Source organism: uncultured Microbacterium sp., from assembly GCF_947632095.1.
Taxonomy (GTDB): Bacteria; Actinomycetota; Actinomycetes; order Actinomycetales; family Microbacteriaceae; genus Microbacterium.
In genome coordinates this window covers 1-44,150 of the sequence record NZ_CANROA010000016.1, presented here as the reverse complement: position 1 = coordinate 44,150, position 44,150 = coordinate 1, and the positions used below count along the sequence as shown (strand labels likewise).

43 protein-coding genes and 1 pseudogene are annotated in these 44,150 nt (G+C 66.6%); 11 read left to right on the top strand and 33 right to left on the bottom strand.

The window, feature by feature from the left end; translation table 11 throughout:
- Positions 1 to 93: 93 nt before the first annotated feature.
- The 4 genes from Q0Z66_RS06435 to Q0Z66_RS06420 all read right to left on the bottom strand — a co-directional run bounded on the left by Q0Z66_RS06435 (position 94) and on the right by Q0Z66_RS06420 (position 2,770).
- Positions 94 to 1,068, bottom strand: a complete 975-nt coding sequence (locus tag Q0Z66_RS06435) for a MoxR family ATPase (protein WP_298039126.1) — start codon at positions 1,066 to 1,068, stop codon at positions 94 to 96.
- Positions 1,065 to 1,535 (bottom strand): hypothetical protein, encoded by a 471-nt coding sequence (locus Q0Z66_RS06430; RefSeq protein ID WP_298039124.1) that lies wholly within the window; start codon positions 1,533 to 1,535, stop codon positions 1,065 to 1,067. Before Q0Z66_RS06430 ends, Q0Z66_RS06435 begins: the two co-directional genes overlap by 4 nt.
- Positions 1,532 to 2,248: a DUF4129 domain-containing protein gene (locus tag Q0Z66_RS06425; protein WP_298039122.1), complete on the bottom strand. Its 717-nt coding sequence runs from the start codon at positions 2,246 to 2,248 to the stop codon at positions 1,532 to 1,534. The genes Q0Z66_RS06430 and Q0Z66_RS06425 overlap by 4 nt, the downstream gene beginning before the upstream one ends.
- A gap of 81 nt (positions 2,249 to 2,329) precedes the next feature.
- Positions 2,330 to 2,770, bottom strand: a complete 441-nt coding sequence (locus Q0Z66_RS06420) for a MarR family transcriptional regulator (protein ID WP_298039121.1) — start codon at positions 2,768 to 2,770, stop codon at positions 2,330 to 2,332.
- A 45-nt stretch (positions 2,771 to 2,815) separates the two neighbouring features.
- Here Q0Z66_RS06420 and Q0Z66_RS06415 point away from each other — a divergent pair, with 45 nt between their 5' ends.
- Positions 2,816 to 3,058, top strand: a complete 243-nt coding sequence (locus Q0Z66_RS06415) for a hypothetical protein (protein ID WP_298039118.1) — start codon at positions 2,816 to 2,818, stop codon at positions 3,056 to 3,058.
- A gap of 16 nt (positions 3,059 to 3,074) precedes the next feature.
- Here Q0Z66_RS06415 and uvrB read toward each other — a convergent pair whose 3' ends face one another.
- Positions 3,075 to 5,150, bottom strand: coding sequence for an excinuclease ABC subunit UvrB (uvrB, locus tag Q0Z66_RS06410; RefSeq protein ID WP_298039116.1), 2,076 nt, complete (start codon positions 5,148 to 5,150; stop codon positions 3,075 to 3,077).
- A 59-nt stretch (positions 5,151 to 5,209) separates the two neighbouring features.
- Between uvrB and Q0Z66_RS06405 the strand changes: the two genes are divergently transcribed.
- Positions 5,210 to 5,815 carry a DUF4126 domain-containing protein gene (locus Q0Z66_RS06405; RefSeq protein ID WP_298039113.1) on the top strand — a complete coding sequence of 202 codons (606 nt, stop codon included), beginning with the start codon at positions 5,210 to 5,212 and terminating at the stop codon, positions 5,813 to 5,815.
- Here Q0Z66_RS06405 and Q0Z66_RS06400 read toward each other — a convergent pair.
- The 9 genes from Q0Z66_RS06400 to rpsA all read right to left on the bottom strand — a co-directional run bounded on the left by Q0Z66_RS06400 (position 5,760) and on the right by rpsA (position 15,838).
- Positions 5,760 to 7,004, bottom strand: coding sequence for an MFS transporter (locus Q0Z66_RS06400; protein ID WP_298039109.1), 1,245 nt, complete (start codon positions 7,002 to 7,004; stop codon positions 5,760 to 5,762). The two genes, Q0Z66_RS06405 and Q0Z66_RS06400, sit on opposite strands and share 56 nt — an antisense overlap.
- On the bottom strand, positions 6,980 to 7,579 hold the full coding sequence (gene coaE, locus Q0Z66_RS06395) for a dephospho-CoA kinase (protein WP_298039108.1): 600 nt from the start codon (positions 7,577 to 7,579) through the stop codon (positions 6,980 to 6,982). Before coaE ends, Q0Z66_RS06400 begins: the two co-directional genes overlap by 25 nt.
- Before the next feature lie 37 nt (positions 7,580 to 7,616).
- Positions 7,617 to 8,183 carry a CoA-binding protein gene (locus Q0Z66_RS06390; protein ID WP_298039107.1) on the bottom strand — a complete coding sequence of 189 codons (567 nt, stop codon included), beginning with the start codon at positions 8,181 to 8,183 and terminating at the stop codon, positions 7,617 to 7,619.
- Positions 8,180 to 9,484 (bottom strand): O-acetylhomoserine aminocarboxypropyltransferase/cysteine synthase family protein, encoded by a 1,305-nt coding sequence (locus Q0Z66_RS06385; RefSeq protein WP_298039104.1) that lies wholly within the window; start codon positions 9,482 to 9,484, stop codon positions 8,180 to 8,182. Before Q0Z66_RS06385 ends, Q0Z66_RS06390 begins: the two co-directional genes overlap by 4 nt.
- Before the next feature lie 23 nt (positions 9,485 to 9,507).
- Positions 9,508 to 11,502, bottom strand: a complete 1,995-nt coding sequence (gene acs / locus Q0Z66_RS06380) for an acetate--CoA ligase (protein WP_298039101.1) — start codon at positions 11,500 to 11,502, stop codon at positions 9,508 to 9,510.
- Positions 11,499 to 12,365, bottom strand: a complete 867-nt coding sequence (locus tag Q0Z66_RS06375) for an ABC transporter permease (RefSeq protein ID WP_298039099.1) — start codon at positions 12,363 to 12,365, stop codon at positions 11,499 to 11,501. Before Q0Z66_RS06375 ends, acs begins: the two co-directional genes overlap by 4 nt.
- On the bottom strand, positions 12,362 to 13,393 hold the full coding sequence (locus tag Q0Z66_RS06370; RefSeq protein WP_298039096.1) for an aliphatic sulfonate ABC transporter substrate-binding protein: 1,032 nt from the start codon (positions 13,391 to 13,393) through the stop codon (positions 12,362 to 12,364). The genes Q0Z66_RS06375 and Q0Z66_RS06370 overlap by 4 nt, the downstream gene beginning before the upstream one ends.
- Positions 13,393 to 14,244 carry an ABC transporter ATP-binding protein gene (locus Q0Z66_RS06365; protein ID WP_298039093.1) on the bottom strand — a complete coding sequence of 284 codons (852 nt, stop codon included), beginning with the start codon at positions 14,242 to 14,244 and terminating at the stop codon, positions 13,393 to 13,395. Before Q0Z66_RS06365 ends, Q0Z66_RS06370 begins: the two co-directional genes overlap by 1 nt.
- A gap of 136 nt (positions 14,245 to 14,380) precedes the next feature.
- Positions 14,381 to 15,838 carry a 30S ribosomal protein S1 gene (gene rpsA / locus Q0Z66_RS06360; protein WP_298039091.1) on the bottom strand — a complete coding sequence of 486 codons (1,458 nt, stop codon included), beginning with the start codon at positions 15,836 to 15,838 and terminating at the stop codon, positions 14,381 to 14,383.
- A gap of 210 nt (positions 15,839 to 16,048) precedes the next feature.
- Between rpsA and Q0Z66_RS06355 the strand changes: the two genes are divergently transcribed.
- Genes Q0Z66_RS06355 through Q0Z66_RS06345 form a run of 3 tightly spaced genes read left to right on the top strand, consistent with a single transcriptional unit; the run spans position 16,049 to position 18,373 of the window.
- On the top strand, positions 16,049 to 16,591 hold the full coding sequence (locus Q0Z66_RS06355; RefSeq protein ID WP_298039089.1) for a hypothetical protein: 543 nt from the start codon (positions 16,049 to 16,051) through the stop codon (positions 16,589 to 16,591).
- Between the two features lie 56 nt (positions 16,592 to 16,647).
- Positions 16,648 to 17,406, top strand: a complete 759-nt coding sequence (locus Q0Z66_RS06350; RefSeq protein ID WP_298039087.1) for a hypothetical protein — start codon at positions 16,648 to 16,650, stop codon at positions 17,404 to 17,406.
- Positions 17,407 to 17,443: 37 nt separating this feature from the next.
- Positions 17,444 to 18,373: a 5'-3' exonuclease gene (locus tag Q0Z66_RS06345; protein ID WP_298039085.1), complete on the top strand. Its 930-nt coding sequence runs from the start codon at positions 17,444 to 17,446 to the stop codon at positions 18,371 to 18,373.
- A 12-nt stretch (positions 18,374 to 18,385) separates the two neighbouring features.
- On the opposite strand, the gene Q0Z66_RS06340 is transcribed toward Q0Z66_RS06345, so the two are convergent.
- Together Q0Z66_RS06340 and trpD are read right to left on the bottom strand one after the other, a co-directional pair.
- Positions 18,386 to 19,615: a CynX/NimT family MFS transporter gene (locus tag Q0Z66_RS06340; protein WP_298039083.1), complete on the bottom strand. Its 1,230-nt coding sequence runs from the start codon at positions 19,613 to 19,615 to the stop codon at positions 18,386 to 18,388.
- Positions 19,616 to 19,665: 50 nt separating this feature from the next.
- On the bottom strand, positions 19,666 to 20,730 hold the full coding sequence (gene trpD, locus Q0Z66_RS06335; protein ID WP_298039080.1) for an anthranilate phosphoribosyltransferase: 1,065 nt from the start codon (positions 20,728 to 20,730) through the stop codon (positions 19,666 to 19,668).
- A 276-nt stretch (positions 20,731 to 21,006) separates the two neighbouring features.
- Here trpD and Q0Z66_RS06330 point away from each other — a divergent pair, with 276 nt between their 5' ends.
- The 5 genes from Q0Z66_RS06330 (at position 21,007) to Q0Z66_RS06310 (ending at position 25,820) form a co-directional block, all read left to right on the top strand.
- The gene (locus Q0Z66_RS06330) at positions 21,007 to 21,564 is read left to right on the top strand and encodes a heme-copper oxidase subunit III (protein WP_298039132.1); all 558 of its coding nucleotides are present in this window, start codon (positions 21,007 to 21,009) and stop codon (positions 21,562 to 21,564) included.
- Positions 21,565 to 21,584: 20 nt separating this feature from the next.
- Positions 21,585 to 22,388, top strand: a complete 804-nt coding sequence (locus Q0Z66_RS06325) for a cytochrome c (protein WP_298039077.1) — start codon at positions 21,585 to 21,587, stop codon at positions 22,386 to 22,388.
- Between the two features lie 36 nt (positions 22,389 to 22,424).
- Positions 22,425 to 23,504, top strand: a complete 1,080-nt coding sequence (locus Q0Z66_RS06320) for a ubiquinol-cytochrome c reductase iron-sulfur subunit (protein WP_298039074.1) — start codon at positions 22,425 to 22,427, stop codon at positions 23,502 to 23,504.
- Entirely contained in the window at positions 23,501 to 25,312 is a 1,812-nt protein-coding gene (locus tag Q0Z66_RS06315; RefSeq protein ID WP_298039069.1) for a cytochrome bc complex cytochrome b subunit, read from the top strand. Before Q0Z66_RS06320 ends, Q0Z66_RS06315 begins: the two co-directional genes overlap by 4 nt.
- A gap of 88 nt (positions 25,313 to 25,400) precedes the next feature.
- On the top strand, positions 25,401 to 25,820 hold the full coding sequence (locus Q0Z66_RS06310; RefSeq protein WP_298039066.1) for a rhodanese-like domain-containing protein: 420 nt from the start codon (positions 25,401 to 25,403) through the stop codon (positions 25,818 to 25,820).
- A gap of 721 nt (positions 25,821 to 26,541) precedes the next feature.
- On the opposite strand, the gene Q0Z66_RS06305 is transcribed toward Q0Z66_RS06310, so the two are convergent.
- The 5 genes from Q0Z66_RS06305 to Q0Z66_RS06285 form a co-directional block, all read right to left on the bottom strand.
- Complete coding sequence (locus Q0Z66_RS06305) at positions 26,542 to 26,976, bottom strand: cytochrome c oxidase subunit 4 (protein ID WP_298039063.1); 435 nt, start codon at positions 26,974 to 26,976, stop codon at positions 26,542 to 26,544.
- Positions 26,977 to 26,979: 3 nt separating this feature from the next.
- Positions 26,980 to 28,725: a cytochrome c oxidase subunit I gene (ctaD, locus tag Q0Z66_RS06300; protein ID WP_298039057.1), complete on the bottom strand. Its 1,746-nt coding sequence runs from the start codon at positions 28,723 to 28,725 to the stop codon at positions 26,980 to 26,982.
- Between the two features lie 6 nt (positions 28,726 to 28,731).
- Complete coding sequence (gene coxB, locus Q0Z66_RS06295) at positions 28,732 to 29,643, bottom strand: cytochrome c oxidase subunit II (protein ID WP_298039055.1); 912 nt, start codon at positions 29,641 to 29,643, stop codon at positions 28,732 to 28,734.
- Positions 29,644 to 29,739: 96 nt separating this feature from the next.
- Entirely contained in the window at positions 29,740 to 30,108 is a 369-nt protein-coding gene (gene erpA / locus Q0Z66_RS06290; RefSeq protein WP_298039052.1) for an iron-sulfur cluster insertion protein ErpA, read from the bottom strand.
- A 91-nt stretch (positions 30,109 to 30,199) separates the two neighbouring features.
- The gene (locus Q0Z66_RS06285) at positions 30,200 to 31,618 is read right to left on the bottom strand and encodes a dipeptidase (RefSeq protein WP_298039050.1); all 1,419 of its coding nucleotides are present in this window, start codon (positions 31,616 to 31,618) and stop codon (positions 30,200 to 30,202) included.
- Positions 31,619 to 31,663: 45 nt separating this feature from the next.
- On the opposite strand from Q0Z66_RS06285, the gene Q0Z66_RS06280 reads away from it, so the two are divergent.
- A complete protein-coding gene (locus Q0Z66_RS06280) occupies positions 31,664 to 32,227 on the top strand; it encodes a DUF3043 domain-containing protein (protein ID WP_298039047.1) in 564 nt (187 codons plus the stop codon).
- A gap of 66 nt (positions 32,228 to 32,293) precedes the next feature.
- On the opposite strand, the gene Q0Z66_RS06275 is transcribed toward Q0Z66_RS06280, so the two are convergent.
- From Q0Z66_RS06275 to Q0Z66_RS06220, 12 genes and pseudogenes are all read right to left on the bottom strand, one after another.
- Positions 32,294 to 33,316 carry a quinone-dependent dihydroorotate dehydrogenase gene (locus Q0Z66_RS06275; RefSeq protein WP_298039044.1) on the bottom strand — a complete coding sequence of 341 codons (1,023 nt, stop codon included), beginning with the start codon at positions 33,314 to 33,316 and terminating at the stop codon, positions 32,294 to 32,296.
- A gap of 10 nt (positions 33,317 to 33,326) precedes the next feature.
- Entirely contained in the window at positions 33,327 to 33,803 is a 477-nt protein-coding gene (gene nrdR / locus Q0Z66_RS06270; protein WP_298039042.1) for a transcriptional regulator NrdR, read from the bottom strand.
- Positions 33,804 to 33,822: 19 nt separating this feature from the next.
- Entirely contained in the window at positions 33,823 to 35,136 is a 1,314-nt protein-coding gene (hisD, locus tag Q0Z66_RS06265) for a histidinol dehydrogenase (RefSeq protein ID WP_298039039.1), read from the bottom strand.
- A gap of 1 nt (position 35,137) precedes the next feature.
- A complete protein-coding gene (locus tag Q0Z66_RS06260; protein ID WP_298039038.1) occupies positions 35,138 to 36,343 on the bottom strand; it encodes a hypothetical protein in 1,206 nt (401 codons plus the stop codon).
- Positions 36,344 to 36,455: 112 nt separating this feature from the next.
- Positions 36,456 to 39,974 carry a DNA polymerase III subunit alpha gene (dnaE, locus tag Q0Z66_RS06255; RefSeq protein WP_298039035.1) on the bottom strand — a complete coding sequence of 1,173 codons (3,519 nt, stop codon included), beginning with the start codon at positions 39,972 to 39,974 and terminating at the stop codon, positions 36,456 to 36,458.
- Between the two features lie 65 nt (positions 39,975 to 40,039).
- A complete protein-coding gene (locus Q0Z66_RS06250; RefSeq protein WP_298039033.1) occupies positions 40,040 to 40,960 on the bottom strand; it encodes an RluA family pseudouridine synthase in 921 nt (306 codons plus the stop codon).
- Entirely contained in the window at positions 40,960 to 41,463 is a 504-nt protein-coding gene (gene lspA, locus Q0Z66_RS06245) for a signal peptidase II (protein WP_298039128.1), read from the bottom strand. Before lspA ends, Q0Z66_RS06250 begins: the two co-directional genes overlap by 1 nt.
- A 69-nt stretch (positions 41,464 to 41,532) precedes the next feature.
- The gene (locus tag Q0Z66_RS06240) at positions 41,533 to 42,099 is read right to left on the bottom strand and encodes a DivIVA domain-containing protein (RefSeq protein ID WP_298039030.1); all 567 of its coding nucleotides are present in this window, start codon (positions 42,097 to 42,099) and stop codon (positions 41,533 to 41,535) included.
- Positions 42,100 to 42,254: 155 nt separating this feature from the next.
- Positions 42,255 to 42,554, bottom strand: coding sequence for a YggT family protein (locus Q0Z66_RS06235; protein WP_298039028.1), 300 nt, complete (start codon positions 42,552 to 42,554; stop codon positions 42,255 to 42,257).
- 3 nt (positions 42,555 to 42,557) lie between these two features.
- Positions 42,558 to 43,055 carry a cell division protein SepF gene (sepF, locus tag Q0Z66_RS06230; RefSeq protein WP_298039025.1) on the bottom strand — a complete coding sequence of 166 codons (498 nt, stop codon included), beginning with the start codon at positions 43,053 to 43,055 and terminating at the stop codon, positions 42,558 to 42,560.
- 40 nt (positions 43,056 to 43,095) lie between these two features.
- Entirely contained in the window at positions 43,096 to 43,776 is a 681-nt protein-coding gene (locus tag Q0Z66_RS06225; RefSeq protein ID WP_298039023.1) for a YggS family pyridoxal phosphate-dependent enzyme, read from the bottom strand.
- 20 nt (positions 43,777 to 43,796) lie between these two features.
- Positions 43,797 to 44,150, bottom strand: a pseudogene (locus tag Q0Z66_RS06220) (cell division protein FtsZ); the annotation flags it as partial.

Below are 44,150 nucleotides of genomic sequence, written 5' to 3'. Positions count from 1 at the left end.
CCGCGGCGAGCGCGACGGCGGCGACCGCGCCGATGGCCGGCGTCGCGGTGCGCCGCCAGGAGACCGGATGCTCCGCGTCGACGTGCGCGTCGGTCATCGTGCGGCGGCGACCGTCGGCGGCACGGCGCAGGTCGCCACGACCGTCTCGACGATCGCCGCGGGATCGATCCCCTGCGCCCACGCCTGCGGGGTGAGGGCGAGGCGGTGCGCGAGCACGGGCACGGCGATGCGCTTGATATCGTCGGGGCGCACGTAGGCGCGGCCGTCGAGCGCGGCGAGCGCACGGCCCAGCAGCACGAGGGTCTGCGATCCGCGGGGCGAGGCGCCGACGGCGACGTGGTTCGCCGTGCGCGTGGCGCGCACGAGGTCGACGCAGTAGCGTGCGACGTCGGGGTCCACGTGGATCCGTTCCACGGCCTGCTGCAGACGGGCGAGGCCTGCGGCGTCGACGACGGGCTCGACCGTCGCCTCGGGCACGCCCCGGCGGGCACGGGCGAGCACGATCTCCGTCTCGGCATCCGGGGTCGGATACCCGACGGCGAGGCGCACCATGAAGCGGTCGAGCTGTGCCTCCGGCAGCGCGTACGTGCCCTCGTACTCGATGGGGTTCGCCGTCGCAATGATGTGGAACGGCTCGGGCAGTGCGAAGCGGTTGCCCTCGACGGTGACCTGGCGCTCGGCCATCGCCTCGAGCATGGCCGACTGCGTCTTCGGCGTCGTCCGGTTGATCTCGTCGGCGAGCACGAGGCCGGCGAACAGGGGGCCCGGGCGGAAGCGGAACTCCCCCGTGTCAGGTGCGTAGACGTACGATCCGGTGACGTCGCCCGGGAGCATGTCGGGCGTGCACTGGATGCGGCGGAAGTCAAGGCCGACGGCGGCGGCGAGACTCCGCGCGGCGAGCGTCTTGCCCAGGCCCGGCACGTCCTCGAAGAGCACGTGACCGCCGGCGAGGATCGTGCCGAGGGCGATCGTGAGCGGTTCGTCCATACCCACGACGGCGGTGCGCACCCCGGCCAGGATGCGTGAGCCGGCGGCGGCGATCTCGTCGATGTCGGCGATCTCGGTCATTTCTCCTCCAGATGGGACGGAATTGTCTCGATGGCGCCGAGCACGCGCTCGACGTCGTCGCGGGTAACCTCTCGGGCGGTGAGCGCGGTGCGGATGCCGTCGCCGAGCAGCGCGTCGATGCGGGCGGCGTCACCGGGCTCGTCGATGTCGAGTCCTCGGAGCTGGAGCCTGCGGCGCAGCAGCGCGTCGAGCCGGGCGACGAGCATCGAGCCGACGGCGCCGTTGCGGGTGTTGATCGACCAGGCCAGGCGCGAGACGTCCGAGCCTCGGAAGTCCGGTTGGGGTTTCTCCGGCGGCCAGGCATCCGGCTCCGGCGACTCGTCGGCTCGGGTGATGATGCCGACGGCGCCGACGAGCAGCAGCCAGGCGATGACGAACAGCGGCGGCATGCCGATGAGCGACAGCACCCACACCACCACGGCGGCCCCGAGGAGGCCGATGATCGTCAGCGCCACGCGGCCCCTCATCGCCAGTGCTCCTGGATCTGCTCGAGCAGCGCGCGGGCGCGGAGGCGATCGGACTCCTCGGCGATGCGGCCGCCGAAGCGCACGCTCTCGTAGAGCGCGAGCAGCGCCCGTACAGCGTCTTCACTGTCCGCACGGGTGCCGACGATGCGCAGGGTGAACTCCCCCGGCGTCTCGGCGGCGCCGCGGCTCTGGCCGGCTCGTCTCGCCGCGTCCTCGAGGCCGACCCAGGCCGCGGTGATGGCATCCGTGGGTGCGAGGTCGGATGCCACGGCGTCGATGGCACCGGCGATCCCGTGCCGGACGACGGCCTCCTCGATGCGCTCCTGGGGTGCGGCCGCCGTGAGGCCGACGTCCGGAGTGCCCCCGTCCGCGCGACGCAGCGGGCGGTCGTGCCACCACTGGCGGATGACGCGCACGATGAGGCGAATGAGCAGGAACGCGAGGGTCAGCCCGACGGCCGAGGCGATGACGGCCGCGATGATCGCGATCCACGGGTTGGGCTCGCGGGGTTCGAGATCCGGGAGGCCGGAATCGGTCGGGCCGGGCGCCGGAGTCTCGGTCGGCATGATGACCTGGCCGGAGACGTCGATCGACTGGAACACCGGATGCCCCTGCAGAGCGGCGATCGCGATGAGTGCGACGAAGGCCAGTGAGATGGCGATGAGAGCCCTGGTGCGGGTGCGGGATCCGGCGCGCGCATCCTCGTGACCCATGGCATTCAGCCTAGGGGGGCGGGAGGACTCCGCCATGCACTCCGGCATCGTTCGCACCGGCGATGGTCGCCTCGGTGCGCGTCAGACCGGCGCGGTGCGGCCGGCGAAGCGGCTGACGCCGTCGCGGAGCGCGGCGACCTGTTCGGCGTCCATCTGCACGGCCTCCATCACCTGGCGCGGCACGTCGAGCGCGCGCTCGCGGAGGGCCCGTCCGGCGTCGGTGAGCACGATGTCGAGGCGCCGCTCGTCGGCGCTGCTGCGGCCGCGGGCCACGAGGCCCTCCTTTTCGAGCCGTTTCACCAGTGGTGAGGCGGTGGCGGGTTCCAGGGCGAGTTCGGCGGCGAGCTCTCCGAGCGTGCGCGGCGACTGCTCCCAGAGGGCGAGCATGACGAGGTACTGCGGATGGGTGAGTCCGAGAGGCTCGAGGATCGGGCGGTAGATCGAGACGACGTTGCGCGCCGCGGTGACCAGCGCGAAGCAGAGCTGGTTCTCGAGCTTGAGCATGTCGTCGTCCGTGGGCACCCCCTGATGATACCCGGCGGCCTAATGTTTAGTACACTAAGCATCATGGCGAACAGTTCTGACCGTGTCCCGCTGCGCACGCGCATCCGCGAAGCGGGCGGACTGTACAAGTGGTTCAACACGAACCTCATCCGCCTGGCTGGCCCCGCGGCCGTCGGCCCCTACGAGCCGACCCCGCCCCCGACCTCAGCGCAGCGCGCCGAGCGCGCCTGCCCCCTGTGCGGGCACGCCATGACCGAGCACACGATCGACCGGTCCGGCCCCAAGCCGCTCATGCACTGCCCCTGACGGGCGCCGCTGACCCTCAGGCGTGCCCCGCGCGCTCCATCGCCCGCAACTCCTTCTTGAGGTCCTGCACCTCGTCGCGCAGGCGCCCGGCGAGCTCGAACTTGAGTTCTTCGGCTGCCGCGAGCATCTGGTTCGACAGGTCTTCGATGGTCGCCTCGAGCTGAGCGGCGCCCTCCGCAGCGATCCCCTCGCGGCGCAACTGCGGCGTCGGGCTCTTGCCCTTGCCGGACTTCGTGCGCCCCTTGCCCCGCAGCATGTCCTGCGTATCGGATGCCTCACGCGCGAGCACGTCGGTGATGTCGGCGATCTTCTTGCGCAGCGGCTGCGGATCGATGCCGTTCGCCGTGTTGTACGCGATCTGCTTCTCGCGGCGCCGCTCGGTCTCCTCGATCGCCTTGGCCATGGAGTCGGTGATCTTGTCGGCGTACATATGCACTTCACCCGAGACGTTTCGCGCGGCGCGGCCGATGGTCTGGATGAGCGAGGTGCCCGAGCGCAGGAACCCCTCCTTGTCGGCGTCGAGGATCGCCACCAGGGACACCTCGGGAAGGTCGAGACCCTCGCGCAGGAGGTTGATGCCGACGAGCACGTCGTACACCCCGGAGCGCAGTTCGCTGAGCAGTTCGACGCGGCGCAGCGTATCGACATCGGAGTGCAGGTAGCGCACCCGCACCCCGTGCTCGCCGAGGAAGTCGGTGAGCTCCTCCGCCATCTTCTTCGTCAGCGTCGTGACGAGCACGCGCTCATCCTTCTCGACGCGGATGCGGATCTCCTCGAGCAGGTCGTCGATCTGCCCCTTCGAGGGCTTCACGACGATCTCGGGGTCGACGAGGCCGGTCGGTCGGATGATCTGCTCGACGACGCCATCGGCGATGCCCATCTCGTACTTGCCCGGGGTCGCGGAGAGGTAGACGGTCTGGCCGATGCGGTTCTTGAACTCGTCCCAGCGCAGCGGGCGGTTGTCCATGGCGCTGGGCAGACGGAACCCGTGCTCGACGAGCGTGCGCTTGCGTGACGCGTCGCCCTCGTACATCGCGCCGATCTGCGGCACGGTCACGTGCGACTCGTCGATCACGAGCAGGAAGTCGTCGGGGAAGAAGTCCAGCAGCGTGTGCGGTGGTTCTCCGGGCTCGCGGCCATCCATGTGCCGGGAGTAGTTCTCGATGCCCGAGCAGAATCCGAGCTGCTGCAGCATCTCGAGGTCGAATGCGGTGCGCATGCGCAGACGCTGCGCTTCGAGCAGTTTGCCCTGTCGTTCGAACTCGGCCAGGCGTTCTTCGAGCTCGGTCTCGATCGTGCCGATGGAGCGCTGGATCACGTCGGTGCCGGCGACGTAGTGCGAGGCGGGGAAGATCGGGACCGCATCGAGCTTCTCGATGATGTCACCGGTGAGCGGATGCAACGAATAGAGCGCTTCGATCTCATCGCCGAACAGCTCGACGCGGATCGCATGCTCCTCGTAGACCGGGATGATTTCGATCGTATCGCCGCGCACCCGGAAGTTTCCGCGTGAGAAGTCGACGTCGTTGCGGTTGTACTGCATCGCGATGAACTGCCGGATCAGCGCGTCACGGTCGTAGCGCTCCCCCACCTGCAGGGCGACCATCGCCCGCAGGTACTCTTCCGGGGCGCCGAGGCCGTAGATGCAGGACACCGTGGAGACGACGACCACATCGCGACGGCTGAGTAGCGAGTTGGTGGTCGAGTGGCGCAGACGCTCGACCTCGGCGTTGACCGAGGAGTCCTTCTCGATGAAGGTATCGGTCTGCGGGACGTACGCCTCGGGCTGGTAGTAGTCGTAGTACGAGACGAAATATTCGACGGCGTTGTTCGGCATGAGTTCGCGGAACTCGTTGGCCAGCTGCGCGGCGAGCGTCTTGTTGTGCGCGAGTACGAGCGTCGGCCGCTGCACCTGCTCGATGAGCCAGGCGGTCGTCGCCGACTTTCCGGTTCCCGTGGCACCGAGCAGCACGATGTCGGTCTCTCCCGCATTGATACGGGCGGCGAGATCGGCGATCGCCTTCGGCTGATCACCGGCGGGCACATATTCGCTGACGACCTCGAACGGACGGACGCTGCGCGTGGGTTGCATACATCCAGCGTAGGCGCCGCCACGGACATCCGGGCGGACGTTCCTTCTAGAGTGGGATCGTGATCGAGTTCATCATCGGTTCGAGCCTCGCGGCATCCGCCGGTCTCAATGCCTGGATGCCGCTGTTCCTGCTGAGCCTCGCCGATCGTTTCCTGCCCGCCGTGGATCTGCCGTCCGGCTGGTCATGGATCTCGAGCGACATCTCCCTCTGGGTGCTCGGTGCGCTGCTCGTGCTCGAGGTCATCGCCGACAAGATCCCCGCCCTCGACTCGATCAACGACGTCGTGCAGAGCGCGCTGCGCCCCGCCTCCGGTGGAATCGTGTTCGGCGCGGGAAGCAGCGCCCAGACCATTGCGGTCGATGATCCGTCCACGTTCTTCGCGGACTCAGCCTGGGTGCCGATCGTCACCGGCGTGGTGATCGCGCTCGTCGTGCACATCGTCAAGGCCACGGGACGCGTCGCCGCGAACGCCGTCACGGGCGGGCTCGCAGCACCGGTGCTCAGCGCGACGGAGGATGGAGCATCCTTCCTGCTCGCGGCCCTCGCGATCATCGTGCCGGTGCTCGCCGGGCTGCTCCTGATCGGACTCGTCGTCCTCGCCGTCGTCCTCATCCGGCGGTTGGCACGTCGTCGCGCGGCCGCTCGGACCACAGCACCGCGATAACCGCGGCGAGCACCGACATCGCCAGCACCGCGGCGAGGAACCACCACCAGCCCGCCTGGCCGAACGCGACTCCGAGCGCCCAGCCGAACAGGCTCGAGCCGGCGTAGTAGCCGAGGTAATACAGCGACGACGCCTGCGCGCGGGCGCCGTCGGGAGCTGCGACCGGCACCCAACCGGATGCGATCGTGTGCGCCCCGAAGAACCCGGCCGTGAACAGGATCAGCCCGACGATGATCACCCACGTGACCGCGATGAACATCAGCGAGATCCCCACGATCGACAAGCCGATCGAGGTCAGCAGCACCGGCATCCGCCCACGCCTCGTCGCGAGCCGACCCGCCCAGGGTGAGGAGAACGTGCCGGCGAGGTAGGCGAGGAACAGCAGCGAGACGAACCATGCCGGCAGGAAGAAGGGCGCCTCCGCGAGGTGGAAGCCGAGGTAGTTGTAGACCGCGACGAATGCCCCCATCAGCAAGAAGCCCCGTGCATACAGCGCGAGCAGGCTCCGTGATCGCAGCGCGCGGCGCATTCGGATGCCGATCCCGACGGGCTCTCGCCGTCGACCCGGCACGAAACCGCGCGCCCGCGGCACGAGCAGCAGGAAGGCGACCGCCGCCACCGCGCACACCGCCAGGGTCGCGGCCATGCCGATGCGCCAGCCGAACGCCTCACCGATCGGTCCCGAGATGAGCCTTCCGCTCAGACCGCCCACGGTCGTGGCGGCGATGTATCCGCCGGCGGCCGCCGCGGCGTGGCGGGCCGAGACCTCCTCGCTGAGGTAGACGAGGGCGACGGCGGGCATCGCCCCCAGCCCGATCCCCTCCGCCACCCGCAGCACCAGTAACAGTGTGAGCCCGTTCGCGGCGACGGCCGCGAAACCGCAGACGGTGGCGATCGCGACGCCTGTCGCCATCGCGGGGATGCGGCCGATCCGATCGGCGATGAGAAACCAGAACAGCACCGAGCCCGCAAGCCCCAGCGTCGCGGCCGAGACTGCGAGCGCCGCCGTCGCGGGACCCGCGTCGAGATCGACGGCGATGAGCGGCAGCACCGCCTGCGGTGCATATAGCTGCGCGAAGGTTGCGACCCCCGCGAAGAACAGGCCGATCAGCAGGCGCCGATAGGCGGCCGTGCCCGGAACGTGCCCGGTGAAGGCATCCGCGCTCACCGCGCGGCGATCCGCTCCCATGCCGCGTCGGTCTGCCGCAGGGTGTCGTGCATGGTTCCGGAAGTATCGATGACGATGTCGGCGATCGCCCGGCGCTCATCGTCGGAAACCTGCGCGGCGATCCGTCGGGCGGCGTCGTCGGCGCTCATGCCGCGAAGTGACACCAGACGATCCAGGCGGACGGATGCCGGAGCATCCGCCACGACGATGAGATCCCACGGGTCGTCCACGCGCGCCTCGACGAGCAGCGGCACGTCGTAGAGGACCACGGCATCCGCGTCGGTCTCGAAGGCCTCAGCGAAGCGGCGCTGGGACTCGTCGCGCACGGCGGGGTGCACGATCGCGTTCAGCGCGGCCAGCGCCTCGTCGTCGCCGAACACCCGCGCGCCGAGGGCGGCGCGATCCAATGCGCCGGAGGCGTCGATCATCTCGGCACCGAATCGCGCGGCGACGGCGTCGAGCACCGGCGAACCGGGCGACTGAACGTCGCGCACGATCTGATCGGCGTCGACGATCACGGCGCCGCGCTCGGCGAGACGGCGCGCGATCGTGGATTTGCCCGAGGCGATTCCCCCGGTCAGCGCGATGAGAGGCATGTCCTCATCCTGTCACGCCGACCGGGGACGAATCGCGTCAGCGCGCCAGCAGCTGGCGCTTCGAGCTGATCACGCCGGTGTCGAAGCCGGCCAGATGCAGGCCGCCGTGGAAGCGCGCGTGCTCGATCTTGATGCAGCGGTCCATGACGACCGAGAGACCCGCACCCTCGGCAAGGGCTGCGGCCTCCTCGTTCCACGAACCGAGCTGCAGCCACAGCGCCTTCGCGCCGACGTCGATGGCCTCCTGCGCGACGCCCGGCAGGTCGTCGTGCTTGCGGAACACGTCGACGATGTCGGGCACGACCGGCAGGTCGGCGAGCGAGGCGTAGACCGGCTGACCGAGGATCTCGGTGGCGCGCGGGTTGACGAAGTAGATCTCGTACGGCGAGCTCGACAGCAGATACGTCGCGACGAAGTACGACGCGCGGGCCGGGTTGTCGGATGCACCGACGATCGCGACCGAGCGCGAACGGCGCAGCAGCGCGAAGCGCTCCTGCTGGTTCGGGCTCACCCAGGTGCGAGCGGGGTCGGATGCCACGGGAGCCGCACCCGGCAGGGCGCACGCCTCGACGGGCGGGGTGAACTCGCAGGCGTCGGCGCTCATCGGGTCTCTCCTGTCGCGGCGGTCAGGGCCTGATCGAGGTCCCAGATGATGTCCTCGACGTCCTCGAGGCCGACCGAGATGCGGATGAGGTCGGCGGGCGCACCGGCCGCGACGAGCTGCTCGGCCGTGAGCTGGCGGTGCGTTGTGGATGCCGGGTGGATCACCAGGGTGCGGGCGTCACCGATGTTCGCGAGGTGCGAGGCGAGCTGCAGGTTCTCGATCAGCGTCTCGCCCGCGGCGCGGCCGTCGTCGGCCTTCACGCCGAAGGCGAAGACGGATCCGGGGCCCAGCGGCAGGTACTTCTTAGCGCGCTCGAAGTGCGGGTGGGATTCCAGGCCCGACCACGTGACGTACGAGATGCGCGGGTCGGAGTCGAGCCATTCGGCGACGATGCGCGCGTTCGCGAGGTGCGCATCGATGCGCTGCGGCAGCGTCTCGATGCCCTGCAGAAGGTTGAACGCGGACTGCGGGCTGAGCGCCGGGCCGATATCGCGCAGCTGCTCCGAGCGGAGCTTGGTGAGGAAACCGTACTCGCCGAAGTTGTCCCACCACTTGATGCCGCCGTAGGAGGCGACCGGCTCGGTCATCTCGGGGAACTTGCCGTTTCCCCAGTCGAACGTGCCCTTCTCGATCACGACGCCGCCGAGGGTGGTGCCGTGGCCGCCGAGGAACTTCGTCACCGAGTGGATCACGATATCGGCACCGTGCTCGAGCGGACGCGCGAGGTAGGGCGTCGCAAGCGTCGCGTCGACGACGAGCGGCACGTCGGCGGCGTGCGCCACCTCGGCGAGGCCCTCGATGTCGGCGATCTCGCCGGACGGGTTGCCGATCATCTCGACGTAGACGACCTTCGTCTCGGGACGGATCGCCGCCGCGTAGTCGGCGGGATCCGTCGACGGCACGAACGTCGTCTCCACGCCGAACCGGCGCAGCGTCACGTCGAGCTGGGTGACGGTGCCGCCGTAGAGCTGAGCGGATGCCACGACGTGGTCGCCGGCGCCGACGAGGGCCGCGAACGTGATGAACTCCGCGCTCATGCCCGATGAGGTGGCCACGGCGCCGATGCCGCCTTCAAGGGACGCAAGGCGCTCCTCGAGCGCGGCGACGGTGGGGTTGCCGATGCGCGAGTAGATGTTGCCGTACTTCTGCAGGGCGAACAGGTTCCCGGCATCCTTCGCGTCGTCGAAGACGAACGAGGTGGTCTGGTAGATCGGCACGGCGCGCGCCCCGGTGGCGGCATCCGGCGTTCCTCCGGCGTGGAGCGCGCGGGTGCGGAACCCGAAACGATGTTCTTCCGTCATGTCTTCCTTCGTAGAGAGCGAGGTCAGGGACGCGTCGCCGCGAGAGCCGCGGCGATGGCGTCCACTGCTTCCGGGTTCTGCAAAGAGGTGGTGTCGCCGAGCGCCGTCGGCACGCGGCCAGCGCGGTGATCCTGCTCAGCCTCCCACAGCTGGGCGAGGAGTCGGCGCATGATCTTGCCCGAGCGGGTCTTGGGCAGGTCGGGCACGATGACGATGTTCTTCGGCTTGGCGACGGGGCCGATCTCGCGGGCGACGCGGTCGCGCAGCCCTGCATCGGTGATCTCGCCGGCGCCGGATGCCGTGACGAACGCGGTGACGGCCTGCCCGGTGAGGGCATCCGGAACGCCCGCGGTGCCGGCCTCCCCCACCGTCGGGTCGGCGACGAGGGCCGACTCGATCTCGATCGTCGACAGCCGGTGGCCGGACACGTTCACGACGTCGTCGAGGCGGCCGAGGATCCAGATGTGCCCGTCGGCGTCGCGCGTGGCGCCGTCACCGGCGACGTAGTAGCCGCCGTGCGCACCCTTGCCCGCGTAGTCGGACCAGTACGACGTGCGATACCGCTCGGCATCGCGCCAGACGGTGCGTGCCATACCGGGCCACGGACGGCGCACGACGAGGGTTCCGGAGCGGCCGGGGGCCACCTCGTCGCCGTTCTCGTCGACGACGGCGGCGTCGATCCCCGGCAGCGGCACGGATGCCGAACCGGGTTTGAGCGTCGTCACCCCCGGCAGCGGCACGATCATCGCCGCTCCCGTCTCGGACTGCCACCAGGTGTCGACGATCGGCAGCTCACCGCGGCCGAACGTGCGATGGAACCACACCCATGCCTCGGGGTTGATCGCCTCGCCGACCGTGCCGAGCAGGCGCAGCGACGACACGTCGTGATCGGTGGGCAGCTCGTCGCCGAACCACGTCATGAACGTGCGGATCAGCGTGGGAGCCGTGTAGTAGACCGTCACGCCGTAGCGCTCGATGATCTCGAGATGCCGCTGCTGATGCGGGGCGTCCGGCGTGCCCTCGTAGATGACCTGGGTGAGGCCGTTCGAGAGGGGCCCGTAGATCTCGTAGCTGTGCGCGGTGACCCAGGCAAGATCCGCCGTGCACCAGTGCACGTCGTCGTCCTTCGCATCGAAGTGCGCCCAGTGCGCCCAGCTCGTGTGCGCGAGATACCCGCCGGAGGTGTGCACGAGCCCCTTCGGCTTCCCGGTGGTCCCGGAGGTGTAGATGATGAAGAGCGGATGCTCCGCGTCGAACGGCTGCGGATCGTGGGCCTCGGATGCCGTGTCGACGACGTCGTGCCACCAGACGTCTCGGCCCTCGGTCCAGGCGATGTCCTGGCCGGTGCGCCGAACGACGAGGACGTGCTCGAGGTCGGGGAGGTCGGCGGCGGCGATGTCGGCGGCCGACTTGACCTCGACGGCCTTGCCTCGGCGGAACTGTCCGTCGGTGGTGACGAGCAGCTTCGCACCGGTGTCGGAGAGGCGGAAGCGCACCGCCTCGGCCGAGAACCCGCCGAACACGAGCGAGTGCACCGCGCCGATGCGGGCGCAGGCGAGGGCGATGACGACGGTCTCGATGAGCACCGGCAGGTAGACGACGACCCGATCCCCGGGTCCGATCCCGAGGGACAGCAGCCCGTTCGCAGCCTGCGAGACGCGCCGCTGCAGGTCGGCGTAGGTCACGGTGACGCGGTCGCCCGGCTCGCCCTCGAAGTAGAGAGCGACCTTGTCGCCGCGACCCGCGGCGACGTGACGATCCACGCAGTTGTAGGCCACGTTCAGCGCGCCACCGACGAACCATTCCGCCTTCGGCATCGCGCCGTCGGCGGGCGATTGCCATGTCATCGCGGTGTGCCACGGCGTCGACCAGTCCAGCCGCCGGGCCGCCTCTTCCCAGAAAGCGATGGGGTCGGCATCCGCCGCCGCATAGATCGCCGCATCGACATTCGCCTGCGCGGCGAAGGCCGCCGGCGCCGGATAGGTGCGCTTCTCGATCAGGCGTGCTTCGTCGGTCATGTCCACCGCCGCAGAAGATACTTCTCGATAAGACCGAGAATAGTGTTCGTCAGTGTTCCGAGAAGCGCCAGCAGCACGATGGCGAGCAGGATGCGGTCGACACGACCGTTGTTCTGCGAATCATCCAGCAGGAACCCGAGCCCCATCGACGACGCGATCAGCTCGGCGGCGACGAGGAACAGCCACGACTGCGCGAGTGCGAGGCGCAGACCGGAGATCACGGACGGGATGACAGCCGGCAACTGCACGGTGCGGAACAGCGACCAGCCGCGCAGGCTGAACGATCGTCCCGCCTCGACGAGGTGCGGGTCGACATGGCGCAGTGCGTCCGCGACCGTCGTGTAGACGGGGAAGAACGCGCCGATCGCGATCAGCGTGACCTTCGACTCCTCGCCGATCTGCATCCACAGGATCAGCAGCGGCACCCAGGCCAGCGAGGGCACGGCACGCAGAGCCGCCAGCGTCGGGCTGAGCAGCACATCGCCCAGCTTCGACAGGCCCACGACGGCCGCGATGACGAGCCCGATCAGCGAACCGATCGCGAAGCCGAGCAGCACTCGCTGCACCGAGATCGCGATGTGCGTCCACAGCTGCCCGCGATCCGCGAGCTCGACACCCGCCCGGAACACCGATTCCGGTGTCGGCAGCCGATACGCCGGAACGAGGCCCGAGGTCGTCACGACATGCCAGATGACGAGGATCACCGCGGGAAGCAGCGCACCCGCGACGATTCGGCCACCCGTGCGGACCCCGATACCGCGGGAAGCGGCATCCACCCGACGGGGACGGCCGGACGCGAACGCCCGGCCATCCGCCGAATCGGCGGGAACCGTCACACGCTGATCGGGAAGGGACGCGCTCATTCTGCCGCGACGGCCTTCTCGGCGAAGTCGGCGAAGATGATCTCCTCCAGCGCAGTGTCAACGGCATCCTGACCGCCCTGCACATCACCGGACTCGACGATCACCGGAGCGATCTTCTCGAGAACCGTGATCTGCGCCTCACCCGGAACACCGCTGACGTCGAGGTTCGAGCGCTCCTGGATGACGGTCGTCGCCACAGCGATGTCGATGCCGGCGGCTTGGGCGAGCAGCTGAGCCGTCTCATCCGGGTTCTCCAGCGCCCACACACGCGCCTGCTCATAGGCGTCGACGACGGCCTGCGCGAGATCCGCGTGGTTCTCGATGAAGTCCTCGGTCGCGTTCAAGAAGCCATAGGTGTTGAAGTCGACGTTGCGGAAGATCAGCTCCGCGCCGGACTCCACCTCGGCGGCGCCCATGATCGGGTCCAGACCCGCCCAGGCCTGGACGGATCCGCCTTCGAGTGCGGCGCGACCATCCGCGTGCTGCAGGTTCTGAACCTCGATGTCGTCGACCGTCAGACCGCCCTCTTCGAGCGCCTGCAGCAGGAAGAAGTACGGGTCGGTGCCCTTGGTCGCGGCGACCGACGTGCCTGCGAGGTCCTCCAGCGAGTCGATGTCGCTGTCGGCGCCGACGACGATCGCCGACCACTCCGGCTGCGAATAGATATCGATCACCTTGATCGGCGAGCCGTTCGCCTTGGCCAGCAGCGCCGCGGATCCGGCCGTCGAGCCGACATCGACGGACCCCGAACGCAGCAGCTCGTTGGCCTTGTTGGAACCGGCCGACTGAACCCACTCGACCGTCACGTCGTCGCCGAGGATGTCTTCCAGAAGGCCCTGGTCCTTGACGACGAGGCTCAGCGGGTTGTAGGTCGCCCAATCGAGCGTCACCGTGCTCGCGGACCACTCCCCCGATGCAGCGCCGTTGTCGCCCGAGGCATTCTCACCGGCGACGCAACCGGTGGCGACGAGCATCATCATTCCGGCGATCGCTGTCGCAGGAATGACTCGGCGGGTGATGATGCTCATCAGTTCTCCTCGGTGTTGCGGTGATGGGTCTCCACACCGAGGCCTTCGAGCAGCTCGGTGCGGAGGTTCGCGAGGGCGCGATCTGCGCGGTCGCGGGGTCGGATGCCGGGAACATCGATCACACGGGCGATCGATGCCGAATCGGCGGATGCATCGGCTGCCAACGAACGCAGCAGCAGGACGCGATCGGCCAGGTAGAGGGCCTCCTCGACATCATGGGTCACGAGGAGGATCGTCGTGGGCTCTGCCGCGTGGATATCGAGCAGCAGATCCTGCATGCGCAGACGGGTCAGAGCATCGAGAGCGCCGAACGGCTCGTCGAGCAGCAGGACACCGGGGTTGCGGGCAAGCGCCCGGGCCAGTGAGGCACGTTGTGCCATGCCGCCGGAGACCTCGCGCGGACGCTGGTCGGCGGCGTGCTCGAGGCCCACCAGACGCAGAAGCTCGCGGACGCGGTCGGCGCGACGAGCGCGCCCCTTGACGGAGCGGGGAAGCCCCAGCTCGACGTTCTGCGCGAGGGTGCGCCACGGCAGCAGGCGCGGCTCCTGGAACGCAACAGCCGTGCGCTCATCGATGTCGGAGATCCCTGTGCCGTCGAGTGCGATGACTCCGCCTGTCGGAGCGTCGAGACCCGCGATCAGCCGGAGCAGCGTCGACTTTCCGCACCCCGAGGGACCGACGACCGCGATGATCTCGCCCGCGGCGAGCTCGACGTCGACATCGCGCAGTACAGGACGCTCACCGTCGCGCAGGGCGAACGTGCGGGCGACGCCTTCCAAACGCACCGTGTTGGCAACGCCGGACGGCACCGGTGCCGCGTCGGCACGCGGAGGCAGGAGCGTCGTTGTCATGTGACCATCGTCGCGGAGCAGCGGAAACATGACGAGTCGAGTCGTAATCCGACGTCACACCCGTCTGAAACGGCCCCGGAACGACGGAACGGGCCGCCACCCGGAGGTGACGGCCCGTTCTGCGTTTCAAGCGTTATTACGCGTTGCCGCCCGAGAGCTTCTCGCGCAGTGCGGCGAGAGCCTCGTCGTCAGCGAGCGTGCCGGCGCCGGCCGAGTCGCTCGTGAAGGACTGGGCACCGCCGAAGTCGTCGCCCGCAGCGGCCTCAGCCTCTGCAGCCTTGATGACGGCAGCCTTGTGAGCTTCCCAGCGAGCCTGGGCTGCAGCGTACTCCTGCTCCCATGCCTCGCGCTGTGCGTCGAAGCCTTCCTTCCACGCACCCGTCTCGGGGTCGAAGCCCTCGGGGTACTTGTACTCGCCGTTGTCGTCGTACTCGGCAAGCATGCCGTACAGAGCCGGGTCGAACTCGGTGCCGTTGGGGTCGACCGACTCGTTGGCCTGCTTGAGCGACAGCGAGATACGGCGACGCTCGAGGTCGATGTCGATGACCTTGACGAAGACCTCTTCGCCGACGGAGACGACCTGCTCGGCCAGCTCAACGTGCTTGCTGGAGAGCTCGGAGATGTGGACGAGGCCCTCGATGCCGTCTGCGACGCGCACGAACGCACCGAACGGAACGAGCTTGGTGACCTTGCCCGCGGCGATCTGACCGATCGCGTGGGTGCGGGCGAAGACCTGCCACGGGTCCTCCTGCGTCGCCTTCAGCGACAGGGAGACGCGCTCGCGGTCGAGGTCGACCTCGAGGATCTCGACGGTGACCTCCTGGCCAACCTCGACGACCTCGGAGGCGTGCTCGATGTGCTTCCAGGAGAGCTCGGAGACGTGCACGAGGCCGTCAACGCCGCCCAGGTCGACGAACGCACCGAAGTTGACGATCGAGGAGACCTGGCCCTTGCGGACCTGGCCCTTGTGCAGGTTGTTGAGGAACGTGGTGCGCGACTCGGACTGCGTCTGCTCGAGCAGAGCGCGGCGCGAGAGGACGACGTTGTTGCGGTTCTTGTCGAGCTCGAGGATCTTCGCCTCGATCTCCTGGCCCAGGTAGGGGGTCAGGTCGCGGACGCGGCGCAGCTCGATGAGCGACGCGGGCAGGAAGCCGCGCAGTCCGATGTCGACGATGAGTCCACCCTTGACGACCTCGATGACCGTTCCGGTGACGACGCCGTCGTCTTCCTTGATCTTCTCGACATCGCCCCACGCACGCTCGTACTGAGCACGCTTCTTGGACAGGATCAGGCGGCCTTCCTTGTCCTCCTTCTGGAGAACGAGAGCCTCGACCACGTCGCCGACCTGGACGACCTCGTTGGGGTCGACGTCGTGCTTGATGGAGAGCTCGCGCGAGGGGATGACGCCCTCGGTCTTGTAGCCGACGTCGAGCAGAACCTCATCGCGGTCGATCTTGACGATCGTGCCTTCGATGATGTCGCCGTCGTTGAAGAACTTCAGGGTCTTCTCGACCGCGGCCAGGAAGTCCTCGGCGGATCCGATGTCGTCGATCGCGATCTGCGTGGTGGCCGGGGCGGTCGTTGCGGTAGTCATGTAGTGGGTTGTCCTTGTGGGTGGATACTCGGGCCCCGGCAGCGCACGCCGAGCGTGGAAAAGCTGCGGGACAGGTGGATTTTGAGTGAATCATCACTGAGGCATGCGGATGCTCGCCACAAGTGACACTTCAGAATATCAGAGAAACGCCCAGAACAAGCCTGTGGATAACTCGAACGCGCGCCGCGACCGTCGGGTTACCGTGTGCGGGTGACACCGCCCCGTTCGAAGACCCGCCGCCCCGGCATCCCCGCTGTCGCCGCACTGATCGCGATCACGCTGTCCGGATGCACTCCGACCCCCGAGCCGACGCCCTCGCCGACGCCCGCCTTCGCCAGCGAGGAAGAGGCTTTCGCCGCGGCCGAAAAGGTGTATCGGGCTTACATGGCTGCGTTCAATGACGTTGATTTTCGATTGCCGACGACGTTCGAACCACTCTCCGGCTACACAGCCGGCAGCTACGAGCGCGACGAGCGCGAGCTTCTGTCGCAGATGCACGCGGCGCAACACGTCCGCGGCGGCGCCATCGAGATCATCGAGTTCTCGGGAGTCGAAGTCACCGAACATGGTGAAGTGTTTGCCACAACTTGCAACGACGTGAGCAGCACGACCTATCTCGATGAAGAAGGCCGGAACCTAGTACCGGCAGATCGAGCAGCACGGTATGCGCTTGAGCTGGTCTTCTCCTTGGATGAGACCGGACTAAGACTCACTGAGGCTACGACAGCTGAGGATCCATCGTGCGCCGAATAGCAACGTCGCTGTTGGTCGTTTCCATAGCTCTCTCAACCTTGAGCGTCTCGGGAGCTGTGAGCGCGCTATGCACTTCAGCCCAGCAATCAACAACAGGATGCCCACCGAAAAATACCGGTACCGAAATCATCATCGAAGACTCCCGGGATATCGGCGGCACACCGATCCACATCCCCGTCGGCGACCGGGGGCCCGGCGGCGAGATCATCACCGCGCCGGATCCGCGCGCCGTCGAGTTCACGAAGTGCCTCCATGACTGGGACAGCTACATCCGATGCTTCCGCGGCAGCGAGGAGGAAGAGCCCGACGAGGAGTCCGAGGACGAGACGGTCCCCTCGATCACGATCTCCGATCTCGTCCGCTTCGCGCCGCTCGGAACCGCCCTCGCGGGCGAACCAGAGAACGTCGGAGTCGCCGGCCTGCCGACGAACTTCGTCGCCGCAGCATCCGTCCACACCGTGAGTGAGACGCTGTTCGACCTTCCGGTGACCGTCCGGTTCACCCCGGCCTCCTACGACTACGCGTTCGGCGATGGCGCGACGCTCACCACCGCCGTCGCGGGCAAGTCCTGGGAGCAGCTCGGTCAGGCGCAGTTCACTCCGACCCCGACGAGCCACACCTATGGGGAGCGCGGCACCTACCTCGCATCCGTCGATCTGCGGTATACGGCGGAAGTGGATTTCGGGATCGGATGGTTCCCGATTCCCGGCGAGGTCACCGTCGCGGGTCAGCCGCAGGAGATCCGTGTCTTCGAGGCGCACACCGCGCTGGTCGCCTACACGTGCGAGCAGTCGCCGCGCTCGCCCGGCTGCTGACCCGTGTCGTGTCGGTCCCCTGTGGGAAGCTGATGCCATGAGCGAAAAGCTGATGCTCCTCGACACTGCGTCCCTCTACTTCCGCGCCTTCCACGGCATCCCCGACAAGGTGAAGGCCACCGACGGCACATCGGTGAACGCTGCTCGCGGACTCCTCGACATGATCGCGAAGCTGACCCAGATCTACGATCCCACGCACGTCGTCGCCTGCTGGGACGACGACTGGCGTCCGCACTGGCGCGTTTCCCTCATCCCGAGCTACAAGCAGCACCGCGTCGTCGAGGTCGTCGAGTCCGGCCCCGACGTCGAGGAGATGCCCGAGCCGCTCGCGGCGCAGTTGCCGGTGATCCGCGAGTCGCTGGAGGCGCTCGGCATCCCGATCATCGGCGCCGCCGCCCACGAGGCGGACGATGTGATCGGCACGCTCGCCACGCGCTCCGAGATGCCGGTCGACATCGTCACCGGCGATCGGGATCTCTTCCAGCTCATCGACGATGTACGTGCCGTCCGCATCATCTACACCGCTCGTGGGATGAGCAACCTGGAAGCCGTCACCGCCGAGACGGTAGAGTCCCGCTACGGCATCTTCCCCTCCCAGTACGCGGACTTCGCCACCATGCGCGGAGACGCCTCCGACGGCCTTCCCGGTGTTCCCGGCGTCGGGGACAAGACCGCGGCGACGCTCCTGCAGAGCCATGGCGACCTCGCCCGCATCCGGGCCGCGGCCGAAGCCGGCGGCGGCATGAGCGCCGGCGTCCGGGCCAAGATCCTGGCAGCATCCGCCTATCTGGATGTCGCGCCGACCGTCGTCGCCGTCGCCACCGACCTCGATGTCGCGGCCCCGTCCGTTGCGCTCCGCCCGCTCTCCCCCGTGCACGCAGCCGACGGGCGACGCGTCGCCGAGCAATGGAATCTCGGGGCCTCTATGGAACGCGCGATCGCGTCGCTCTCTCAGAAGCCCCGCTGAAACCCGACCCTTTCAGGAACGGCCGAACGCCTTCACCATCGCCGTCGTGAGTGCGACCCCGTAGAAGACGGCGACGGCCAAGAGTACGAGGAGAGGAATCTCCCACCCTCCGCTGCTCTCGTGAAGCGCGCCGAGCGCCGGTGCCGCCGTCGCCGCGAACAGATAACCGCCGCCCTGCACGACCGCCGACATCGTCGCCGCCTCCGAGTCCGAACGCGCCTGCCGAACGAGAGCCGTGAAGATCAGCACGAAGCCCGCCGCATGCGCAACGGCCCCGAAAGACGCCCACACCGCCGCGAGCGACGGATTCATGAGCAGTCCGCAGACCATCACCGCGAAGCATCCGCCCATCATCACCGCTGACGGCACCGGCCCCACCACGCGCATCAATGCGGGCGCCATCAGCGCCCCGATGATCGCAGCGCCCTGGAAGATCGAGGCGAGAGCCCCCGCGGATGCCGCATCGACCGATGTCGTATCCAGCAGGATCGTCGGCAACCAGGTCGACATCGCGTAGTACACCGCCGACTGAGCGGAGAAAGAGGCGAGCAGCAGCCACACGATCGGACGACGCATGGTTCCCGTCATCCGTCGCTCGACGATCACCGGCACCGGACCGGTCAAGGTCTGGGGATCGATACTCACCGCGCCGGCGCGTCGAGATGCGTCCCCAGCGGGAAGATCCCGAAGAGCCCGGCGTCGACGAAGGATGTGCGCGGACCAGAGGACGACGCCGAGGACAGTGATCATCCCCCATGCCAGGAGTGCGAACGACCAACCGAGGAGTTCCGCCAACGGAACCGTGCCGAGAGCGGTGAGAAGGGAGCCGACGTTGAGCGTCGCGGTGTACGCCGCGGTCGCCGTCGCAACACGATCCGGGGGAACATCGCGACGGATCACCACCGGAATCACGACATTGCCGATCGTGATCGATGCTCCGATCACGAACATCCCCGCGAGCATCGGAGCATAGCCCGGGATCGCGCGCAGCGCCGTGCCCGCCAATACACCGCACAACGACAGCAGCAGCGCCGTCTCGGCCCCCGCCCGCCGTATGAGGAGCGCAGCCAACGGCGTCAGCGCCGCGAACATCAGCACCGGTGCGGTGGTGAGCATCCCCGCCGAGGCACCCGTCAGCCCGAGATCGGCGGTGATCTCGGGCAGCACCGGAGTCACCGCGATGATCGGACCGCGCATGCTCAGCGCTGCCACGAGCACGGCCGACAGGACGAACCAGGGCATCGCGCGGCGCATCATGAGCTGCGCCCCGCTCCCCCGAACCCCATCTCAGATCACGCCGAGCCGAGTTCGCGCGCCGTGGTGATCCATTCCTCGAGCTTCGCCGTCGCGCGGCCGTCGTCGATCGCGGCCTCCGCACGGTCGTAAGCGTCGCGAAGACGCTCGAGAATCGGTCTCTGCACCTGAGCCGCGTCTCGCGAGAGCTCGAAGGAGACGATGCCCGCTGCCGCATTGAGCAGCACGATGTCGCGGACCGCGCCCTTCGTGCCGGCGAGAGTCTCCCGGAGGATCCCGGCGTTGTGCTCGGGAGTTCCGCCGATGAGCTGCGACATCTGAGCGACGGGGATGCCGAGATCCCGCGGGTCCAGATCGTGCTCGTGGATATCGCCACGTGTGACTTCCCAGATTCGGCTGTGGCCCGTGGTCGTGAGCTCGTCCAGCCCGTCGTCACCGCGGAATACCAGCGCAGTCGCCCCTCGTGTCCGGAAGACGCCCGTGATCAGCGGGACGCGCTCGAGCTGGGCCACGCCCACGGCGTTCGCCTCCGCGCGGGCCGGGTTGCAGAGCGGGCCCAGCATGTTGAACACGGTGGGAACTCCGAGCTCGCCCCGCGCAGCACCCGCATGCTTGAAACCGGGGTGGAAGGCAGCGGCCCAGGCGAAAGTGATGCCGGTCCGATCGAGCACGGCGGAAACGTGCTCCGGATCCAGCGTCAGTTCGAGCCCGAGCGCACCGAGCACATCCGATGAACCGGATGCGGAGCTCGCGGCGCGGTTCCCGTGCTTGACCACCGGCACGCCGGTAGCCGCGATGATCACGGCGGCCGTCGTCGAAACGTTGACCGTTCCGTAGCGGTCGCCGCCCGTGCCGACGATGTCGAGCACATCGGGTGAGACCGGCAGCGGCACAGCGGCTTCGAGGATCGCGTCGCGGAAACCGACGATCTCATCGATCGTCTCGCCCTTGGCCCTCAGTGCGACCAGGAAACCGGCGAGCTTCGCATCGGAGACATCGCCCTGCATCACCTGGCGCATCGCCCAGGTCGACTCCCAAACACTGAGATCACGCCTTTCGAGGAGGGAAGTGAGGACGTCGGGCCATGTCAATGAGTCAGCCATGGAGCGATCTTATCGGCGGCGGAGAGGTGCGCCGTGACACCGCTGGGCATCGACACCCTTGATTTCATCGGCATTCACCGAGAATTCGCAGTGTTCTCTTAGGCAACCCTTAGTTAGACTCGGGCGAATCGACCTCCCCAGGTGCAAGAATCACGCTCCAGGATCAGCCATAATGGAGGGGTGACCACCTCAGCGACCTATGCCCCGGCGGCAAGAACCATCAAGCGCCCGAATCCGGTAGCTGTCGGCACCATCGTGTGGCTCGGCAGCGAGGTGATGTTCTTCGCGGGACTGTTCGCGATTTACTTCACCCTCCGCAGCACGTCCCCCGAACTCTGGGCCGACCGTACCGATCTGTTGAACGTGACCTTCGCGTCCATCAACACCGCGATCCTGGTCCTCTCCTCGTTCACGTGCCAGTTGGGCGTGTTCGCGGCTGAGGACATGCAGTCCTACCGCATCAAGAAGGGCCAGGTGAACGCCGCCGGCCGCCGCCGCCTCTTCGGATGGGGAATGGTCGAGTGGTTCTGGCTGACCTTCGCACTCGGAGCAATCTTCGTCTCCGGCCAGGTCTGGGAGTACGCGACGCTCGTCGCCGAGGGTCTGCCGATCCAGGCTGACGCCTACGCCTCCGCCTTCTACATCACGACCGGCTTCCACGCCCTCCACGTGACCGGTGGTCTCATCGCATTCCTGCTCGTCATCGGACGCGCATACGCCGTCAAGAACTTCACGCACAAGGAGGCGACCACCTCGATCGTTGTGTCCTATTACTGGCACTTCGTCGACGTCGTCTGGATCGTGCTGTTCTTCGTCATCTACTTCCTGAAATAAGAGCGGAGCTGACCTGCGAAATGGCACGAGAGAAGAAGCGTCGCTCGAATGGTCGCCGCAGCCCCCTGGCTGCCGCGGCCCTCATCGGCGCGGGACTCCTGATCACCGGCGGCATCTACGCCGGCGCTACGGCAGCGATCGCCGCGACCGAAACGCCCACGGCTGCGAGCACGCAGCTCACGGTTGAAGATGGCGAGAAGCTGTTCCAGGCGAACTGCGCGACCTGCCACGGTCTCGACATGCAGGGAACCGCCAACGGCCCGAGCCTCTACGGCGTCGGCGAGCTGTCGGTCGAGTTCCAGCTGGCCACAGGCCGCATGCCCCTGCAGATGCAGGGACCGCAGGCACCGCAGAAGCCCGCACAGTTCACAGAGGACCAGATCCACGCGATGGCGGCCTATGTGCAGTCCGTTGCCCCCGGCCCGTCCTACCCCGCCGACGAGATCCTCGACGGCGGCGGAGACGTCGCCCACGGCGCGGAGCTCTTCCGCATCAACTGCGCGATGTGCCACAACGTCGCCGGCGCCGGTGGAGCGCTCACCGAGGGCAAGTACGCCCCCGCGCTCACCAACACCAGCGCGCTGCACATCTACGCGGCCATGGTCACGGGCCCGCAGAACATGCCGGTATTCGGAGACATGAACCTTTCCGACGACGACAAGCGCGACATCATCTCGGCTCTGCTGTTCCAGCAGGAGGCCGTCGAGGTCGGTGGCTTCACGCTCGGATCGCTGGGACCTGTTTCCGAGGGTCTTTTCATCTGGATCTTCGGCATCGGCGCGCTCGTCGCCGTTTCCGTGTGGATCACTGCGAAGTCCAACTGACGAATTCATATCGAAGAGGAACGTACGAGGAGCACCATGGCACACGACGACGACTCGCAGGCTCTTGACAGGGCCTACCAGCCCTCTCCAGGGCTGGGTGTCGCAGTCAGCGATCCCGTGCAGAACCCTGGTCTGCCGCCCCACCGGGTGCGGATGACGGACAAGGATCCGAAGGCTGAGAAGCGCGCGGAACGCACTGTCTACACGCTGTTCTACCTGTCGCTCGCCGGCAGCATCTGGGCAGTAGCGGCATACATGCTGTTCCCGATCGAGGATGGGTCGCTCCTAGCGATCCGCTACAACAACCTCTTCATCGGGCTCGGCATCGCGCTCGCGCTGCTTGCTATCGGCATCGGCGCAATCCACTGGTCCAAGGCGCTCATGAGCGACAAGGAGCACGTGGAACTGCGCCATCCCACCCGCGGCACCGACGCGACCCGCGAGGGCGCCATCGAGGTCTTCGAGGCGGCCAACGAGGAGTCCGGCTTCGGGCGCCGCTCGATGATCCGCAACTCGCTGATCGCAGCACTCGTGGCATCCATCGTTCCGGGAGTGACGTTGTTCCGCGGCCTTGCCCCGCACAACAACTCGGGAGGAAACCCGCACGCGGGAGACCCCGTCTACCTGCTCAAGCACACGATGTGGGAAGAGGGCCAGCGTCTGGTCCGCGACCCGGACGGAACACCGATCCGCGCTGCGGACGTCACCCTGGGCTCGGCGTTCCACGTCATTCCCGAGGACCTGGCCTCGCTCTCGCACCACGACGGCTACCTCGAGGAGAAGGCCAAGGCCATCGTCCTCATGATGCGCCTGCGCCCCGAGCAGCTCATCGAGACCGAGGACCGCAAGGACTGGTCCTACGACGGAATCGTCGCCTACTCGAAGGTCTGCACGCACGTCGGCTGCCCTGTTGCTCTGTACGAGCAGCAGACGCACCACCTGCTGTGCCCCTGCCACCAGTCGCAGTTCGACGTCACCGACCGCGCAAAGGTCATCTTCGGCCCGGCTGCGCGCCCGCTGCCGCAGCTGCCCATCACCGTCGACGATGAGGGCTACCTCATCGCCCGCAGCGACTTCACCGAACCCGTCGGCCCGAGCTTCTGGGAGCGCCATTGAGTACCGCAACGCTGTCCAAAGAGGACAAAGACAAGAAGGCTCCGCTCGGCGGACGCTTCGTCGGAGGTGCGGCGAACTACATCGATGAGCGCTCCAGCATCTCCGGCATCGTCAAGGAGATCGGTCGCAAGATCTTCCCCGACCACTGGTCGTTCATGCTCGGCGAGATCGCGCTCTGGGCGTTCGTCGTGGTCTTCATCTCCGGCTCGTTCCTGACGTTCTTCTTCCAGGCGTCGATGGTCGAGACCCACTACACCGGTGCATACGCGCCGATGCGCGGTATCGAGATGTCCGTTGCGTTCGAGTCCGCGCTGCGCATCTCTTTCGATATCCGCGGTGGTCTGCTCGTCCGTCAGATCCATCACTGGGCTGCCCTCGTGTTCATCGCCGGCATCGGCGTGCACATGCTGCGAGTGTTCTTCACCGGTGCGTTCCGCAAGCCGCGCGAGCTCAACTGGGTGATCGGTTTCGTGCTGTTCATCCTGGCTCTCGCCGAAGGCTTCACGGGCTACTCGCTTCCGGACGACCTGCTCTCGGGCAACGGTCTGCGAATCATCGACGGCATGATCAAGGGTCTGCCCCTGATCGGCACGTGGACCTCGTTCCTGATCTTCGGCGGCGAGTTCCCGGGCACGGATATCGTCGGCCGCCTGTACACGATGCACATCCTGCTGCTGCCGATGCTGGTAATCGCCTTCATCGTCCTGCACCTGATGCTCATGATCATCAACAAGCACACGCAGTTCGCCGGCCCCGGCCGGACGAACGACAACGTCGTGGGCTACCCGATGATGCCGGTCTACATGTCGAAGATGGGCGGATACCTGTTCATCGTCTTCGGCGTGATCGTCCTGATCGCATCGTTCTTCCAGATCCTGCCGTTCTGGCAGTACGGGCCGTATGACCCGTCCCCCATCTCGGCTGGTACGCAGCCCGACTGGTACATCGGCTTCGCCGATGGAGCACTGCGCCTTGCGCCGTCGAACTGGGACATCGTGTTCATGGACCGGACCTGGTCGTTCGGAATCCTGATTCCCGTCGCAGTCCTGGGTCTGTTCATCGTCGCTGTCGCCATCTACCCCTTCATCGAGGCGTGGATCACGGGCGACAAGCGCGAGCACCACATCGCTGAGCGCCCGCGCAACGCCGCGACGCGCACCGCGATCGGTGTCGCCGGTGTCATCTTCTACGCGGTCATGTGGGCAGCTGCCTCCTCCGACCTCATGGCTACGCACTTCATGCTCACCATGGAAGGCGTCATCCACACCCTGCAGGCTCTGCTGTTCGTCGGCCCGATCCTCGGCTACTTCATCACGAAGCGCATCTGCATCGCGCTTCAGAAGAAGGACCGCGAGATCGTCCTGCACGGTTACGAGTCCGGACGCATCGTCCGCCTCCCCGGTGGCGAGTACATCGAGGTGCACAAGCCCGTCGATGTCTACGACCGGTGGAAGCTCATCGATGTCGAGTCGTACGAGCCGCTCGTCGTCCGCCCGAACGCCAAGGGACGCATCCCGTGGACCCAGAACGTTCGTTCGGCGATGTCGCGCTGGTTCTACGAGGACCGTCTCGCTCCGCTCACGCAGACTGAGGTCGCTGCCGCGGATGCTCACCAGCAGCACGTCACTGAGGCCGCAGATGCGGCGGAGGCAGCGGAGATCCAGGGCGCTCACGAGCGCGCCGGAGCTCCTGACGCCCCCCTCACCGCTCCGGACGAGAAGCACCTCGGCGAGACCGCCAACAAGCCCAGCACGGTGATCGCCGATGAGTCGGGCAAGAAGAACAAGGAGGGGAACGCGGAGGCCTGATCTTCGCTCCTCTCCCCGGGCCCCGCAGCTTTCGAGCTGCGGGGCCTTTTCGTTCCCGCTGCGACGTGCGCATTCGTAGACTGGCGACATGAATTCTGTAGTCGACTATTTCACCGCAAAGCTCTCTTCCGAGACCGATGCCAGCGACCTGTACGCTCGTCAGAAGGCCGGGGATCAGATCGTCCTGATCGATGTCCGCTCCGAGGAGGCGTGGACTCAAGGACGGGTCGCCGGCGCCGTGCACATGCCCTACTCCGAGATCGCCTCCCGGGCGGTCGACGAGGTTCCCGCCGGTACGGAGGTCGTGGTGTACTGCTGGAGTCCCGGTTGCAATGCCGGCGCGAAGGGTGCACTCGAGTTCGCGAGGCTCGGCTATGCCGTGCGGGAGATGATCGGCGGTTACGAATACTGGGTGCGCGAGGGATACCCCATTGAAACAGCCGATGAGATCAGCCGCCGCCCTATCGATCCCAATGTCGGTGTGCCGCGCATCCGTTCCCGCGCCTGAGCAACCCACGGCCCGGCCTGCGCTCAACGGACCTTATCCGCTCCTGGTCAAAGCCGCTCGCCTCCCCTGACGAGCATCGTGTCGTCGCCAATGCTTGGTGACACGTTGCTGGGAAGGCATGCGTGATGACGAAGATGACGATTCTGCTTGCCGGTTCATCGGCGGCGATTCCCGTCGGAGGCGTCGACTGTGCTCCAGCAGCCGATGGGGAGACGGACCTCTTCCACCCCTCCCCCCTATCGGGACTGTCGCCCCCTCACGCAGCACCATCAGTCTGGGGACCGGTCCCGGCCAGATGTGCTCGATGCAGCAACCGGAAAGAATCTCTATCCGCAGCTGCCTAGCACCTCCGTCTGTGCCAATAGGCCGGAGATCTGCGACGAAGGGCGGATGTTCTGCCTCGATCGCTCGCAGTACCGAAATGACTACCGCTCAGATCCCATGGTCCTGGCTTGTCGTCCAGGTGATCGAGCACTCAACATCGCCGATGTCTCGCCAGGGTATGCCCGCGGATGCTTCTCCCCTGTGGACGTCCCCGCCTCAGACGGTCAAACTCGCCGGCATCTGCCGTGTATATCCCCTTCTCCCACACACCTGCATACGGGCCTGTGCTGCACAAGGGTGCACTCTGCTTCGACCCCGCAGAGACCCGCCGTGAACCGCACCGCCACAACGCAGAACGCCCCGGATAATCTTGTCCGGGGCGTTCTTGATGCGAGAGTCAGCGGGCGAAGTTGCCGCGGTAGAACTCGTAGACCCAGCCGACGATCGCGATGACGAAGATCGCGAGCCCGATCGGCAGGAGGAAGGTTCCCACCGCCATGCCGACGAGGAACACACCTGCAGATGCTGCGAGGACCATGGGCCACCAGGACCACGGGGCGAACTCGCCGACCTCGGGGTCACCGTCGTCGATGTCCGACGTCAGGATGTCCTCGGGCAGCTCGCCGCCCTGTGACTTGTGTACGCGCTGGAGGTACACAGCGACCATCGCGCCCATGACTGCTCCGAAAAGCAGCGCGACCGTACCGACCCACTCGACACGCGCAGCGCCGACGAGCTCGGGGTAGGCGAGGACGTGCCAGACCGTGTAGACGGCGGCGACGATCAGGAAGAAGACCGCGAGGATCCACCAGATGACGACGTTTGAACGCATGGCTTACTTGGCCTCTCCGCTAGCACCGGCCAGAGCCGGTTCCGGTGCGGCGACGGGGTGCTCCGCAGCCTCGGGGTGGTTCAGGTCGAACGCAGGACGCTCGCTGCGGATGCGCGGGATCGACGTGAAGTTGTGTCGCGGCGGCGGGCAGCTGGTCGCCCACTCGAGCGAACCGCCGTAGCCCCACGGGTCGTTGACCATGACCTTGGGCGCCTTGCGGGCAGTGATCCAGACGTTCAGGAAGAACGGGATCATGGAGGCGCCGAGGATGATCGATCCGATGGTGGAGATCTGGTTGCCCCACGTCCAGCCGTCAGCAGCCGAGTAATCGGCATAACGGCGGACCATGCCATCGACGCCCAGCCAGTGCTGGATGAGGAACGTCATGTGGAAGCCGATGAACAGCATCCAGAAGTGGACGTAGCCGAGACGCTCGTTGAGCATGCGTCCGGTCCACTTCGGCCACCAGAAGTAGAAGCCGGCGAACATCGCGAAGACGACAGTGCCGAAGACGACGTAGTGGAAGTGGGCGACCACGAAGTACGAGTCGCTGATGTGGAAGTCGAGCGGAGGCGCGGCCAGGATGACACCGGTCAGACCGCCGAAGACGAACGACACGAGGAAGCCGAGAGAGAACACCATCGGCGTCTCGAACGTTACGGAACCTCGCCACAGCGTTCCGATCCAGTTGAAGATCTTCACACCCGTCGGAACTGCGATGAGCATGGTCATCAGAGCGAAGAACGGCAGCAGAACCGATCCCGTGACGTACATGTGGTGAGCCCAGACCGAGACCGACAGCGCCGCGATCGCGATCGTCGCGTACACGAGAGTCTTGTAGCCGAAGATCGGCTTACGGCTGAAGACCGGGAAGATCTCGGAAACGATGCCGAAGAACGGCAGAGCGATGATGTACACCTCGGGGTGGCCGAAGAACCAGAACAGGTGCTGCCAGAGCAGGACGCCACCATTCGCCGGGTCGTAGACGTGCGAGCCGAGGATGCGGTCGGATGCCGCAGCGAACATGGCTGCTGCGAGGACCGGGAAGGCCATGAGGATCAGGAGACTCGTGACGAGCGTGTTCCAGGAGAAGATCGGCATGCGCCACATCGTCATGCCCGGTGCACGCATCGTGATGATCGTCGTGATGAAGTTCACGGCGCCGAGGATCGTACCGAATCCGGACATTCCGAGTCCGACCATCCAGAGGTTTCCTCCGACTCCCGGAGAGAACGATGCATTTGCGAGCGGCTGGTAAGCGAACCAACCGAACGACGCAGCACCCTGCGGCGTGAGGAATCCGGCGATCGCGATGATCGATCCGAAGGAGAACAGCCAGAATGCGAAGGCGTTCAAACGCGGGAATGCCACGTCGGGCGCGCCCAGCTGCAGCGGCAGGATCGCGTTCGCGAAGCCCGCGAAGAGCGGCGTCGCGAACATCAGCAGCATGATCGTGCCGTGCATCGTGAACAGCTGGTTGTACTGCTCCTTCGTCGGGATGATCTGCATTCCCGGAGCGAAGAGCTCAGCGCGGATGACAAGAGCCATCACACCGCCGAGGAGGAAGAAGATGACCGAGGAGATCAGGTACATGTACCCGATCGTCTTGTGGTCGGTGGAAGTGATCCACTTGACGAAGATGTTGCCCTTCTCCGACGTGCGCGACGAGCTCAGCAGAGCCGCCTGACGCGCCGGAGTGCCACTGGGGCGTGATCCGTGGAGATCACCGTTGGCAGAATTCGTGGACATAGAGGCTTACTCTCCCTCTTCCTCGGAGCCCGATCCGGACTGAGCACCAGTTCCGGGAAGGTTGTTGAGACGGTCGTACGCCTTGGAGATGTCTCCGGTGTTGCCGAGATCACGCAGCGAAGCGACGTAGTCGTCGTACTCGTCCTGCTCGACGACCTTGACGTTGAAGAGCATCATCGAGTGGTACTCGCCACACAGCTCGGCGCACTTTCCGGCGTACTCGCCGACGCGCGTCGGAATGAAGGACCAGTCGTTGTCCTTGCCGATGTACATGTCCTTCTTGTACAGGAAGTCGATGATCCAGAAGGAGTGGATGACGTCGCGCGACTGCAGGCTGATGTGGACCTTCTGATCGACCGGGAGGACCAGCGTGGGCAGCTGCTCCTGGTCGATGTTGCCGTCGGCGTCGGGCTGGGCCTGAATGCCCATGGTCCACACGGCGTCGGAGAGGTCGTCGTTGTCGCCGGCGTACATGAAGTCGAACGCCCACTGCTTGCCGATCGCGGTGATCTCGACATCGGCATCGTCGCCCCACTGGGTTTCGATGGCGGCCTGATCACGCGCAGTGAAGAAGAACATCCCCATCACGAGGATCAGCGGGATCACCGTGTAGAAGATCTCGATGGGCATGTTGTATCGCATCTGGACCGGGAGTCCGGTCTGCCCCTTGCGGCGGCGGTATGCGACGGCGGCCCAACCCATCAGGACCCAGGTGATGATTCCCACGCCCAGAAGGACGATCCAGGAGTTCACCCACAGATCGGCAACCCGATCCGTCTGGTTCGTGGCGGCAGTGCCGTCTTCCACGAAGCCTGGGAGGAATCCGTGGAGCTGGGTGGGAGTACATCCCGCCAGGGCCACAGCTGCCGCAATTCCCGTAGGAATGGCGGCCCAACGAAGGCGGCGTTTCGAGGGCACGATGCACCTTTCAAGATCGCGGACAGGGCACCTACCAGTCTAGGGCAAGCGCACACCTGATTCATGCCAACCACGCAGGTCCGGCACAGGGGATGTTCAGTGGAAGCTGTCTCCGCAGGCGCAGCTGCCCGCAGCATTGGGGTTGTCGATGGTGAATCCCTGCTCGGAGATCGTGTCCTTGAAGTCGATGGCCGCGCCATCGAGGTAGGGAACGCTCATGTTGTCGACGATCACCTCGACGCCGTCGAAGTCGACGGTCTCGTCGCCTTCGAGGTAGCGCTCGTCGAAATAGAGCTGGTAGATCAGGCCGGAGCATCCGCCGGGCTGAACCGCGACGCGAAGACGCAGGTCATCGCGGCCTTCCTGCGAAAGCAGGGTCTTGACCTTGTTGGCCGCGGCCTCCGTGAGGGTGACACCGTGGGGCGCGGTGTTCTCGGTCTCCGTGGTGAGTGTGGTGTCGCTCATGTCGCTCCTTGTGACAGGCCGCGGATGACCGCGGATGGTTGTTCTGATTCTACCGGCGCGCACCCGCACGAGGGCGGGTGCGCGCCGGATCTCAGAGCTCGTCGCGGATGAGGGCGTTCATGCGCGTCAGCAGGAGCGCCTCGGTCGCGATCGCGTGGCGGAAGGTATCCAGGTGCAGGGATTCGTTCGGGCTGTGGGCACGCGAGTGGGGGTCCTCGACGCCCGTGACGAGGATCTGCGCCTCCGGGAACTCGTGAACGAGATCCGCGATGAAGGGGATCGAGCCTCCGACTCCGAGGTCCACCGGTTCGACGCCGTAGCCGTCGGCCATCGCCTGGCGCGCGAGTCCCACGGCCCAGCCGCTCGTATCCACGAGGAAACCGTTGCCGAGATCGACGTCGGAGAACGTCAGCTCCGCACCGAACGGTGCACGCTCGCGCAGATGCTTCTCCAGGGCTGCGTAGGCCTCCTCCCCTGACTGTCCCGGTGCGACGCGGGCGCTGACGACGACGCTCACCTCGGGCGCGAGGGTGTTGGATGCCGCTTCGACGCTGGTCGCATCGATGCCGATGACCGTGACGGAGGGCTTGTTCCAGATTCGACTGAGGATGCTGTCGCGGCCTGCGGGCGAGACCCCAGGAAGCAGGCCGGCCTCATCCCGCAGGGTCGCCTCGGAATATTCCGGCGTCGGCGTGTCGCGCTCTGCGAGCCCGGCGACCGCCACGGCGCCGTCGTCAGCCCACAGGGAGGAAAGCAGTCGGATCGTCGCCATCATGGCATCCGGGACCGCGCCGCCGAACATGCCGGAGTGCGATCCGTGCGCCAGTGTGCGCACGGTCAAGGTGAAGCGGGCATTGCCTCGGAGGGAGACCGTGAGCCCGGGTGTCTCGGAGTCCCAGTTGCCCGAATCCGCGACGACGATCGCATCCGCGCGCAGCGCGTCAGCGTTGTCGCTGAGGAACTGACCGAACGATCGCGATCCGTATTCCTCCTCGCCCTCGATGAACATAGAGACGCCGAGGTCGAAGTCGTCACCGAGGGTCTCGGCGACAGCACGCAGCGACGCGATGTGGGCCATGATGCCGGCCTTGTCATCGGCAGCTCCGCGGCCGTACAGGCGTCCGTCACGGACCGTCGGCTCGAACGGCGGGGTCTCCCAGAGCTCGTCCGCACCGGGAGGCTGGACGTCGTGGTGCGCGTACAGCAGGATCGTCGGCCTTCCGTTACGTGCCGCGCGGGTTGCGAGGACGGCCGGCTGCCCCACCTCATCCGTTCCGGGAATGGCTGCGCGCAGCACCTCCACGCTGTCAAAAACGCCCGTATCGCGTGCCAGCGACGCTACGTGCTCAGCGCTGCGCACGAGCTGCGTCTGATCGAAGGACGGCCAGGCGATACCGGGGATCCGGACGAGATCGCCCAGGTCGGAGAGAGCGGCGGGAACGCCGAGGGCGACCGCTTCGGTGACGGCGGATTCGACGGCGGGGTCTGCATTGGGCGGCACAGATGTCATGCGAGTAATCTTAAGGCCGAACTTGATCCGTCACTGAGGAGAGCCGTGTCCACTTCCACCCCGTCGACGAACGACGACTCCCCCGAGACGCCGTCCACCGGCAAGGGTCGTCCGACCCCGAGCCGCGCCGAGCAGGAGGCCGCCCGGCGACGCCCGCTAGTCGCCGACACAAAGGAGGCTCGCGCAGCGGCCAAGGCGCAGCTGCGCGAGCAGCGCGAACGCGCTCAGGCCGGTATGGCCGCCGGTGAGGACAAGTACCTGCCCCAGCGCGACAAGGGCCCGCAGCGCCGGTGGGTGCGCGACTACGTCGACGCCGGGTGGCACATCTCGGAGTGGGTCATGGCTCTCATGGTCGTCGTGATCCTCGTCTCCCTCATCCCCGACCCGACGTTCTCGACCTATGCGTTCGTGGGCCTGTGGTGCTTCATCTTCGTCGCGGTGGCCGGCATGATCATCCTCGGCAACCGCGTGAAGCGCAAGGCCCGGGCACGTTTCGGCGCCGACCAAGTCGAGAAGGGCCTGGGCTGGTACGCCGCCATGCGCTCGCTGCAGATGCGCTTCATGCGTCTGCCCAAACCGCAGGTCAAACGCGGCGAGTATCCCGCCTGATCCGCCGAAGCACAGCAGAACGCCCGCCGACATCGTCGGCGGGCGTTCTGGGTTACGACGACAGAGTCAGCGCCGGCGCAGACCGCGATTGATCTGGCGGGCCCAGAGCGGTCCGCGATACAGGAAGGCCGTGTAGCCCTGAACGAGGGTGGCGCCGGCGTCCAAGCGCTCGCGAACATCGGATGCCGTCTCCACTCCCCCGACGGAGACCACGCAGAAGTCGGAGGGCACCGCATCGCGGACGACGCGAAGAACCTCCATCGAGCGCTCCCGCAACGGCGCGCCGGAGAGCCCTCCCGCACCCGCTGCCTCGACGGTGGCGGCATCTGTGCGCAAGCCATCCCGCGAGATCGTCGTGTTGTGGGCGATGATGCCGTCGAGCCCCTCGGCGACAGCCATGCGGGCAATCGCCTGGATCTCGTCGTCCGACAGGTCGGGGGCGATCTTCACCAGCAGCGGAGTCCGATCGGCCGCGATCTTCACAGCGCGCAGCAGCGGTGCAAGAGTTTCGACCGCCTGCAGACCCCGGAGCCCCGGAGTGTTCGGCGAGGAGACGTTGACGGCGAGATAGTCGGCCAGCGGCGCGAGGGCGAGGGCACTGGACACGTAGTCCGCCGTCGCGTTCTCGACGTCGACGACCCGGCTCTTGCCGATATTCACGCCGACGACCGTCTTCGGACGTCGTCGACGCAGCTTCTCCAATCGGCGGACCGCAGCATCCGCGCCGGCGTTGTTGAAGCCCATCCGGTTGATGACCGCACGATCCTCGACCAGACGGAACAGACGCGGCTTCGGGTTGCCCTCCTGCGGGATAGCCGTCACCGTGCCGACCTCGACGTGACCGAAACCGAGGGCGGCGAGACCGCGCACGCCGATGGCGTTCTTGTCGAAGCCGGCCGCCACGCCGAATGGTGAGTCGAAGGTGAGGCCGAGCGCCTGCACCTGGAGACCGGGGCCGGGCGCGGCGACCGCGCGGGTGATCCATGAGAACGGGGGCGCCCCGAGCGCACGGATCACCGCCATGCCGGCGTGATGGGCGGACTCGGGGTCGAAGCGCGAAAGGACAGCGCGAAAGAGCAGCGGATACATCCCTGCCAGATTACCTGTCGGCGCTCTCCCGCTGCGCAGCGATGTGGTCGGCCCGGAGATCTCCGATCGCGCTCTCGAAATCCTCGAGGGAATCGAACGCCTGGTAGACGCTCGCGAAGCGGAGATAGGCCACCTCATCGAGATCGCGGAGCGGCCCGAGGATCGCGAGGCCGATCTCGTTCGCGTCGAGCTGCGAGACGCCGGTCTGGCGCACCGCCTCCTCCACCCGCTGCGCGAGGACCGCGAGGTCGGCCTCGGTGACCGGGCGCCCCTGGCAGGCCTTGCGAACACCGGAGATGACCTTCTCCCGGCTGAACGGCTCCATCACACCGCTGCGCTTGATGACGCTGAGGCTCGCCGTCTCTGTCGTCGTGAACCGACCGCCACACTCCGGGCATTGCCGGCGCCGGCGGATCGACAGCCCGTCATCGCTCGTGCGCGAGTCGATCACGCGGGAATCAGAATGGCGGCAGAACGGGCAGTGCATAATCTGTCAGCGTAGTCGCTCAGCCCTCCGACGCGCCGAAGCGCGCCTCGATCGCGTCGCCGTGCGCCGGAAGCACTTCGGTGTTCGCCAGTGCCACGACGCCAGCGCGGACCGCGGCGAGGGCAGCGTGATCGTAGCTGATCACCTGCTGCGGGCGCAGGAACGTGTACGCGCCCAGGCCCGGTGCGTAGCGCGCCTGACCGCCGGTGGGCAGCACGTGGTTGCTGCCGGCCATGTAGTCGCCGAGGCTGACCGGCGTCTGGTCGCCGACGAAGATCGCGCCGGCGCTGGTGAAGGCCGATGCCGCCTCCTCCGCGTCCACGAGGTGCAGCTCGAGGTGCTCCGGAGCGTAGGCGTTGCTGAACGCGGTCGCCATGGCTCGATCGTCGACAAGCACGATCGCCGACTGGGGGCCTGAGAGCGAGACGCCGACGCGCTCGCTGTGTCGCGTGCGGGCCGCGAGGTCGGCGACCTCGACGGCGACGCGCTCGGCGAGGTCTGCGTCATCGGTGACGAGCACTGCGGATGCCTGTTCGTCGTGCTCGGCCTGGCTGATGAGGTCGGCGGCGATGAGGCGCGCATCCGCCTCGCCGTCCGCGACGATGAGAATTTCTGTCGCGCCCGCCTCGGAGTCGGTGCCGACCACGCCGGCGACCGCCCGCTTGGCGGATGCGACGTAGTTGTTGCCAGGGCCGGAGACGACGTCGACCGGGTCGAGGCCGATGCCCTCGACGCCGTGCGCGAAGGCTCCGATCGCGCCCGCGCCGCCGATCGCGTAGACCTCGGTGACGCCGAGGAGGCCGGCGGCGGCGAGGATCGTCGGGTGGATGCGGCCGTCCTCGCTGTGCTGCGGAGGGGAAGCCAGTGCGATCTCGGTGACCCCGGCGACCTGCGCGGGGACGACGTTCATGACAACGCTCGAGGCGAGTGGGGCCTTGCCGCCCGGGATGTACACGCCGACGCGGTTCACAGGCTGCCAGCGCTGCGTGATGCGCGCGCCGGGGCCGATCTCGGTGACCCGCGGTGCGGGCACCTGTGCCTCGGAGCCCTGCCGCACGCGGGCGATGGACTCTTCGAGGGCCGTGCGCACCTCGAGCGAGACGGCGGCGAGGGCGTCCGCGATGTGCTCAGCGGGGACGCGGATCGCGTGGCCGGTGACCCGGTCGAACTGCTCGGCCTGCGCACGCAGCGCGGACTCTCCCCCGGTGCGCACGTCTTCGACGATGCGCGCGGCGGTCTCGAGCGCCTCGGCGCGTGCCTGCGCGGCGCGCGGGACGGCCGCGAGCATGTCTGCGGCGGAGAGGGTCTTGCCCCTCAGATCGATGGTGCGCACGTCAGCCCTTCGTGATGTCTTCGATGTCGTGCAGATAGCCGATGCGGCCGTCATCGTTGCGGATGACGTAGGCGCCGCCACGGTCCTCAATTACCAGGGCCCAAGCGTCTGGGCCGATCGTGAACAGTTTCTCGCCGCTCTCGTCGAGGACATCACGCTCGGTCGCGGCAAGGGCCCAGAACGGCTGCGAATCAGCGGTCGGGATGATGCCGGTCTTGTCGGCATCGCCGGCGACGGCTTCATCGCCGGATGCGACTCGGGCTGCTTCGGCATCACCGGGAATGGCGGGCAGCGCGGTCGAGCGGCGGCGACGGGCATAACCGGGGACGTAATCGGGATCGGAGTCATCGGCAGCGGTGGAAGTTCCCAGCGCCCCGGCCGAGGCATGTGCTGTCAGGGGCACGCTCTCCAGGCTTCCCAGACGGATGATGTCGTCCGTGTCGTTGACCTCGACGATCTCGACGTCGTCGTCATCGTCATCGTCATCGGACGAGCCGACCTCGACGGCGTCCGGTCTGGAGGAGTCATCGTGCGGTGCGTCCTCTGTGGGTGCGATCGACGGAGCCGACACGGGCTTGACGGGACGCGGCGCACGGGGGCGCGCGATGACCGGTCGAACGGGATTCGCGTTGCGGTGGGCCAGCGTCACGAGACGACCGCGGAAGTCTTCCTGCAAACCGGGGATCAGCGGGGCGAAGACGGTGACCGCGACGAGCGCGAGCAGTGCGAGGAACTCGACGACCATGACCCACGACACCAGGAAAACGTCCCGGATCATCAGGCGCTCGACGATGATCATCGCCCAGTAGAGCGCGCCGAAGGAGAACACCGCCGAGGCGAACTGGTCGATGCCGAGAGAACCGACCCTCCGGATGCCGTCCGGGGAGAACCGACGCAGCACGATCAGGAAGACCGCGAGCGTGGGCAGGCCGATCGGCTGGATCCAGCTAAGCGTCTGGCCCCAGATCGAGGTGGGGCTCAGCATTCCGTGCAGCGGGAAGAAGGAGGCGACGAAGGCGACGAGCCAGAATCCGACGATCAGGAGCTCGCGCAACGTGAATCCGAGGATCCCGTACTCCGGGGTGACTTCGTCGTCGTAGAGCACACCGTCGTCATCGGTGAACGCCTCGTCGCGCGTCTCGCGGACCACGGGTGCCGCGCATTCGTCGACCGGTTCGTTCTCTGCGCGGGAAGAATCCGTGCTCATGAAACGACGTTTCCTTTCAGATCTGATGTGCGCCGACGGGTCCGGCATCGATGGGTCACGATATTACCCCGTGAACGGTGCCGAAAAGCCTCTATCCACAGCCAGGGCTCCATCAGCCCAGGCACGTCGGACCGAGCAGCGACTTCAGGTCGCCGAACAGGTCGGCGGAGACGGTGACGGGCATCGGCACTTCGAAGACCTTCGCCGTGGCACCGCGGTGCACGCGCAGCATGACCTCCGTCTCGCCGCTGTGCCGGCGCAGCACCTCCGCGAGGTCGTGCATGACGCGCTCGGTCGCACGCTGTTCCGCGAGCACGAGGGCCAGCGGCCCCGAGGCGTCGAAGGATCCGACATCCGGAGCGAACGCCGACTGCGCGTGCAGATTCATTCCGTCATCGCGCCGGGACACGCGTCCGCGCACGGCGAGGATCGCATCCTGCTGCAGCGTGTGCTGGAACTCGGTGTAAGTCTTGCCCATGAACATGACCGTGATCTCACCGTTGAAGTCCTCGACCGTGATCATGCCGTACGGGTTCCCGCTGGCCTTCGCAACGCGGTGCTGGACGCTCGTCACCAGGCCCGCGACCGTCACCTGGTCGCCGTCCTGCAGGTCTTCCGAGGCGAGCAGGTTGTGGATCGAGATCGATGCATGCTTGGCGAGGGCGACCTCGAGCCCTGCCAGAGGGTGATCGGAGACGTACAGGCCGAGCATCTCCCGCTCGAAGGCGAGTTTGTCCTTCTTGATCCACTCGGGACGGTCTGGGACCTTCGCCGGTGGCGCCTCTTCGGTCTCGTCGTAGAGGCTGTCGAAGTCGAACCCGATGGCTCCCTGCGCCTCGTTGCGCTTCTGGCCGACGGCCGCATCCACGGCATCCTCATGGATCTCCATCAGCGCACGACGCGAATCACCCATCGAGTCGAACGCTCCCGCCTTGATCAGCGACTCGATCGTGCGCTTGTTCGAGACGTGCAGCGGAACCTTCTTGAGGAAGTCATGGAACGACGTGAACCTCTCGTCCCTGCGCGCCTCGATGATCCCGTCGACGACGTTCGAGCCGACGTTGCGCACGGCACCGAGCCCGAAGCGGATGTCCTCTCCGACTGCTGCGAAGAAGTTGATCGACTGGCTGACGTCGGGCGGGAGGACCTTGATGCCCATGCGACGGCACTCGTTGAGGTAGAGCGCCATCTTGTCCTTCGAATCGCCGACGCTCGTCAACAGCGCCGCCATGTACTCGGCCGGATAATGTGCCTTCAGATACGCGGTCCAATAGGAGACGAGACCGTAGGCGGCGGAGTGCGCCTTATTGAAGGCATAGTCGGAGAACGGAAGGAGGATGTCCCACAGCGCCTTGATCGCGGCTTCGCCGAAGCCGCGCTCCTTCATGCCGCCCGCGAAGCCCTCGTACTGCTTATCGAGCTCGGACTTCTTCTTCTTGCCCATCGCGCGGCGCAGGATGTCGGCCTGGCCGAGGCTGAAGCCGGCGACCTTCTGCGCGATCGCCATGACCTGCTCCTGATAGATGATCAGGCCGTAGCTGATGTCGAGGATGTCCTTGAGGGGCTCCTCGAGCTCGGGGTGGATCGGGGTCACCGGCTGCAGCCCGTTCTTGCGCAGGGCGTAGTTGGTGTGCGAGTTCGCACCCATCGGACCCGGTCGGTACAGCGCGATGACGGCCGAGACGTCCTCGAAGTTGTCGGGCTTCATCAAGCGCAGCAGCGATCGCATCGGCCCGCCGTCGAGCTGGAATACGCCCAGCGTGTCTCCGCGGGTGAGCAGTTCGTAGGCGGGCTTGTCGTCGAGCTCGAGGTGCTCGAGATCGACCTCCTCACCGCGGTTGGTGCGGATGTTGTCGAGGGCATCCGAGATGATCGTGAGGTTGCGCAGCCCCAGGAAGTCCATCTTGATCAGACCGAGCGACTCACAGGACGGGTAGTCGAACTGCGTGACGATCTGGCCGTCCTGCTCGCGCTTCATGATCGGGATGATGTCGATGATCGGCTCGCTCGACATGATGACGCCGGCGGCGTGCACACCCCACTGGCGCTTCAGCCCCTCGAGCCCGAGCGCCCGGTCGAAGACCGTCTTCGCCTCGGGATCGGTCTCGATCAGCGCGCGGAACTCGCTGGCCTCCTTGTAGCGGGGGTGCGCCGTGTCGAACATTCCCGTCAGCGGCATGTCCTTGCCCATGACGGCAGGAGGCATGGCCTTCGTGAGGCGATCGCCCATGCTGAACGGGAAGCCGAGCACGCGCCCGGCGTCTTTCAGAGCCTGCTTCGACTTGATGGTTCCGTATGTGACGATCTGCGCAACGCGCTCATCGCCGTACTTGGCCGTGACGTAGTCGATGACCTCGCCACGGCGCCGGTCATCGAAGTCGACGTCGAAGTCGGGCATGGAGACGCGGTCGGGGTTCAGGAACCGCTCGAAGATCAGGCCGTGCTCGAGCGGGTCGAGGTCGGTGATCTTCATCGCGTAGGCGACCATGGAACCGGCGCCGGAGCCACGGCCGGGACCGACGCGGATGCCGTTGTCCTTGGCCCAGTTGATGAAGTCTGCGACGACGAGGAAGTAGCCGGGGAACCCCATCTGCAGGATGATGCCGGTCTCGTACTCGGCCTGCTTGCGGACCTTGTCGGGGATGCCGTTCGGGTACCGGTAGTGCAGTCCCGCCTCGACCTCCTTGATCAGCCAGCTGTCCTCCGTCTCGCCCTCGGGAACCGGGAAGCGCGGCATGTAGTTCGCAGAGGTGTTGAACTCGACCTGGCAGCGCTCGGCGATGAGCAGCGTGTTGTCGCAGGCCTCGGGGTGATCCCGGAAGAGCTGGCGCATCTCGGCGGCGGGCTTGATGTAGTAGCCGTCGCCGTCGAATTTGAAGCGGTTGGGGTCGTCGAGGGTGGAGCCCGATTGCACGCACAGCAGCGCCTCGTGCGCATCGGCCTCGTGCTGGTGCGTGTAGTGCGAGTCGTTCGTGCCGACCAGAGGGATGCCGAGATCCTTCGCCAGGCGCAGGAGATCGCTCATGATGCGCCGCTCGATGGAGAGGCCGTGATCCATGATCTCGGCGAAATAGTTCTCCTTGCCGAAGATGTCCTGGAACTCCGCTGCTGCCTCGCGCGCAGCGTCGTACTGCCCGAGACGCAGACGGGTCTGGATCTCGCCCGAGGGGCAACCGGTCGTCGCGATCAGGCCCTTGCTGTACTTCTGCAGGATCTCGCGGTCCATGCGCGGCTTGAAGTAATAGCCCTCGATGCTCGAGAGCGAGCTCAGTCGGAAGAGGTTGTGCATGCCCTCGGTCGACTGGCTCCACATCGTCATGTGGGTGTAGGCGCCCGAGCCGGAGACGTCGTCGCGCTTCTGATCGGCCGTTCCCCACTGCACACGGGTCTTGTCGCTGCGGTGGGTGCCCGGAGTCACGTACGCCTCGAGGCCGATGATCGGCTTCACTCCGGCGTTGTTCGCGGCGTTGTAGAACTCGAAGGCCGCGAAGGTGTTGCCGTGGTCGGTGACGGCGATGGCGGGCATGCCGTAATCGGCCGCCGCCTTCGTCATCGCCTGGATCTTGGCCGCACCGTCGAGCATCGAGTACTCGCTGTGCACGTGCAGGTGAACGAAGGAGTCGGATGCCACGAGTCGAGTCTACGTCGGCGCGAGGACATTGGAATTTTGGTATGGACTCGCGCGGGTCCGAACGACTATTCGCCGCGGAGGATCTCCAACGCGTGCACGAAGTCGGCGGGGTAGGCCGATTCGAACTCGACCCACTCCCCCGTTCCGGGATGCGTGAAGGCCAGCTTGTGTGCGTGGAGCCACTGACGGGTCAGGCCCAGACGTTCCGACATCGTCGGGTCCGCGCCGTACAGCGGGTCGCCCACGCAGGGATGCCGGTGCGCCGACATGTGGACTCGGATCTGGTGCGTGCGGCCGGTCTCGAGGTGGATCTCCAGCAGCGACGCCCCGGGGAACGCCTCGAGCGTCTCGTAGTGCGTGACGGAATCCTTGCCGTCCGGGGTGACCGCGAACTTCCAGGAATGGTTCGGGTGCCGACCGATCGGCGCGTCGATCGTTCCCGCCAGGGGGTCGGGATGCCCCTGGACCACAGCGTGGTATATCTTCTCGACCGTGCGCACCTTGAAAGCGTGCTTGAGCGCCGAATACGCGGACTCGGTCTTGGCGACGACCATGAGCCCGCTCGTGCCCACGTCGAGACGGTGCACGATGCCCGCGCGCTCGGCCGCACCGCTGGTCGCGATGCGGAAACCAGCGCCGGCGAGAGCGCCGAGAACGGTCGGGCCCTCCCAGCCCTGCGAGGGATGGGCGGCGACGCCGGTCGGCTTATCGATCACCACGATGTCGTCATCATCGTGAACGATCCCGAGCTCGGGAACGACGACCGGAATGATCTTCGGCTCCTCCTTCGGCGCCCACTCGACCATCAGCCAGCCGCCGGCCCGGAGCCGGTCGGATTTGCCGAGCACGGCGCCGTCGAGGCTCACTCCTCCGGCTTCCGCTACCTCAGCTGCGAACGTGCGCGAGAATCCGAGCATCTTCGCCAGAGCAGCGTCGACGCGTGCGCCTTCCAGCCCGTCCGGAACGGGGAGAGACCGGGATTCCATCAGACTTCCTGCTCTCCGCCGACGGGTGAGACGGCATCCTGGGCCGCGTCGTCCTTCTCGCGCGTGCCGTCGAATCGGATGCCGAGAACGACGAGGAGCGCGACGGCGATCATGCCGCAGACGATGAAGATGTCCGCGACGTTGAAGATCGCCGGCATCATCCACGGCATCGAGATCATGTCGACGACGTGGCCGACCGCGAATCCGGGCTCGCGGAAGAGACGATCAGTGAGATTGCCGAGCACACCGCCGAGGAGGAGGCCGAGAACCACGGCCCACCGACGCGAGCTCAGCGCGAAGGCCTTCCAGATGATCGCCGCAGCGACCAGCGTCAGAGCGATCGTGAAGATCCACGTGACGTTACTGCCGAGGGAGAAGGCTGCCCCCGAATTGCGGATGTAGTACAGCTGGAAAAACTCGCCGAGGACGGGCACGACCTCGTGGAGCGGCAGATGCGTGATGGTGAGATGCTTCACGAACTGATCGGCGGCCAGCACCACGATCGCGAGAATCGCGACGGTGATGCCGGCCGCCGACCGACGAAAGGGACGACGTCCTGGCAAGAGGACGCCTTACAGACCGATAGCGGAGACCGACGTCGAGTCGGTGACGTTCGCCTTCTCGTCGAGGTCGCGGAGCTGGCCCTCGATGTAGCCGCGCAGCTGAGTGCGGTAGTCGCGCTCGAAGTTGCGCAGCTCGCTGATGCGGGCCTCGAGTGCATTGCGCTCGCGTTCGAAGCGGTTCATCTCCTCGCGCTGCTGCATCTGCGCGTCGGTGCGGATGCGCTCGACCTCGATGCTCGCTTCGGAGATGAGCTGGTTCTTCTTCATCTCACCCTCGGCGACGTGCTCGTCGTGCAGGCGCTGAGCCAGCTCGATGATGCCTGCCGTGGAGGAGGACGCTCCATCAGCGCTCGCGGCGACCGGAGCCGCCTGCACGGGCGCTGCTGCGGCCGGAGCCGCCTGACCAGACTCGTAAGAGGCGAGCTTTGCCTTCAGCTCTGCGTTCTCTTCGAGGGCCTTGCGCCATTCGACGACGATCTCGTCGAGGAAGTCATCGACCTCGTCCGGGTCGAAGCCGTCCTTGAATCGAACGTGCTGGAACTGCTTGGTGACGACGTCATCCGGGGAAAGTGCCATTTCTCGGCTCCTCTTTCGATGAGTTCTGTTGCCAGTGACTGAAGTATGGCTCGGTATTGATGCGGCGCGTACCCGGGGCGCGCACCTTGGAGCAAGCATAGTCCTCGCTCGCAAGCGGCGCGATGTCGATCGCGCCAGGGGTGTCGGAGACGCTATCAGATGAACGCGCGCACGATCGACATGAGGATCAGCACGGCGAGCATTGTGAACGTGAATCCGAAGTCCAGCGACAGCGTTCCGAGGCGCAACGGAGGAATGAACCGCCGGAACAGCTTGATCGGTGGGTCCGTCACCGTGTAGACGACCTCTGCGGCGACAAGGCCTGCGCCCTTCGGACGCCAACCGCGATTGAACAGCGGGATGTATTCGAGGATGAGGCGTCCGAACAGCGTGAACAGGTAGAGGAGCAGCAGAAGATGAACGATCGAGGCGATCGCTGAGATCAGAGTCCCCACAGCTCAGGAATGGTCGAAGCCCGCAGACTCCGGATCCGCGTTCGTGATGCCGCTCTGACCGGAGACGGCGATGTTCTCGGGCGAGAGCAGGAACACCTTGCTCGTCACGCGCTCGATTCGCCCGTAGAGACCGATCGACAGACCGCTGGCGAAGTCGATGAGACGACGCGCGTCGGCATCCGACATCTGCGAGAGGTTGATGATGACGGGAACGCCCTCGCGGAAGCTCTCCGCGATCAGCTGAGCGTCGCGGTACTGCTTGGGGTGCACCGTGAGGATCTCGTTGACGGCGCCGGCCGCGGGCTGGCGGATCGCGACGGGGCGACGCAACGGCGTGACCGGCGCCGGAGCCGGCTCGTCCTGTTCGCGTGCCGCGGGCTTGCGCACGCTCTCCCGCTCTCGCGAAGTGCGAACCGGCTCAGCGGCGAGCTGCTCCTCGTAGGCTTCTTCTTCATCGGCGAGACCGAGGTAGACCATGGTCTTCTTGAGCGGATTTCCCATCGTGTCCTCCGTGTTCGACGTGGGCTGAACTGTTTCGAGGTTATCCCCGGTCGGGCCGGGGTCCTGTTATTGCGGAACCGATGCGCAGGTGTGTCGCACCCGCGGCGATCGCCTCGGCGAAGTCGCCGGTCATGCCCGCGGATATCCATGTCGCCCCGGACTCGAGAGAGCGGATGCCGTCGGAGATCTCGCGCAATCGGGCGAAGGCCGAAGCCGGCTCCTCATCGAGCGGCGCAACTCCCATGACGCCGCGCAGGCGCAAAGACGGGAGCCCGAGGACGTATTCGGCGAGTCTCTGCGCCTCGTCTGGTACGACTCCGCCCCGACCGGCATCCTGCGTGAGGTTGATCTGCACGAGGACATCCAGCCGGTCGTCGTCGACGGCCGCGCGATGCAACGCATCAGCGAGCTTCTCCCGATCGACCGAGTGAACGGCCTGGGCGGATCGCCGGATCGCGCCCGCCTTCTTGGTCTGCGCCTGGCCGATGAAGTGCCAGCGCAAACCATCCAGCGGCGGTTCCGCGGTCTTCTCCGTCAGCTCCTGCTGCCGATTCTCCCCGACATCGCGAACGCCGAGATCGTGAAGATCACGAACGACCGAATAAGGATGGAACTTCGTGACGACGATCCGGGTGATCTCCCCGGGGTCGCGCCCGTTCGTGCGCGCGGCTTCCGCGATCAGAGCATCGATCGCGGACAGCCGCGTGCCGAGGTCAGTCACTGCGTCTCCTGTACCCCTGTTTACTTCAGGAATTCCGGGATGTCGATGTCGTCGTCCGAGAACGCCGGTTCCAGGCTCGTCGTCGCGATGCGCGGCGCGGGCTGGTTCTCTTCGGGCTCACTGACCGCCGGCTCGGCGGTCGTCTCGTCCGAGAGCGTGATCTCGGGGAGCGTCGTCGCCGCTGCGGGGCGGGAGACGACCATCGGGTCCAGACGCAGAGACGGCTCACCGCCGTCGAAGCCCGCGGCGATGACCGTCACCCGCACCTCGTCGCCGAGAGTGTCGTCGATAACTGTTCCGAAGATGATGTTCGCCTCGGGGTGCGCGGCCTCCTTGACGAGGTCGGCGGCGTCGTGGATCTCGAAGATGCCGAG

Coding starts and splice junctions, on each gene's coding strand:
- Q0Z66_RS06435 (WP_298039126.1), bottom strand. CDS start 1,068: ATGACCGAGATCGCCGACATCGACGAGATCGCCGCCGCCGGCTCACGC.
- Q0Z66_RS06430 (WP_298039124.1), bottom strand. CDS start 1,535: ATGAGGGGCCGCGTGGCGCTGACGATCATCGGCCTCCTCGGGGCCGCC.
- Q0Z66_RS06425 (WP_298039122.1), bottom strand. CDS start 2,248: ATGGGTCACGAGGATGCGCGCGCCGGATCCCGCACCCGCACCAGGGCT.
- Q0Z66_RS06415 (WP_298039118.1), top strand. CDS start 2,816: ATGGCGAACAGTTCTGACCGTGTCCCGCTGCGCACGCGCATCCGCGAA.
- uvrB (WP_298039116.1), bottom strand. CDS start 5,150: ATGCAACCCACGCGCAGCGTCCGTCCGTTCGAGGTCGTCAGCGAATAT.
- Q0Z66_RS06400 (WP_298039109.1), bottom strand. CDS start 7,004: ATGGGAGCGGATCGCCGCGCGGTGAGCGCGGATGCCTTCACCGGGCAC.
- coaE (WP_298039108.1), bottom strand. CDS start 7,579: ATGCCTCTCATCGCGCTGACCGGGGGAATCGCCTCGGGCAAATCCACG.
- Q0Z66_RS06390 (WP_298039107.1), bottom strand. CDS start 8,183: ATGAGCGCCGACGCCTGCGAGTTCACCCCGCCCGTCGAGGCGTGCGCC.
- Q0Z66_RS06385 (WP_298039104.1), bottom strand. CDS start 9,484: ATGACGGAAGAACATCGTTTCGGGTTCCGCACCCGCGCGCTCCACGCC.
- acs (WP_298039101.1), bottom strand. CDS start 11,502: ATGACCGACGAAGCACGCCTGATCGAGAAGCGCACCTATCCGGCGCCG.
- Q0Z66_RS06375 (WP_298039099.1), bottom strand. CDS start 12,365: ATGAGCGCGTCCCTTCCCGATCAGCGTGTGACGGTTCCCGCCGATTCG.
- Q0Z66_RS06370 (WP_298039096.1), bottom strand. CDS start 13,393: ATGAGCATCATCACCCGCCGAGTCATTCCTGCGACAGCGATCGCCGGA.
- Q0Z66_RS06365 (WP_298039093.1), bottom strand. CDS start 14,244: ATGACAACGACGCTCCTGCCTCCGCGTGCCGACGCGGCACCGGTGCCG.
- rpsA (WP_298039091.1), bottom strand. CDS start 15,838: ATGACTACCGCAACGACCGCCCCGGCCACCACGCAGATCGCGATCGAC.
- Q0Z66_RS06345 (WP_298039085.1), top strand. CDS start 17,444: ATGAGCGAAAAGCTGATGCTCCTCGACACTGCGTCCCTCTACTTCCGC.
- Q0Z66_RS06340 (WP_298039083.1), bottom strand. CDS start 19,615: ATGCCCTGGTTCGTCCTGTCGGCCGTGCTCGTGGCAGCGCTGAGCATG.
- trpD (WP_298039080.1), bottom strand. CDS start 20,730: ATGGCTGACTCATTGACATGGCCCGACGTCCTCACTTCCCTCCTCGAA.
- Q0Z66_RS06330 (WP_298039132.1), top strand. CDS start 21,007: ATGTTCTTCGCGGGACTGTTCGCGATTTACTTCACCCTCCGCAGCACG.
- Q0Z66_RS06325 (WP_298039077.1), top strand. CDS start 21,585: ATGGCACGAGAGAAGAAGCGTCGCTCGAATGGTCGCCGCAGCCCCCTG.
- Q0Z66_RS06320 (WP_298039074.1), top strand. CDS start 22,425: ATGGCACACGACGACGACTCGCAGGCTCTTGACAGGGCCTACCAGCCC.
- Q0Z66_RS06310 (WP_298039066.1), top strand. CDS start 25,401: ATGAATTCTGTAGTCGACTATTTCACCGCAAAGCTCTCTTCCGAGACC.
- Q0Z66_RS06305 (WP_298039063.1), bottom strand. CDS start 26,976: ATGCGTTCAAACGTCGTCATCTGGTGGATCCTCGCGGTCTTCTTCCTG.
- ctaD (WP_298039057.1), bottom strand. CDS start 28,725: ATGTCCACGAATTCTGCCAACGGTGATCTCCACGGATCACGCCCCAGT.
- erpA (WP_298039052.1), bottom strand. CDS start 30,108: ATGAGCGACACCACACTCACCACGGAGACCGAGAACACCGCGCCCCAC.
- Q0Z66_RS06285 (WP_298039050.1), bottom strand. CDS start 31,618: ATGACATCTGTGCCGCCCAATGCAGACCCCGCCGTCGAATCCGCCGTC.
- Q0Z66_RS06275 (WP_298039044.1), bottom strand. CDS start 33,316: ATGTATCCGCTGCTCTTTCGCGCTGTCCTTTCGCGCTTCGACCCCGAG.
- nrdR (WP_298039042.1), bottom strand. CDS start 33,803: ATGCACTGCCCGTTCTGCCGCCATTCTGATTCCCGCGTGATCGACTCG.
- Q0Z66_RS06260 (WP_298039038.1), bottom strand. CDS start 36,343: ATGAGCACGGATTCTTCCCGCGCAGAGAACGAACCGGTCGACGAATGC.
- Q0Z66_RS06250 (WP_298039033.1), bottom strand. CDS start 40,960: ATGGAATCCCGGTCTCTCCCCGTTCCGGACGGGCTGGAAGGCGCACGC.
- Q0Z66_RS06240 (WP_298039030.1), bottom strand. CDS start 42,099: ATGGCACTTTCCCCGGATGACGTCGTCACCAAGCAGTTCCAGCACGTT.
- sepF (WP_298039025.1), bottom strand. CDS start 43,055: ATGGGAAATCCGCTCAAGAAGACCATGGTCTACCTCGGTCTCGCCGAT.